Consider the following 54,353-nt stretch of genomic DNA (forward strand, 5'->3'; position numbering starts at 1 on the left):
CCCTCCCCCCTTGCGGGGGAGGGTTGGGGAGGGGGGTGCCCCGGGGACGGTGTGTGTTGGATGGAGAGGCGAAGAGGCCTACTCCGCCGCCAGCGACTTTTCGCGGAGCGGCAGGCCGAGGCGGTCCCATACTTGCAGCAGCGCTTCGGCGAGCTGATCGATCAGGCCGTCGTCGTGATAGGGCGAGGGCGTGATGCGCAGGCGCTCGGTGCCCTTGGCGACGGTCGGATAGTTGATCGGCTGGATGTAGATGCCGTGCTCTTCCAGCAGGAGGTCGGAGGCCTGCTTGCACTTCTCGGCATCGCCGATGAACAGCGGCACGATGTGGGTGTCGCTCGACATCACCGGGAGGCCGGCGGCGTTGAGGATCGCCTTGACGCGGGCGGCGCGGTCCTGGTGGCGCTCGCGCTCCCAGTTCGAGGTCTTGAGATGCTTGATCGCGGCGGTCGCGGCCGAGCAGATCGCCGGCGGCAGCGCGGTGGTGAAGATGAAGCCCGGCGCATAGGAGCGCACGGCATCGATGATCTGGCCGTTGGCGGCGATGTAGCCGCCGAGGCAGCCGAACGCTTTCGCGAGCGTGCCTTCCAGAATGTCGATGCGGTGCATGACGCCGTCACGCTCGGCGATGCCGCCGCCGCGCGGGCCGTACATGCCGACCGCGTGGACCTCGTCGACATAGGTCATCGCATTATATTTCTCGGCGAGATCGCAGATCTTGGCGAGCGGGGCGACGTCGCCGTCCATGGAATAGAGGCTCTCGCAGGCGATCAGCTTCGGCCGGTTCGGACCCGCCGCCTTCAACAGCGCTTCGAGATCGGCGAGGTCGTTGTGGCGGAACACGACGCGTTCGCAGCCGGACTGGCGGATGCCCTCGATCATCGAATTGTGGTTGAGCTCGTCCGACAGGATCAGGCAGTTCGGAATGAGCTTTGCGATCGTCGCGATGCCGGTCTGGTTCGAGACGTAGCCCGAGGTGAACAGCAGCGCCGCTTCCTTGCCGTGGAGGTCGGCAAGCTCGGCCTCGAGCTGCACCAGCGGATGATGCGTGCCGGCGATGTTGCGGGTGCCGCCTGCGCCGGTGCCGACGCGCGTCGCGGTCTCGACCATGGCACCGACCACCTTCGGGTGCTGGCCCATGCCGAGATAGTCGTTGGAGCACCAGATCACGACGTCGCGCTTGCCCTTGGGCGAGTGCCAGATCGCGTGCGGGAACCGGCCCGCCATCCGCTCCAGATCGGCGAACACGCGATAGCGCCGTTCAGTGTGGAGACGATCGAGGGCAGAATTGAAGAACTGGCTGTAATCCATCGGCAAAACCTGCAACGGAACCTGACCAAGGGGCCGCATCTTCTTAGAGCTTTTCCAGCTCCAATGTCTATGCGCTATCCCACATTTGGCCCTAGAGGGCATTTGGGCAAAATGCCCTATCGGCCAGGGAACGACTTGATCCCGATCAACGAGTTCACGGGCTCGTGTAATGCTGCTTTGCGGTAAGTGCCGCGAGGGGCCGACACGGCAGCCTCGGCCTGCCTTGGGCTCGGCAAGACAATTCAGCAGATTTCCATTCGAAAGGACGCTCCCATGAAGCGCGTGATGATCCTCAACGGTCCCAACCTCAACATGCTCGGCATCCGCGAGCCGCACATCTATGGCACCACGACTCTCGCAGAGGTCAACGCGGGCTGCGAGGAAGCCGCCGCGAAACTCGGGCTCAAGCTCGCTTTCCACCAGTCCAACCATGAGGGCGTGCTGGTCGACCTGATCCAGTCGGCGCGGCAGGACGCCGATGCCATCGTCATCAATCCGGCTGGCCTCTCCTTCACCTCGGTCTCGATCATGGACGCGATCAAGACGTTCGAAGGCCCGGTGCTGGAAGTCCACATCTCCAACATCCACGCCCGCGACGAATATCACCGGCACTCCAAGATATCGTTCGTGGCCTCAGGCGTGATCTGCGGGCTGGGCCCGTTCGGCTACATCGCGGCGCTGCACGCGATCGCGAACATGAAGTGAGCTGTTGCCGCGCACTCGTCATGCCCGGGCTTGTCCCGGGCATCCACGAACTCGTTTTCGCTTGAAAGAACGTGGATGGCCGGGACAAACCCGGCCATGACGCCGTGGCTCACGTCGTCCTGAACTGGAGCACGCCGTCCTTGGTCTCCGCCGTCAGCCGGCCCTCGACGATCATGTAGTTGACGTGGGCGACGAGCTCGCCGGCGGCGAAGCCCATCTGGTGTTCGTCCAGCACGTGCTTGTTGAACACCACGGGCACCAAGGCGCGCGAGGTCTGCGGCACCTCGCGGCAGGCTTCCGCGATCAGGCGGCAGCGCTCCTCGTGGTGATCGGCGAGCTGCTTGATGCGGGTCTTGAGCCCATAGAACGGCACGCCGTGGCCGGGCAGCACCAGCACGTCATAGGGGAGCGTCGTGGTGAGGCTGGCGAGGGAGGCGAGATATTCGCCGAGCGAGTTCTGGTCGGGCTCGACCGCCCACACGCTGACATTGGGCGAGATCCTGCTCAGCACCTGGTCGGCGGAAAGGAACAGCTTGTCGTCGGCGCAATACAGCATCACCTGGTCGAGCGCGTGGCCGCCGCCAGTGATCACCTTGAAGCGGCGCGTGCCGATCACGACGTCGTCGCCATGCGAGATGCGGCGGTAGGACGGCGGCAGCACCGAGACGCGCTTGAGATAGTCCTGGCCGCGGCCGAGCAGCTTTTCGGTGAGCGACTCGTCCATGCCGTGGCGGCGGAAGAACAGCCGCTGCGCCTCCTGCCGCTCCGTGGTGCCGCGGTTCTGGTGATAGACCGATTGCAGATATTCGACCTGCGACATCACCAGCGGGCAGTTGAACCGTTCGACGATCCACCCGGCGAGACCGACATGATCGGGGTGCGAATGGGTGACGATCAGGCGGGTGATGTTGACGCCCTTGAGCGGGCCGTCGAACAGTTTCGTCCAGGCCTCGATCGTCTCCTCGTTACCGAAGCCGGCATCCACCATGGCGTAGCCGTCGCCGTCGGCGAGCAGATAGATGTTCACATGGTTGAGGCGGAACGGCAGCTTCAGCCGCGCCCACAGCACGCCGGGCTTCACCTCCACGACCTCGTCAGGGCCGGGATGCTGGTCCCAGGGGTAGCGCAGGGCCTCGCCGGAGGACTGCACGGTGTCGGTCTTTGCGTTCATGCTACCGACTTAAACCCGGCGGGCGCGCCGCGCCAGCCGAAAAAGGACGCGAGTTCGGCTCGCATAGCGGTCATTCCGGGCCGGATTTTTCCGTGACCCGGATGGAGCGCAGCCCAAAAATGCCGGTCATTCCGGGGCGCGCGTGAGCGCGAACCCGGAATCTGGAGGTCGTTGCGCGAGATGCCGGGTTCGGCGCCAAGCGCCGCCCCGGAATGATAATCAGGCCGCCCGCATGTTGTTGAGGAACGCGTCGATCTCTCCGCGCAGCAGGTCGGCCTCGCGGCGCAGTGCGTCGGAGGCGCCCAGCACTTCGCTCGCCGCAGCGCCGGCTTCGGCAGAGGCGGTGGAGACGCCGATGATATTGCTGGAGACCTCGCTGGTGCCGCCGGCGGCATGCTGGATGTTGCGCGCGATCTCGCGGGTGGCCGCGCCCTGTTCCTCGACGGCAGCCGCGATCGTCGTGGTGACGTCGTTGATCTCGCCGATGATCCGGCCGATGCCCTGGATGGCTCCGACCGCCGAGGTCGTCACGTTCTGCATGCTGGCGATCTGGGTGCGGATCTCCTCGGTCGCCTTCGCGGTCTGGCTCGCGAGGCTCTTCACCTCGGAGGCGACCACCGCGAAGCCGCGGCCGGCCTCGCCCGCGCGGGCCGCCTCGATGGTGGCGTTGAGCGCGAGCAGATTGGTCTGCGAGGCGATGGTCTGGATCAAATCGACCACGACGCTGATGCGGCTCGCACTGTCGGCGAGGCTTTGCACCGTGGCGTCGGTGGCGCCGGCTTCGTCCACCGCCTTCTTGGCGATCCCGGCCGAGGTGACCACCTGGCGGCTGATTTCGGCGATCGACGAGGACAGCTGCTCGGTGCCGGCCGATACCGTCTGCACGTTGACCGAGGTCTCCTCCGCGGCGGAGGCGACTGCGTTGACCAGCGCGTTGGACTGGTCAGCGGTGTTCGACATGCTCTGCGCGGTCGATTGCATCGAATTGGCGGACTGCGCGAGATTGTCCAGCGCGGCGCGCACCGTGCTTTCGAATTCGGCGATCTTCGCTTCCATGCGTGCGGCACGCTCGGCCTTGGCGACGCGATCCTTGTCCTGCTCGCTGGCGAGCGCGCGGGCCTCGACCATGCTATCGCGGAACACGGTCAGCGTGTCGGTCATCGCGCCGATCTCGTCACTATGCTTCGCGCGGGCGATCTCGGTGTCGAGATCGCCGGCCGAGAGTGACTGCATGGCGCGCTGGAGGCCGGTGATCCGGCGCAGGATGTTGCGGCCGACATAGAGCCAGACGAACAGGGCCGAGCCGACCAGCGTCAGCGCGCCCAGCGCCAGCATTGCGGTCGTCGCAAGCGAGATCTCCTGCCGCGCCTGGAAGGTCGACGCGTTGGTCTCCTTCTGCACGCCGTCGACGAGCTGCTGCACGCTGATGCCGAGGCCGACATTGAGCTTGCGCGTCTCGTCCAGGATGGTCTGGCCGTAGTCGACGGAGTCGAGCTCCTTCTCGCGCAGATTGAACACGCCGGTCTTGCCGGTACCGAGCGCCAGCAGCTTTTCCGCCGTCTCGCGCAGCATCTTGTTGCCCTGATTGTCCGGCAACAGGTCGAGGTTGGACCGCAGGCGTCCTTGCGCCGTCTTGAATTCCTTCTGGATGTCGTCGAGCTTGTCGCTCGTGTTCGCCGACAGCGCCGCGCTCATGTCGGCGGCTGCGAGATTGCCGCTGGCGACGACGTTGCCGAGCTGGCCGACGGTCTGCGCGGCTTCGGTGGCATCTTCGGCGGACATATTGGCCGAGCCAAGAATGGCGTTGACCCGGGTCTGCGCGTCCAGCATCGCCGGGCTGGCCGCGCCGACGAACGCGCCCTGCGCGCTGCGCAGCGCGTCATACTGCTTGTCATGGAGGGCCGCGATGTCCAGCCGTTCGCGGGCGGCCTTGGCCAGGCTTTGGGCCGCCTCGTTGATGCTCTTCATCGTCTCGCTGAGTCCGGAGACAACGGCCTTGTCGCCGCCGAGCTCGATGATCTCGTTGAGCTTCTGCTGCGTCTGCTCCTGAAATTCCCTGAGCTTCTTGGTGCGCTCGTTCAGGGCGTCCTCGCTTTGAGCCGCAAGCAGGGCAGGTCCCTGTGCCGCAAGGCTCGCGCTCAGTGCCGACAATTGCAGGCTGGCGGCAAGGCGCGGAATGTCCCGCCCGCTCAGTTCAGTCATGCGTCCGCCGAGATTCTGCAGCACCAGGCCGGCGCCGGCCGAGATCACGAGGCCCATGCCCGCGATCACCGCGAAGGCCGCGAACAAGCTGCCGCGCACGCCCCATGTCGGCATCTTGAAACGTGGCCTCAATCGGCCAAGGAAACTGCCACGGCCCAGGCCCAGACGGATCGCCATCGAACTTCCCCCACGCGCTTGCTTCTGTTTTGTGGCGGGCAGTATCGGTCGGGCCGGTTAAAAAATCGCAATTGGTGCAATTGCTTGCGCTGGTTCCGCAGAGCGAAAAAAAGAAGGGCCGGCAACATGGCCGGCCCTTCCTCAGGATAAGGTTTTCTAACCGATCAGTAGCGCGCGACCGCCGAGTTGGCCCAGTTGAGGCGATAATTGACGCCAGCCTTGATGGTGTGGTCGTCGGTGGTGAAGTTGCCGGTGCCCGCGAGCGGGCCCGCGGTGAAGTGCGCGTCGCCGAAATTGTAGTACTGGTACTCGGCCTTGGCCGACCAGTTCGGCGCGAACATGTACTCGAGACCGGCGCCGACGGTGTAGCCGTTGCGATGATCGCCATCGATGATAAAGCCGGTCGGGACGCCGCCGACCGTGACCTTCTCGTTGTTGTCCGAATAGGCGTAGCCGCCCTTCACGTAGAGGAGGCCCGGACCCCAGGTGTAGCCGACGCGGCCGGTGATCGAGCCGAGGCCGCGCTGGTCGTTGGTGTAGGCGACGCCGCCCGGGAATACCGCACCGACGCTGCCGGAGAGCCAGGAATACTGGCCCTCGACGCCGACCACGAAGTTCGGGTTGAACTGCCAGTCCGCACCGACCTGCACGCCGCCGAGGAAACGGCCGTTGCCGTTGTTGCCGGTGGAGAGGCCGCTGAAATTGTTGTCGCTGGAGAACGCGCCGCCGACATGGGCGCCGAGATAGAATCCGGTCCAGTTGTAGATCGGCGCGGCATAGGCCGGCGCGGGCGCCTTGTAGTAGTTGCGGTTGCCGAGATCGGCGCCGACGGCCGGCGCAGCGGCGCCCACCACGAGCAGCGCAACGGTCGCAAACAGAATCTTCTTCATAGTCCAAACTCCAACACTTTAGGTCCCCGGCAGGCGTGCATTCCGCGCCGTCGTTGGTTTTGCAGATAGCTAGCTTTTGACGAAAATGCTGTCACATCCGTGGCACAGCGTGAGCCAACCTAACTTATTGGGCTGCAATTGATTTTCGTGCTTAATGGCGACTTAAGAAATGCTGAAGGAAGGCTTAACTTCGCGTCTTCCCGGTAACCTGCGTGCGGCCCTTGTTAACCAAGTCGCCGCCGCGCCTCATCGCGCATCTGTTCGCGGAACGCCGCGCGCTTTGCCGGCCGGTCTTCCTCGCGCACGTCGTGACGATCGAAGATGTCGAACTTCTCCAGGATCGGATAGCGCTCGCTCGCCATCGCGAGCACGCGCAGCACCTTCGTCGCCGACGGCGTCGGGCCGCTGACTTCCCAGCGCCGGATGGTGTCGGCGCCGCCCTTCTCCGGCAATCCGCATAGCCTGGCCATGTCGGCCGCGGTGAGCTTGCGCTCGAGGGCATCGGAGAGGTCGGCGCGGAGTTGCTTCAGTTCTGGGCCAGTCATGTCAATCGCGTTCAGGGGAGTTGCTGAAGGCAATGCACTAGCGCTGATTCGGGTCCATCCGAAGGCGGCGAGGGCGCGCCCCCCCGCGCTCCGGCACCTTCGTGTGCGCACGGAGTTATGAACGGAGTGCCCATGGAAATCCTGCGACGAATGAACAAATGGTACAAGGGGGCCCGAGCGACGAAGGGATCAGCCATGACAATCGTCAAACTCGCCATTGCCGCGCTCATCACGACTGGATTGCTTGCCGCGCCCTTCGCGGCTGAGGCGAAGAAGCACCGGTCGAGCAGACATTACAGCGCCGGTGTGGTGGCCCCGGCCTATGGCGGCGCCGGATTGCCGGCGACGCAGGGCAGTCCCGCTTACGGATCGTCCGGACAGACGGTCGGCACGGTCACGGCGCCGTCGATCGGAACGTACAACTGGCCGTCGGTCGGCGTGACCAATTCGGTTCCGACCTGGAGCAACACCACGCGATAGAGGCGCGCGCCGATGCCGGTCAGCGCGTGCCGGCCGCGAGGCCGGAGAGCAGGGCGAGCGCGACCAGCAAGGTCGCGACCGACAACATTGTCGTGACCGAGACGGTGGCCGCAACCAGTTTCTCCTCGACCTTGTGCTCGTGGGCGAGAACGTACACGGTTTTCGCCGTCGGCACGGCCGCGCACACGACGGCGGCAGCGGTGTAGAGCGGATCGAGGCCGGTGATCACGCAAAGCCCGTAGACGATCAGCGGCATCACCACCAGCTTCACGGCCGAGAGCGCGAACGATGCCTTCAGATTCGATCGCAAGCCTTCGACCGACAGGCCGAGCCCGATGGCAAATAGCGCGCAGGGCGTGAGCGCAGCCGCGATCATGTTGAGGTAGGCCGCAACGGGCGGCGGAATCGGCAGGCCCGTGATCGCCCATGCGAGCCCAATGAGCGTCGACAGCACCATCGGATTGAGCAGGATCTGTTTCGCGAGGCCAGCGGAGTGCGCGGGTCCGCGCGCCTCCTTTTCCAGCAGGATGACCGTGATCGGAAACATCACGGCGGCCACGAACACCGTCGCCACGGCGGCGGGCAGGACGGCGGGCTGGCCGTAGATCGCGTGCAGGATCGGAAGCGCCACGAAGCCGGTGTTGGTCATGGCTGCGGCCATGCCATGGATGGTGCTGCTGGCGAGATCATGCTTTCCGCCGGCGCGGACGGCCGCGAAGACGAGCGCGAAGCAGAGCAGCGAGCCGCCGCCAAACGCGAGCAGGAAGCGCCATTCCAGCAGGTTGCGCGCCGGCTCCTGGGCGATCGTGACAATCAGCAGCGCCGGCATCGCCACGTTGTAGGCAAAGTGCACCAGCGCGTCGGCGAGCGTGCGCGAGAGATAGCCGAGCGCGCCGGCCAGCCAGCCGGTGACGATGATCGCGAACACGGGAAGAACGAGGCTGGCGACCTCCATCCGGCTCCCCCTTTTGCCAGGCGGCTATGGGCCATCCTAGCTCGCCGGTGCGTCGTCGTCACGGCCCAGCGGGATCGGGGAGGTCCGATCAGCGCACCTCAGGCGCCCCGGCCACCCTGTTGCCCGATCACGCAGCGCCATCCCGCCAGGCGCTCGGCCGGATGCTGGTTCATCCATTCGGCAAGCTGCGGCGCGCCCATCATGCAGGACTGCATCGAGACGTCGGCGAAGTCCGACGTGGTGACGATCTGCTCGTGACAATTGGCGGGAGAGGAGAGGCTGCAGAGCACGGCGATGATCTTGATCACGACAGACTTTCCACGTTGCCGCCGACGGCGCGCCCGATCGTGGTCGTGTCGTGCCGCTCGCTGACCGGATCAGCGGGCGGGAAGATGCTGTCATAGATCGCGCGTGCCTCCTGGATGAGGCGCAATCGTTCGCGCTCGGATCTCGAGACAAATTGAATAACCTGGCCCATGTTTGGCTCCGAAGAGTTTGGCAACCATCATCAGATGATGGAAATCATTCCAAACCGATGTGGGGTGCGGCCCGGCGCTTTGAAGCTGTGTAGGCGGTCACGAGGAATAAAAAGCGCGTGACAGCGCCGTTACGACAGATGCGGTTCGATTCGGTCCAATCGTCTGGGGCCGAACCGGATACCGCTCGCCTCACGCCGCCGGCGCGCGTTCCTTCCGCCCCGGCACTGCCGCGAGCAGTTCGCGCGTATAGGCGTGCTCGGGCGCGGCGAACAGCTGCGCTGTCGGCTTCAGCTCGACGATGGCCCCGCGCTGCATCACCGCGATGCGGTCGCAGATCTGGGCGGCGACGCGCAGATCGTGGGTGATGAACAGCATCGAGAGGCCGAGGCGCGCCTTGAGGTCTTCGAGCAGCCGCAAGACTTGCGCCTGCACCGAGACGTCGAGCGCGGAGACGGCTTCGTCGGCAACGATGATCTCGGGCTCGAGCGCGAGCGCGCGCGCAATGCCGATGCGCTGGCGCTGGCCGCCGGAGAATTCATGCGGATAGCGTTCGAGCGCGCCGGCATCCAGGCCCACCATCTTCAGGAGATCGCGGGCGCGCTCGAAGGCGACCTTCGGATCGATGCCGGCTGCGATCGGGCCGTCGGCGATGATGTGGCCGATCTTGCGGCGCGGATTGAGCGAGGCGAACGGATCCTGGAAGATCATCTGGATGCGATGGCGCTCAGTGCGCAGCGCCTTGCCCGAAAGCTGCGTGAGATCGGTCTCGCCGATCCGCACCGTGCCGCGGTCGGCTTCGATCAGCCGCATCACGAGGCGTGCCACCGACGACTTGCCGGAGCCGGATTCGCCGACGAGGCCGAGCGTCTCGCCCTTGAGGATGTTGAAGTTGACCTCGCGCGCGGCATCGACGCGGCGGTCCTCGCGAAACCAGCCCCCTGATGTGACGTAGGTCTTGTCCAGCCCGATCACCTCGACGGCCCTGGCCTGGTCGTCGAGCGGCTCGCGCACCGGCGGATCCATCGAAGGCACGGCGGCGAGCAGCGCCTTGGTGTAGTCGTGCTGCGGCTCGTCGAAGACGCTGGCGGCGGGGCCTTCCTCGACCACCTTGCCGTGCCGGAGCACCACGACCTGGTCGGCGATATCGGCGACCACGCCGAAATCATGGGTGATGAACATCACCGCCATGTTGCGGTTGCGCTGGAGGTTGCGGATCAGCTTCAGGATCTGCGCCTGCGTGGTGACGTCGAGCGCGGTGGTCGGCTCGTCCGCCACCAGCACCGCGGGCTCGAGCGCGAGCGCCATCGCGATCATGGCGCGCTGGCGCTGGCCGCCGGAGAGCTGGTGCGGATAGGCGCGGACGATGCGCTCGGGGTCGGGCAGGCCGACCTCGCGTGCCAGCGCCAGCGCTCTTGCGCGCCGCTCCCTGGGCGTGAGCAGGCCGTGGGCCTCGAACATCTCCGCCATCTGGTCGCCGATCCGCATCAATGGATTGAGCGCGGTCATCGGCTCCTGGAAGATCATCGCGAGGCGGCGGCCGCGCAGATCGCGCCAGCCGTCGTCATCCAGCTTGAGCAGGTCGCGGCCCTCGAACAGGATCTCGCCGGAGGTGACGTTGACCGTATCCGGCAACAGGCCCATCAGCGCATGCGCGCACATCGACTTGCCGGAGCCGGATTCGCCGACGACGCAGACGATCTTGCCGGGCCGGAGGTCGAGCGAGACGCCGTCGACGGCGAAGGCACGCTCGGCGCCCTTGGGCAAAGCGATCTGCAGGTTCTTGATGGAGACGGCGGGAGGGGCGGTCATCATCAGCGTCCCTCCCGCGACAGCCGCGGATTGAGCGCGTCGTTGAGGCCTTCACCGATCAGGTTCAAGCCGAGCACCGAGATCAGGATGGCGACGCCGGGAAACACCGTGATCCACCAGGCCTGCCGGATCACGGTTCGGCCGGCGCCGACCATGTAGCCCCAGGAGATCAGATTGGGATCGCCGAGGCCGAGGAAGGCCAGCGAGGATTCCAGGAGGATCGCGGTCGCCACCATCAGCGAGGCCAGCACGATCACCGGCGACAGCGCATTGGGCAGGATCTCGCGCAGGATGATCCAGGTGTTGCTCTGGCCGGTGACCACGGCGGCCTGAACGTATTCGCGCGTGCGCAGCGACAGCACCTCGCCGCGCACGAGGCGGGCGACCGGCGGCCAGCTCACCACCGCGATCGAGGCCACGATCGAATAGATCGAGGGCTGCAGGATCGCGACCAGCACGATCGCCAGCGCGAAGCTCGGAATGGTCTGGAAGAATTCGGTGAAGCGCATCAGGGCATCGTCGACCTTGCCGCCGAAATAGCCGGCCATGGCGCCGATCGGCACGCCGACGACCAGCGCCACCAGCGTCGAGACGAGGCCAACGAGCAACGAAACGCGTGCGCCAAAGATCATGCCGGCGAACACGTCGCGGCCGAGCGCGTCGGTGCCGAGCGGCACGGTCGAGAGCGTGAACGGCGGCAGGAACGGCCGCTGCACCATGCGCCAGGGCGAGTTCGGGAACAGCATCGGTCCGAACACCGCGATTCCGATCGCAAGCAACAGGATGATGAGCCCGATGACGCCGCTCGGGCTGCGCAACATCGATTTCCAGAATTGTTTCATGAGGCGAATTCGATGCGCGGATCGACCAGTCGATAGACGAGGTCGGTGATGAGGTTGAAGATCAGGACCATGGCGGAGCAGATCACGAACACACCGAGCAGGAGGTTGTAGTCCCGCTGCAGCAGTGCGTCGTACATCAGGCGCCCGATGCCGGGCCAGGCGAACACGGTCTCGGTGATGACGGCGCCGCCGATCAGCGTGCCGGAATGCACGCCGGCCAGCGTCACGACGGGCAGCAGCGCGTTGCGCAGCACGTGGCGGCGCTGGATCACGGCGTCGGAGAGGCCCTTGGCGCGCGCTGTCTTGACGAAGTCGAGGCGCTTCACCTCCAGCATCGAGGCGCGCGTCATGCGGGTATAGGTCGCCATGAAGAACAGGCCGAGCGTCATCGCCGGCATGATCAGGTGTTTGGCGACGTCGACCGCGTGGGCAAGGCCGGTGAGATTGGCGCCGACCGTCTCGTAGCCGAAGCTCGGCAGCCAATCGAAGGTGACCGAGAACAGGAGGATGCCCATCAGCGCCACCCAGAAGATCGGCATGGCGTAGAAGATCAGGGCGAACACGGTGATGCCGGTGTCGAGAAAGGTTCCGGCAAAGCGCGCCGCGAAGCTGCCGAACAGGACGCCGAGCATCAGCGAGATCGCGAAGGCGGTCAGCGTCAGCAGCAGGGTCGCCGGCAGCCGTTCGAGGATCAGCTTCGACACCGGCGCCTGCTGGCGGAAGGAGAAGCCGAGGTCGAGGGTGACGACGCCCTTGACGTAGATGAAGAGCTGCTCGGGCAGCGGTTTATCGAGGCCGAACTTTTCCCGGAGCTGCTTGACGAAGATCTGGTCGCTGGCGCCGGCCTCGCCCGCCATCACGACCGCGGGATCGCCGGGCGCAAGCCGGATCAGGAAGAAATTGAGGACGACGATCGCGAGCAGGACGATCACGCCCTTCACGACACGCTGAGCGACGAAGGAGAGCATATCTAGAGCGTCATATCTTGAAACGTGATCCGTGGCGACGGAGACAGTGGGCTCCCTCGCCCCGCTTGCGGGGAGAAGGTTGGGGTGAGGGGGAGTCTCGGCAGGGACGGTAGCAGTTGGATTCGCGGAGACTCCTCCTCACCCGAATGTGCGCTTCGCACACATTCGACCTCTCCCCGCATCCGCCTTCGCCTTGGCTTCGGCGGACAAGAGCGGGGAGAGGTGAAAAGACCAGGGCTCACTTGTCGAGCCATGCGTCCTTGAAGCCGTCATTGACGCCGATGCCGGTCGTGATCAGGTTCTTGACCTTGCAGCGCATGATGGTCGGGAATTGCAGCTCCAGCATCCAGGCCACCGGCACGTCCTCGACCAGGATCTTCTGCGCCTTCTCGTAGATCTCCTTGCGTTTGGAATCCGGGGTCGCGACGGCGCCGTCGGCGAACAGCTTGTCGATCTCCGGGTTGGAGTAGCCCTCGACATTGTTGAACACCTGGCCCTTGGCGATGGCGCTGGAGACGTAGTTGCGCCCGACGCCGAGGGCCGGATCGCCGTACTGGTAGAGATAGGTGAAGGCGATGTCGTAGTCCCAGTCGCCGATCTTCTGGTTGCCGCCGGCAACGTCGGTGGCGATCGTCTCGATGGTCATGCCGACGTCCTGGAGGTTCTGCTTCACGGCTTCACCCCAGCGCTGCCAGGTCTCGCCATAGGCGAGCGGCAACAGGCGGATCTTCTCGCCCTTGTAGCCGGCTTCCTTCAACAGCGCCTTGGCCTTGGCCGGATCGTACGGATATTTCGGCACGTCGGCGGTGTAGTACTTGATGGTCGAGGCGGACGGGCCGGTCGCGACCTTGCCGAGCCCGTTCCAGATCACGTCCTTGGCGAAATCGCGGTCGATCGCATACATGATCGCCTGCCGCACCCGCTTGTCCGCGAGCGGTCCCTGGCGGTTGTTCAGCCACAGCCAGGCCAGCGGCGAGAAGAACTCCCAGCCGGCGCCGGTGACGCAGGTGTCCTTCAGCTTGGACAGCCGCGGCACGTCGAAATTCTCGACCGAACCGCCGGGCAGCACGTCGACCTTGCCGGTCTCGTACGCCACCGAGCGCGCGGCGGCGTCGGGAATGACCTGCCAGTAGACCTCGTCGAGATAGGGCTTGCCCTTCTCGTGGTAGTTCGGGTTCTTGACCATGCGGATGAACGAGCCCTTCTGCCATTCCTTGAACATGAAGGGGCCGGTGCCGACAGGCGCATTGTTGTAGGGGTTGGTCTTCCAGTCGGTGCCGTCATAGAGATGCTTCGGCACCATCGGCATCGAGCCGACCTCGAAGATGCCGAGAAACGGGCCGAACGGCTGCTTCAGCGTGAACACCACCGTGTAATCGTCGGGCGCCTCGACCTTGTCGACCTGCACGAGGTTGTTGCGGGCGCGCGCGTGGGTCTGCTTCAGCATCTCGATCGAGAACAGCACGTCGGCGGCGGTGAAGGGCTTGCCGTCATGCCAGGTGACGCCCTTCTTGAGCTTGAAAGTGTAGGTCTTGGCGTCCTCGCTGACGGTCCAGCTCTCGGCGAGCTCCGGCAGAGGCTCAAGCTTGGGGCTGTAGCGCAGCAGGCCCTCGAAGATGTTGCCCGACACCATCTGGACCGGGCCGTTCTGGACCATCGCAAGCATCAGGCCGGGCGGCTCGGGCTGGATCACGGCATTGATCACGCCCCCCGTTTTCGGCTCTTGCGCCAGCGCCGAGGCCGTGAGGCCGCAAGCCAGGAGGACACCAAGCAACACTCGTTTTGGCATGTCGTATCTTTCTCAAGCGAGACCAGCCGCAAACGCTTCGCACGTCATGGCGCGCAAAGCTACGGCCGGCCCATCCCAGTCCCCATCCGGTATCGAGGCTCACATAGTCCCGTTCGGCGCCGCAAGATGAAAGTCTCGACAGTGTTCGCACAAAAAATGTACAGCGCGTCCTGTTTTCACTTGATTCATTGTCCTGTCACGGGGACAAGTCGGCCATGGACAATGCCACCCGCTCCGAACGATCCCGCAACGCCGCGCTCGAGGCGGCGACCAGGATCATTGCGCGGGACGGGCCCGGCCGGCTGACACTCGACGCGATTGCGCGCGAGAGCGGCCTTAGCAAGGGCGGCGTGATGCATCAGTTCCGTACCAAGGAAGCCGTGCTCAAGGCGCTGCTGGAGCGGCAGATGGAGCATTTCGAGGAATTCTCAACCCGTTATATGGCGAAGGTGAGCGAGACCTCGGCGAATCCCAATCTGGCCACGCAGCTTGCGACCGTGCGCGAAGCGGCCACGTCGCCGAATTCCGCCGCGCTGGCGCTGGTCGCGGCCATGGTCGAGAATCCCGGCCTGATGTCGCTGCCGCGCGACCGCGAGATGAAGAGGGTGGAGGCCATCAAGGCGGAGGCCGCTGATCCCGAGCTCGCGCTGTTGCGCTGGGCAGCGGCGCGGGGACTTTTGTTGAGCTCGCTATTCGGCATGTCGCCGCTTGGCGAGGACGAGCACCAGCGGCTGTTCGCGCGTCTGCTCGATGACGATCAATGGCGCCCGCTCGAAAAGCCGGCCAAGGCCCGCGCCGCAAAAGCCGGCGGGGCATCCGCGGCGAAGGCTGGCGCGGCGCGCAAGCGCGCCTGATTCCTCGTTAACGAACTCCAACCGGACGCTGCCCAAAACCGCGCCTGCGGCCAAATGTGCCGGGTCCTCATTTCCCTACTTTACAAACCAACTGGTCGGTTTTATAAGTGGAGGCACTGAGACGGCCCAAGGTGTCTGAAATGGCCCCGGACGATGCCTTGGGCCGGCAATGGTGAGCGCCGCAGCCGCGTCTGGTCCCAAAACGCGGCTGCGGTCCCCATCGCCTTTGCAGAAAGCCGCTAGAGGAGTCTGGAATGGATCGCTCGATCGCCTTGCGCGGTCTGGGAACGCTGGTGCTTTGCGCGGCCGCAGCCGGCTGCGCCTCGGTCGCGCCCGTGCCCTATTCGGAGATGGCGTCCTCGGCCTACATGGCCCCGAACAGGGCGGACGCCTCCGGCCGTGTGCCCTACCGCTATTCCACGCCGGTCGACTGGCGCGCATATAATAAAGTGATCCTCGATCCCGTCGTGCTTTACCGCGGCAAGGATCATCAGTTCGGCGACATGTCCGACAGGGACAAGGCGACGCTCGCCGCCTACATGCAGAATTCCTTCGCCGAGCGGCTGCGCGGCCGCTTCGCGATGGTGCGCGAGCGCGGACCGAACACGCTGCGGATCAGGCTGACGCTCACCGGCGCCGTCACCAACACGCCGGTGCTCGGCACGCTCTCGCGCTTCGACCTCGCCGGTGCCGTCTACAACGGCGTGCAGGCCGCGCGCGACGGCGAGGGGACGATGACCGGCTCGGTCGTCTATGGCGTCGAGATCTTCGATGCCACCACCTCGCGCCTGCTCTCTGCCTACGTCACCAAGCAATACCCTGCTGCCTACGACATCAAGGCCAGCGTCGGCGCGCTCGCGGCCGCCACCGCCGGCCTCGACAAGGGCGCCGACGCGCTGATGGCGCAACTGAACTGACGCGGCAACCCGCGCAAAGAAAGAGGCATCGCAGATGAACATTATTGTCCGCTTCGTGCTGCGCGTCGCGATCACCGTCGCGATGATGATCATCGGCGGCCGCGCCGGCGCTGCCGCGCCCACCGATCCCAGCGGCACTTGGCTGGTCGAGGACGGCCGCGCCCGCATCCGGCTCGAACGCTGCGGTCCGTCGCGCGAGCGCATCTGCGGCTTCATCGTCTGGATGAAGGAGCCGGCCGACAAGCGCGGCCAGCCCTACCGCGACAAGGAAAATCCCGATGCGGACAAGCGCGCCCGCCCGCTGCTCGGCCACCAGCTCATCATGGGCCTGCAGGCGACGCCCGAGGGACGTTTTGCCGGCGACATCTACAATGCGGAGGACGGCAAGTTCTATTCGGTCTCGCTGTGGCGCGAATCTCCCGACCGCCTCAAGCTCAAGGGCTGCCTGATCAAGTTCCTGTGCCAGACCCAGACCTGGCAGCAGACCCTCGATGTGCTGCCCGGCCAGCTCGTCGGCCTGACCGGCGATCTCAACGGCCCGCGCGCCGACAAGGAATGGGCGGCCGTGCCGGCCCCGAAGCCGATGCAGGCGAAGGCGAAGTAGCCTTCAGGGCGTTCGCAGCGCCCGCCGCAATTCGTCGAGCGCGTCTGCGAGTTGCTCGCGATGCGCGATGTCGTCCTTGGGGAGAGCGGCGACGCTGCTTGCGAGCTCACGCAGGATGCCGGCGAGCAGGCCGAAATTGATGTGCAGATGCACCGATTTGCGTTCGTCGGCCGCCCCCGGATGTTGCAGCACCAGCGCGACGCCGCTCCCGTCGAGACGTGCCTCGAACCGCGATGAATGCTCGAAGGTGCCGACATAGAACTTGTCGGGATATTCGAGCGCGACCTCTGCCTTGTCGGGAACCGGCCTGGACATCTGAACCTCATCGATACCCCTGCATTCTGATCGGGAATAAACCGGGCCGCCTTGCGATAGGTCAGAGGCGACCGCTTCCGGATTTGATCCGGATCAAAGCCAAGACGCCGCTTCTGCGATCGAGTGGCAACTGGCCGGACGCCGCGTTGCGTGCCCTGGTTCTTTCAGCCCGGAGACGATCGATGGACATGCAGGCCACGAATATCCCCGCGGGCGACGACAGCGGACCTGATGTCGTCGGACCGGAGCCGGATGAGGGCGTGCAGCGCTGTCTGCAATTGCTTGTTGATGCGGGCCTCCGGCCAACGCGCCAGCGCCTGGCGCTCGGCCAGTTGCTGTTCCTGCGCGGCCATCGCCACGTGACCGCCGAGGGGCTCTATGAGGAGGCGCTGGCGGCGAACGCGTACCTGTCGCTCGCGACCGTCTACAATACGCTGAACCAGTTCACCGAAGCCGGCCTGCTGCGCCGGATCGCCGCCGACGGCATCAAGTCGTTCTTCGATACCGACACATCCGTGCATCCGCACTTCTATTTCGAAGGCGAGGATGTGCTGGTCGACCTCGCCGAAGGCCTCGCCTTCACCAGGATTCCCGAGGCGCTTCCCGGCCACGAGATCGCACGGCTCGACGTCATCGTCCATCTGCGCCGGAAGAGCGTGTAGCGCCACTGAGCTCTTAGTTGCCCCCTCTAGGCAGGGAATCGCATTTGAGAGCGATTCCTGCGGCCATCCTTCGAGACGCCCGCTTTAGGCGGGCTCCTCATGATGAGGACGGACTGCGTGGCAGCAGCTTCAATGGGCACGGTGCTGCTTAGCCTCATCCTGTGAGGAGACCGCGGAGCGGTCGTCTCGAAGGGCGAGGCGTGCAGCCAAGCGCTGCCAAAAGTCATATGCGATTGCCCTGCACCTCGAAGGGGAGGGTAGGAGGTGTTACCGCAACCCCGCCCGGCGGAATCCTTCCAGATAGTGCTCGCGATCGGCGTCGCTGGCCCATGGCAGTTGCGTCGCGATCCAGTGCAGCGAGATGCCCGGCTGGGTGCGGCGGAGCTCGCCCAGCGCCGTCTCCGCAAGCACCCCGTCGCCGGTCATGCCGGCGGACACGGCGAGCACGCGATAGGCGCCGGTGAGGTCTCCGCGATGGCGGATCGCCTCGCGCGCGAGCGCGATGGCCTCGTCATAGCGCCGCTCGGTGAAGCGCGCATAGCCGGCGATACCGTGATAGATCGCCAGCGACGGGTCGCGCGGTGAGAGCCGGATCGCCCTCTGCGCCGCCTCGAACGAGTCCTTCGACCGCCCGGCATAGGACAGCGCCAGCGCGTAATAGCCCTGCGCCATCGAGAAGTTCGGATTGAGCGCGAGCGCCTGCTCGAACTCGGACAGTGCGTCCGTAAGCCTGCGCGTCGAGAAGTAGACGCTGCCGAGCCCGGCATGCGCCCAGGCATCCTCATGATCGCAGCGCACCGCGGCCAGCGCGGCGGCTTCCGCTATCGGCGCCACCCTCGCCAGCTCGGCCCAGCCGAGATGCGCGCCGAACATGTGGTTCGCCGCGAGCAACGACAGCGCCTGGCCGTAATTCGGATCGATGCCGATCGCGCGCTCGAGCAGCGCCTGTGCGGCCTCGTGATCCTGCCGCGTCACGCGCCAGTAATGCGACAGCGCGCGCATCAACAGGTCCCAGGCGTCGAGGCTCGCGGGCGGCTTGCGACGGCTGCGAAAATCCTCCGCCGCGTGGATCCGCGGCTCGATCGCCGCGACGATCGCGTTGGTGATCTCGTCCTGCACGGCGAAGACGTCGACGAGCTCGCGGTCGTAGCGCTCCGCCCAGAGATGACTGCCCGATGTCGCGTCGTTGAGCTGTGCGGTGATGCGCACCCGGTTGTTCGCCTTGCGCACGCTGCCTTCGACGATGTAGCGGACGCCGAGCTCCTCGGCGATCTGCCTGATGTGGACCGCGCGTCCCTTGTAGGTGAAGGACGAGTTGCGGGCGATCACCATGAACCAGCGCTGCTTCGACAGCGCGGTGAGGATGTCCTCGCTGATCCCGTCGCCGAAATAGTCCTGTGCGGGATCGCCGCTCATGTTCTCGAAGGCGAGCACCGCGATCGCCGGGCGGTCCGCCGCGGTGCGCGGCCGGGCAGGGACGGGCTCGGAGGGCGCAGGCGCCGCTGCCAACTCTTCCCGGACCTCGCCGATGAAACGAAAGCCCTTGCGCGGGATCGTCTTGATCAGCCGCTGTGCCGCGCCGTCGTCGCCGAGCGCCTTGCGCGCGGCGTTGATCCGGCTGTTCAGGGCGGAATCCGAGACGATGCGGTCGCTCCAGATCTGGCTGATCAGGTCATCCTTGCTGACCACTCGCGCCCGTTGCGCCACGAGGTAAAGCAAGAGATCGAACACTTGGGGCTGCAACGGCACGGTGACCCCGGCGCAGGTCAGTTCGCGCAGGTCGCCGTCGAGCACGTTGTTTTCAAAGCAAAATCGCACGTTTCTGTCGTCTCAAGCAAAAATCAAAGTCGTCTCAGGCGAAAATCAACCGTCCGCGAAAGTCTTGGGCATACCGATGCGGCATGGTGCAGCGACCAATGAAGTGCCGGCGTTTTGGCACAACGGAGCTTTCCATGTCCCAAATTGATCATCAGATTCATTCAATCGGCCCGGAGGTTGCGGGCCCACGCATTTTCAAGTTCATCGCCTTTCTGTACGGAATTGCGGCATATCTCGTGTTTTTCGTCACCATTCTCTACGCTATCGGCTTCGTGATGGGGCTGGTGGTGCCGAAGACCATCGACACCGGAGCCGAAGCGCCCGTCGTTCGCGCGGTCATCATCAATCTGCTGCTGATGTCGCTGTTCGCGGTTCAACACAGCGTGATGGCGCGCCAGCAATTCAAGGCGTGGTGGACGCAGTTCGTCCCCAAGCCGGTCGAGCGATCGACTTACGTGCTGTTCGCGAGCCTGTCATTGCTCCTCCTGTTCTGGCAGTGGCGTCCGCTGCCTGCGGTCATATGGGAGGTCGAGGATCCCGATCTTGCCGTGACGCTGGTCACGCTGTCCTTCGCGGGTTGGATATTGGTGTTCACCTCGACCTTCATCATCAATCATTTCGAATTGTTCGGCCTGCATCAGGTGACCAACCATCTCGTCGGCAAGGAACCGGCGCCGCCGCGTTTCAAGACGCCGCTGCTCTACAAGTTCGTCCGTCATCCGATCTATCTCGGCTTCATCATGGCGTTCTGGGCGGCACCGGTCATGACCGCGGGCCATCTGCTGTTCGCGGTCGTGACCACGCTCTACATCTTCGTCGGGATCGCGCTGGAGGAGCGCGACCTCGTCGATCTCTTCGGCGACGAATACCGGCAGTACAAACAACGCGTGTCGATGCTTATTCCCTGGCGCCGGTCAGTTTAGTCGTCGCGTCTTTCCGCCGCGTCCGCCGAAAGGAGGACGCGCGACGGAACTGAGGCGTGTATCTCGCCGGACTCCAGCCTTCTGCGTCCCTCGGGGTGATTACCCTCACTCCGATGCCACCAGCGCGAGCGGACCTCGTCGCGACCCCGCATCCGCCTTCGCCGAGATCTCGGCGAACCGGAGCGGGGCGAGGATTTTCAACCTTCATCAACGGAGACGACCAAATGAAACATGTCGGACACTGCTTCTGCGGCGCGGTTACGGTCGAGGTCACGGGTGCGCCGGAGGCGATGGGCTATTGCCATTGCGGCTCCTGCCGGTCCTGGTCCGGCGGACCGGTGAACGCCTTCAGCCTGTGGAAGCCCGATGCCGTGCGCATCACCGAGGGCGCGCAGCACGTCGAGACCTTCGCCAAGACGCCGCTCAGCCAGCGCAAATATTGCAGGAAGTGCGGCGGCCATCTCATGACCAATCACCCGCCGCTCGACCTGACCGACGTCTTCACCGCCACCATCCCCACCCTGGCGTTCACGCCCGGCGTCCACGTCAACTACGCCGAGACGGTGCTGCCGATGCGCGACGGCCTGCCCAAGCTGAAGGATTTCCCCGCCGAGTTCGGCGGCAGTGGCGAGATGATGCAGGAGTAGGAGGCCGCTGCTCTTCCTCGTCTCTCGTGGGAGACGGGAAGAGGGCTGCACCTCAGCCGTTCTCGACCAGGAACTCCACCCGCTCGGCGGCAAAGCGCGAATGCTTCGTCACCAGCGGCTTGCCATCGAGATCGTGGTCGGTGGCATCGACCACGAGGATCGGCCGTCCCAGCGGCAGATCGAGCCGTGCAGCGTCGGTCGCATCGACGATGCCGGCGGTGATCCGGGTCGCGCCGCGGCGATAGTCGCGGACACCGAAGTGCTCGAGCAGTTTCGTCATCGAGCGCGTTGCCGCAAACACGCTGCCCGCATCCGGAAACAACTCCGCCGACAGCCATGTCGTGGAGACGCAGATCGGCGTGCGGTCGGCGAGGCGGATCGCCTCGATCCGCACCAGCGGCGCGCCGACCTTCAAGCCCAGCTCGCGCGCCAGCTCACGCGTCGCGACGTCGTCGGCCGCCTCGATCAACTGCCCGCGCGGCTCACGGCCGCCGGCGCCGACGATCTCGGAGAAGCGCGTGCGCGAGCGTAGCGGATAGGCGATGCGCTGCGCCTCGACATAGGTTCCGCTGCCGCGCTCGGCGCGCACCAGGCCGCGCTCGGCAAGGGCTGCCAGCGCCCGCCGCACGGTGTGGCGGTTGACGCGATAGGTCTCGGCGATCTCCATCTCGCCCGGCAGCTTGTCGCCGGCGGCAAAGCGGCCGTCGGCGATGCCGCGCTCGATGCCGTCGGCAACGAGGCGCCATAACGCGACGCCCGTGGAGGCGGTGTCCTGCATGCTCATATCGCCGGTCAGCCTAGCCCGAAAATCACACGCTTGTCACGAAACAGTCATGGCGCTTCCGTATGAAGTTGTCTACTATCATAGACAACTTGGATTCGGCAAGTTCGGTGGATCGGGTGACGCAGCAGAACAATCAGCAAGCCCAGCGCAAGGCCGCGATGGCCGTGCTGGCGCACGCGGAGGCGGGCGAGATCGCCGCTCGCCTCCGCGCTTTCGCCCTTCCGGCCCATCAGGACCTGCGCACGCCGGAAAACGGCCTCGTCATGCTGCGCGGCCGGGTCGGCGGCGACGGCGCCCCGTTCAATCTCGGCGAAGCCACGGTGTCGCGCGCCGCGGTGCGGCTTGCGAGTGGGGAGGTCGGCTTCGGCTACACGCTCGGGCGCGACGGTGAGAAGGCGCGGCTGATCGCGCTGTGCGATGCGCTGGTGCAGTCGCGCGATTTTTCCGCATCGGTCGAGCGGGACGTTATCGCACCGTTGCGCGAGCAGCTTACGATCCGGCGCAAGCAGGCGGCGGCCGAGACCGCCGCGACGAAGGTTGATTTCTACACCATGGTGCGCGGTGAGGGGTGAGATCATGACCACGATTGCGGAACTGCCGCCGGGGTTCGCCGACAAGGTGCTGTCGGCGCAATCGACCTTTCGCTCGGTCATGGACGCGATGGCGCGGCCAGGCTCGGTTCAGCGCATCGTACCGATGGCGGGAACACCCGGGCCGATGATGCGCGGCGTCGCTGCGATCGCGCTGACGCTGTTCGATCACGATACGCCGCTCTGGCTCGATGCGCGGATGGCAGAGAGTTCCGACGTCGTGAAATGGCTCAAGTTCCACACCGGCGCGCCGGTCATTCAGGATTCCTCGATCGCAAGCTTTGCCCTGATCGGCGATGGCGCCTTGCTTCCGGCGCTCGAGCGCTTCGCGCTCGGCACCAGCGAATACCCGGATCGGTCGACCACATTGATCCTCCAGGTCGATCGCCTTGACGCAGGGCAGAGCTTCGAGCTGCGCGGCCCCGGCATCGACGGCGTCGCGACGCTCCGGGCCTCGATCAAGCCCGCCGACCTGTTCGAGCGGCTGCGTGTCAACGAGACGCTGTTTCCGCGCGGCATCGACGTGGTGCTGGTCGCCGATGACGCCGTGGTCGCGATCCCGCGCACAACGCGTGTCGTGAGTAAAGGAAGCTAGGCATATGTATGTCGCAGTCAAAGGCGGCGAACGCGCCATCGAGAACGCCCATCGCCTGCTCGCCAATGCGCGGCGCGGCGATCAAAGCGTGCCGGAAGTCACGCTCGACCAGATCTCGGAGCAGCTTGGTCTGGCCGTGGACCGCGTCATGAGCGAGGGCTCGCTCTATGACCGCGAGCTCGCGGCGCTCGCGATCAAGCAGGCGCGCGGCGATCTGATCGAGGCGATCTTCCTGGTCCGCGCCTTCCGCGCCACGCTGCCGCGCTTCGGCGCCAGCGAGCCGGTCGACACCGGCGCCATGCGGGTGCAGCGGCGGGTGTCCTCGACCTTCAAGGACATTCCCGGTGGTCAGATCCTCGGGCCGACCTTCGACTATACGCATCGCCTGCTCGATCCCTCGCTGGCCGATGGCTTTGTGCCCGAGGCGCCCGCGACAGCCGAATCCTCGACCGCACCGACGCCGCGCGTGACCGATATCTTGGGCCGCGACGGGCTGATCGAATCCTCGCCGCAGGCCGAGGACGGCGCCAGCGTCGGCGATCTCACCCGCGAGCCGCTGAACTTCCCGGCGGACCGCGACCTGCGCCTGCAAAATCTCGCGCGCGGCGACGAAGGCTTTCTGCTGGCGATGGGCTATTCCACCCAGCGCGGCTACGGCCGCAACCATCCCTTCGCCGGCGAGATCCGCTTCGGCGAGGTCGAGGTCGAATTCTCCGCCGAGGACGTCGGCTTCGCTGTGCCGCTCGGCTCGATCGAGCTCACCGAGTGCCAGATGGTCAACCAGTTCAAGGGTTCTGCGACGGAAGCGCCGTGCTTCACCCGCGGCTATGGCCTCGCCTTCGGCCAGAGCGAGCGCAAGACCATGTCGATGGCGCTGGTCGACCGCGCACTGCGTGCCCGCGAGCTCGGCGAAGAGGCGCTCGCGCCGGCCCAGGATGAGGAATTCGTGATGTCGCATTCGGACAACGTCCAGGCGACCGGCTTCGTCGAGCATCTGAAGCTGCCGCATTATGTCGACTTCCAGTCCGAGCTCGGCCTGCTGCGCAAGCTGCGTCAGGAGTTTGCCGAGGCCAATGCGCCGGATGCCATGAAGGAGGCCGCGGAATGAACGCGCCCGCCTACAATTTCGCCTATCTCGACGAACAGACCAAGCGGATGATCCGCCGCGCCATCCTGAAGGCGATCGCGATCCCCGGCTATCAGGTGCCGTTCGCCAGCCGCGAAATGCCGATGCCCTATGGCTGGGGCACCGGTGGCGTGCAGGTGACGGCGGCGATCCTCGGGCCTGAGGACGTGCTGAAGGTGATCGACCAGGGCTCCGACGACACCACCAACGCGATCTCGATCCGTAAATTCTTCGCCAAGACCGCCGGCGTCGCCACCACGGCGGCGACGGAGGAGGCGACCGTGATCCAGACCCGTCACCGCATCCCCGAGGCGGCCCTGCACGAGAAACAGGTGCTGGTCTATCAGGTGCCGATCCCGGAGCCGCTGCGCTTCCTCGAGCCGCGCGAGACCGAGACGCGGCGCATGCATGCGCTCGCCGAATACGGCCTGATGCATGTGAAGCTCTATGAGGACATCGCCCGCTTCGGACATATCGCGACCGCCTACGCCTATCCGGTGAAGGTGAACGCGCGCTATGTGATGGATCCGTCGCCGACGCCGAAATTCGACAATCCCAAGATGGACAATTGCCCGGCGCTGCAATTGTTCGGCGCCGGCCGCGAGAAACGCATCTATGCGATCCCGCCCTATACGAAAGTGGTGTCGCTCGATTTCGAGGATCACCCCTTCGAGCCCTACCGCTTCAACGCGCCCTGCGCGCTGTGCGGCGCCGAGAATTCCTATCTCGACGAGATCGTCACCGACGACAAGGGCAGCCGCATGTTCGTCTGCTCCGACACCGACTATTGCGAGGGCCGTCAGGCCGCCGGCCATCACGGCAGCCTGAGCGCTGCGCCGTACAAGGAGAGGGCGCAGGAGACATCAAATGGCTGATCTCGACATGCTGGACAACGATGAGCCGCTGCTGGTTGCGAATTCGCTCAGCAAGTCCTACGGCCGCATCGCCGCGTGCCGCGACGTGTCTTTCTCGCTCTATTCCGGCGAGGTGCTGGCGATCGTCGGCGAATCCGGTTCGGGCAAGTCGACGCTGCTCCAGCTCCTCTCCGGCCAGCTCGCGCCGAGCGGTGGCCACGTCTCCTACCGGATGCGCGATGGCGTCAGCCGCGATCTCGCCACGCTCGGCGAGGCCGAGCGGCGCTTCCTGTTCCGCACCGACTGGGGTTTCGTGCACCAGGATCCCGCGCAGGGCCTGCGCATGGCGGTCTCCGCCGGCGCCAATGTCGGCGAGCGGCTGATGGCGGTGGGATGGAATCACTACGGCCGCATCCGCGACACCGCGTCCGACTGGCTCACGCGCGTCGAAATCGACGTCGCGCGCATCGACGATGCGCCGCGGACCTATTCCGGCGGCATGCGCCAGCGTCTCCAGATCGCCCGCAACCTCGTCACCGAGCCGCGGCTGGTGTTCATGGACGAGCCGACCGGCGGCCTTGATGTGTCGGTGCAGGCGCGCCTGCTCGATCTCTTGCGCAGCCTCGTCGCCGAGCTGCATCTCGCCGTCGTCATCGTCACCCACGATCTCGCAGTCGCGCGGCTATTGTCGCATCGCGTGATGGTGATGAAAGGCGGCCGCGTCATCGAGACCGGTCTCACCGACCAGGTCCTCGACGATCCCCGCGAGCCTTATACCCAACTCCTCGTCTCCTCGATTCTGCCGCCATGAGCCCATCGATGACCGCCATGATCGACATCACTGATGCCAAGAAGACCTTTACGATGCACCTGCAAGGCGGCATCGAGCTGCCTGTTGTGCGCGGCGTGACCTTCCAGGTGAACCCCGGCGAATGCGTCGTGCTGTCGGGCCCGTCGGGCGCCGGCAAGTCGTCGATCCTGAAGATGATCTTCGGCAATTACCGCTGCGACTCCGGCCGCATCGGCATTCGCCATCGCGGCGCGCTGATCGATCTGGCCACTGCCGAGCCGCGGCAGGTCCTCAACGTGCGCCGCGCGACCATCGGCTATGTCAGCCAGTTCCTGCGCGCGGTGCCGCGGGTCGCCACGATCGACGTCGTCGCCGAGCCGCTGATCGTGAACGGCATGGCCCGAGCCGAGGCGCAGCAGCGCGCCGGCAACCTGCTGCACCGTCTCAACATTCCTGAAAGACTCTGGCAGCTCCCGCCCGCGACCTTTTCCGGCGGCGAGCAGCAGCGCGTCAACATCGCTCGCGGTTTCATCTCCGACCTGCCGATCCTGCTGCTGGACGAGCCGACCGCTTCGCTCGATGCCGCCAACCGCGCCGTCGTGGTCGAGCTGATCGCCGAGAAAAAGCGCCAGGGCGTCGCCATGGTCGCCATTGTCCATGACGACGAAATCCGGCATCTGATTGCTGACCGCATCGTCGATGTCACCAGCTTTGCCGCCGCGGCCTGAAGGAAATGGAAATGAACGCCAAGCCGAAGGACACCGTGATCGCCAATGCCAGGATCGTGCTGGCCGACCGGGTGATCGAGCAGGGCTGGCTTGCTCTTGCGGATGGACGCATCGCCGAGATCGGCGAGGGCAGGGCGCCAGCGGGCGCCGAGGATGCCGGCGGCGACCTGATCATGCCGGGCCTGATCGAGCTCCACACCGACCATCTCGAAGCGCATTACGTGCCGCGGCCGAAGGTGTTCTGGAATCCGGTCGCCGCCGTCATCTCCTATGACGGCCAGCTCGCCACATCAGGCATCACGACCGTGTTCGATTCGCTTCGGGTCTGGCGCGAGGATGGCGCCGAGGAAGTCGACGGCCGCGCCGGCGTGCTCGCCGCCGCGATCACCACCGCGCGCGACGCTGATTTGTTGCGCGCCGACCACTTCCTGCATCTCCGCTGCGAAATCCCGATGCCGAGCGTGGTCGAGGAGGCCAAGGAGCTGATCGACCGTCCCGACGTCCGCTTGATGTCGCTGATGGACCACACCCCCGGCCAGCGCCAGTTCCGCGACGAGGGCAAGCTGCGCGACTATTACCGCGGCAAGAACGGCGGCAAGACCGACGCCGAGCTCGACGAGCTGTTCGCAAAGCGCTTCGAGTATCAGAAGGCTTATGCTGCGACCAACATGCGCGAGATCGTCGCGCTGGCGCATCAGTACAAGATTCCGCTGGCGAGCCATGACGACACCACCGAGGAGAATGTCGCGGACGCTGTGCGCGATCGCGTTTCGGTGGCGGAATTCCCGACGACATTGGAGGCCGCGCGCGGCCTGCATCAGGCCGGCATCGACATCCTGATGGGCGCGCCCAACGTCGTGCGCGGCGGCTCGCATTCCGGCAATATCGCTGCGGTCGATCTTGCCCGCGAGGGCCTGCTCGACATTCTCTCGTCGGACTACATTCCGTCGAGCCTTCTGATGGCAGCGCTGCAATTGCCGGAACATGTGCCAGCGATCAGCCTTCCGGCGGCGGTACGCGCCGTGACGAAAGCGCCGGCCGAGGCGGTCGGTCTCTCCGACCGCGGCGAGATTGCGGTCGGCAGGCGTGCCGACCTCATCCGCGTGCACATCGCGGGCAGCGTTCCCGTTGTCCGCAGCGTCTGGCGCGAAGGAGGCCGGGTCGCATGAGCGAGACCGCGACCATGGCGCAGGGCGAGGCGGGTGCGATCGGCCCTGGCCGGCTCGTGCTCGTGGTCGGTCCCAGCGGCGCCGGCAAGGACACCTTGCTGCGGCTGGCGCAGGCGGCCTGCACCGACGATCAGAACGTCGTCTTTCCGCGTCGCGTCGTGACGCGTGAGTCCTCCGCGGCGGAGGACAACATTGCCATGAGCCCGGACGAATTCCGACGCGGGATCGATCATGGCGATTTCGCCGTGCATTGGGAGGCGCATGGGCATTCCTACGCGCTGCCGCTCGACATCAACGACGACATCCGCGCCGGCCGCGCCGTCGTCGTCAACGTCTCGCGCACCGTGATTGCCGCGTTGCGCCAGGCCTATGCCAATGTCGTCGTGGTCGCCATCACGGCGCCGCCGGACGTGCTGGCGCAGCGGCTTGCCGCCCGCGCCCGGCACAGCGACGGCAATATCGCGGACCGGCTGTCGCGCAGCGTCGAAGACGTATCGGCGCAGGCCGATGTCACCATCCTCAACGCCGGCAGCGCGGATTATCACGGCCGCCAACTCGTGCGCGTGATCAGGAACGAAGGCTGGCGCGAGTAACCGCTGGCGCAAGGGAGAGTGGAAGCATGTCGGTGATCGAAACGGTCGAACAATTGGAGGCCATCTACGGTGCCGTCGGTGACGCCTCGACCGTGAAAGTCGCCGACCATGTGACGCCGCTCTATCGCGTCTTCATCGAGAAGGCGCCGTTCGCGGCGCTTGCCACCATCGGGCCCGAAGGCATCGACTGCTCGCCGCGCGGCGATCTGCCCGGCTTCGTCCGCATTCACGACCCCAAGACGCTGATGCTGCCGGATCGTCGCGGCAACAACCGGGTCGATTCCCTGCGCAACATCGTGCGCGACCCGCGCGTGTCCCTGATGTTCCTGGTCCCCGGCTCCGGTAATGCGGTCCGCGCCAACGGCCGCGCGCATTTGTCGATCGATCCGGAGCTGCTGGCCTCCTTCAAGGTCGAAGGCAAGGCGCCGCGCAGCGTGATGGTGATGAATGTGGACGAGATCTACTTCCAGTGCGCCCGCGCCATCGTCCGCTCCGATCTCTGGAACCCGGACAAGCGGATCGATCCGAAGACCTTGCCGACGCCCGGCCAGATCCTCGCCGAGATGAGCCAGAACAAGGTCGGCGGCGAGGAATATGATCGCATCTGGCCGGAACGTGCGGCTGCCACGATGTGGTGATCTTACCCTCTCCCCTTGTTGGAGAGGGTGGCTCGCCGCGGAGCGGCGAGACGGGTGAGGGGTCTCTCTCCGCGAGTCCGGAATCGTAGGGTGGGCAAAGGCGCACTCGCGCCGTGCCCACCGCATGTCCAGCACCGCGATGGAGATGGTGGGCACGCTCCGCTTTGCCCACCCTACGGCTTCTGCTTTCTTCTCCCTCGCCCCGTTCTTACGGCGAGGCAATCGCATATGGCTTCTTGGCGGGGTCTGAGAGCGCGCCTCGTCCTTCGAGACGACCGCTCCGCGGTCTCCTCAGGATGAGGCTAAGCGGCATCTTTGCCGGTCGAAATTGCTGCCGCACACTCCGTCCCTCATCCTGAGGGCCCGCCAAAGGCGAGCGTCTCGAAGGATGGGCCGCAGAGCCACGGCCTCAAATGGGATTGCCCTCGTTCTCTCGGGGAGTCATGTGCGCCGCTCGCGCGTGTTGAACTCGTCGCGAGATGAATCTGCCTGCCGGCGCTTGCGGCGGGAGAAGCGGCCCAGCGCGCCGGCCGCAAATTTGGATAGCCATTTCATTGACCGATCGTGCCAATCACTCGATATTTACAGCATCGAAACTGCTCCTCGAGCCGAAGCCGCAACATGAGAACCGATCACCAGCGTAATCCGGGCGACATGCACGAATGCATGACGCGGCGCTGTTTCTCGGCGGCCACCGGCGCCTGTTGTTGTTGCTGACCGCCTCCCTCTCAGCACGTCACATCGCAAATCCCAAGACAGGAACGCCGCAATCCCGGCGAATGAGCAGTCATGCCCCAAGCCCAGTTCGACGCCCAATTCCAAGCCCAGTCCAACGCCTACATCATCGAAATCCACGACCGCGCCGCCGGCATCATCACCCGAGACGCGCGCGGCTTCCGCTTCTTTTCCTCCGAGCGCCTGTTCGACAGCCTCGAAGGCCGCCAGTTCCGCTCGGCGCGCGAGGCCGAGCGGGCCGCGCGCGCGGTGTTCTCCGAGCGGCGCCGGCGCGCGAATTCGCAACTCTTCGCCAACTGATCCCACCGAAAGGACCGCGCTATGATCACCCGACGACGCATACTCGCAACGACACTCCTGCTCGCGACAGCCCTGGCTGCGCCCGTGCACGCCGAGGACAAGCCCGCCGAAATCCGCATCGGCACCCAGAAGGGCGGCTTCTTCCCGGCGGTGCGCCAGCGTCAGACGCTTGAAAACGCCTTCAAGCCGCTCGGCATCGAGATCAAGTGGATCGACTTCCAGTTCGGTCCGCCGCTGCTGGAGGCGATCAATGTCGGCAGCGTCGATTTCGGCTATGTCGGCGACTCCCCGCCGATCTTCGCGCAGGCCGGCGGCGCAAAGATCCGCTACGTCGCCGCGGTGAAATCGGACGGCAATACCCAGGCGATCGTCGTACCGAAGGACTCGCCGATTCATTCGTTGGCCGATCTTAGGGGCAAGCGCGTCGCCTTCGGCAAGGGATCGAGCGCGCACAATCTCCTGGTCGCGGCGCTCGAGAAGGCCGGCCTGTCCTGGTCCGACATCACGCCTGCGCCGCTCGCGCCGGCCGATGCGACGGCGGCCTTCGTGAAGGGCTCGGTCGACGCCTGGTCGATCTGGGACCCCTATCTCGCGCTGGCCGAACTGAAGGAGAATGCGCGCGTCATCGCCTTCGACAAGGACGTGCACAAGCCGAACGCCTTCTACATCGCCGGCACCGATTTCGTGGAGAAGTATCCCTCCCTCGTCGCGAAGCTCAACACCGCCTTTGCGTCCGAAGGCGTATGGGCGGATTCGCACCATGAGGACGTGGCGAAGGCGCAAGCGGAGGCGACCGGCGTCGACATCGAAGCTGTCAAGCGCTTCGTCGCCCGCTCCAATTATCGCGTGGTGCCGCTCGACGCCGAGGTGGTCAAGAGCCAGCAGGCGGTCGCTGACCGCTTCGCCAAACTCGGCCTGATCCCGAAGCCGGTCAACGTCTCCGACATCGTCTGGAAATGGACGCCGGGGTCCTGAGCAGGGTTCAGCCCTTCAGCGCGGCCAGCAACTCATCCGGGCGCTCGGCCATGATCATGTGGCCCGCGCCCGGCACCACGACGGTCTTCGCATGCGGGATCGCCGCCGCGAGCGCCTTGCCCGCCTTCGCCGGTGTCATCATGTCGCGCTCGCCGAGGATCAGCGTCGCAGGCACTTTGACGCTCGCGGCAGCCTGAAGCGCATTGGCGTAAGCGTTGCAGGCCGACAGATCCCTGAACAGCACGCCCGGCTCGCAAGACTTCAGCACCGCCTGCGCGCCGCCATGCATCCACAGGCCCGGCGCGAGGCTGCCGCCGAGCTCCGCGTTGAAGCCGAGGCCCCAGATCGACACCATGTCGTTGGCATCCTGCGAGTTGGCCTCGGCCGCCTTGAGCAGATCCGGGCCGACCGTCATGGTCGCGGCGGTGCCGATCAGGCTCAGCGCGGAGACCTTGTCGGGATGCCGCGCGGCGGTCTCCAGCGAGATCAGCGATCCCATGGAGTGGCCGATCAGATGCGCCTTCGCAGCTCCTGCGGCATCGAGCAGCGCCGCCGTCCAGTCCGCCATCTCGGCGATGCTTGCGAGCGAGGGGCCGGCCGAGCGGCCGTGACCGGGCAGGTCAGGCGCCAGCACGGAGTAGCCGTGATGGGCGAACCAGCGCGTGTGCAGCGCCCAGGTCGAATGATCGAAGCCGGCGCCGTGGATGAAGACGACCGCGGGCAGGGACTTGTCGAACTCGCGGCCGCCGGTTGCGACAAACACATCAGTGCCGTTGACGGAGAGCTTCATGGCCTAAACCTTTTGCGAGACGCGCAGCGCTTGATTGAGGTCGTCGATGATGTCGGAGGCGGTCTCGATGCCGATCGACAGCCGCACCAGCTCCTCGCCGATGCCGGCGGCCTTGAGCTGCGCGGCGTCCATCTGCTGGTGCGTGGTTGAGGCCGGGTGGATCACCAGCGTCTTGGCGTCGCCGACATTGGCGAGATGGCTGATCATGCGCAGGGACTCGATGAACTTGCGGCCGGCGGGGCGTCCGCCCTTGATGCCGAAGGAGACGATCGAGCCGGCGCCGCGCGGCAAGAGCTGCTTGGCGAGCTGGTAGTCCATGTGGTCCTCGAGCGAGGGATGCAGCACCCAGTCGACGGCCTTGTTGGCCTTCAGAGCCTCCAGCACGGAATGCGTGTTCTGCATGTGACGGTCCATGCGGACGCCCAGCGTCTCCACGCCCTGCAACAGCTGGAACGCGTTGGTCGGCGACAGGCAGGCGCCGAAATCGCGCAGGCCTTCGGTGCGCGCGCGCATGATGAAGGCCGCGGTGCCGAACTGCTCGTCGAAGACGATGCCGTGATAGCCGCCATAGGGCTCGGTCAGCACGCCAAACTTGCCGGAGCCGCGCCAGTCAAAACGGCCACCGTCGACGATGGCGCCGCCGATCGCGATGCCGTGGCCGCCGATCCACTTGGTCGCCGAATGCATCACGATGTCCGCCCCGAGCTCGATCGGCCGGCTGAGGTAGGGCGTGGCAAAGGTGTTGTCGATCAGCAGCGGAATCTTTGCCTCATGCGCAATCGCCGCGACCTTCGGGATATCGAGCACCTCGAGCCCGGGATTGCCGATGGTCTCGCCAATCACGAGCCTGGTGTTCGGCTTGATGGCGCTGCGGAACGCATCGAGATCGCGCGGATTCACAAATGTCGTGGTGATGCCGAAGCGCGGTAGCGTGTGCGCGAGCAGGTTGATGGTTCCGCCATAGAGCGAGCTCGACGCGACGATGTGGTCGCCGGCGCTCAGCAGCGTCGCGATGGCGAGATGCAGCGCGGCCATGCCGCTCGCGGTGCAGATGGCGCCGACGCCGCCTTCGAGTGCCGCGAGCCGCTCCTCCAGCACGCCGGTGGTCGGATTGGAGATGCGCGTATAGATGTGGCCGGCGCGCTCCAGGTTGAACAACGCGGCGGCGTGATCGGAATCCTGGAACACGTAGGACGTGGTCTGGTAGATCGGCACCGCGCGGGCGCCGGTCGCGGGATCCGGATGCTGGCCCGCATGCAGGCTCAGGGTCTCGAAGGCAGGCGGTTTTGGCGCGGGCATGCGTGGCCTCGTTGCTCGGTCGGCGATGGCGGCCCTTGTGCCACAAAACGGAGTGTCAAGTCAGCCCATTGACAGCGCCTCGTGACGACAAACAGCACTCGACTGTGACGCGAATTGTGGCCGCAGCGGCAGTGCGCTCCCTCGCCCCGTTCTTACGGGGAGAGGGTTGGGGTGAGGGGTTCTACCCGCGATCACGGTGACAGTTGGACTCGTGGAGACTCCCCCTCACCCGGAATTCGCTCCGCAAATTCCGGCCTCTCCCCGCACGCGAGGAGAGGCGAAGCAGCGCCCTCCGTGCCTAACCCCGGATCACCTGCTCGATGATCCGCGCCTCCCGCAGCAAAATCTCGGCGACCTCCTGCTCCCGCCTCGGGCCGAGCCTCGTCCGAACCGCGGAGACCGTGATCGCCGCGGCGGGCTGCCCGTCCGGCGTCTTGATCCAGGTCGAGATCGATTTGGTGCCCTGCACGAGGCCGATCTCTCTCATATTGTAACCCCGCCGTCTTGCATCGGTAATCTGGCTCATCACGGTTGCGATGTCGGTCTGGTAGGCCTCGAACCGCTTCTCGTTGGCTGCGACGATTTTTCGCGCGTCCTGTGCCGGCATCGCGGCGAGGATGGCGACGCCGGCGCTAGAGACGCCGAGCGGCCGGCGCGCGCCGACCTCGATCGACAGCACCTGGATCGGATAGACGCCGATCCTGCGATCGACGCACAGCGTGTCGTTGCCGGTCCGCACCGTCAGGAACAGCGTGTCGCCGATCTCGGCGGAGGCGCGCCGCAGCGACGGATTCGCCGCGACCAGCAGCCGCGACGGCCGCGCCCGTGCCAGCGCCAATTCCGGCACCTGATTGCCGATCGCGTAGCGGCCGGTTCGATCGTGCCGCTCGACGATGCCTTCCTCGATCAGCACGTGGACGATGCGATGCACGGTCGGACGGGTGAGACCGGTCGCCCGCACGACTTCGGCCAGCGGCACACCGTCTTCGCGCCCTGCGGCAAGAATGCGCAGCACCGCGAGCGCGCGCCGGATCGCCTGCGCGCCCTGTCGCGGTTCCAGCGTGCCGCGGGTGGCTTTCCGAGAAGGTCTGTTGTCCATAATATGGACAAGAACGCCACAATTCACTCGACAGGTAAAGCGCACATCTGGAGATTGCGCGGCGATCGAGCGCCGTGCGCAACGTCAAGGCGTTCGAAGTGAATTGGAAGCGCCGCCGGGAGGTTAACATGAGATTAATCGCGATTGCCATAGCTGCTGCAGCCGCAATGCTGGCCGGACCCGCGGCGGCCCAGCAATGGCCGGCGCGCAGCGTCAAGCTGATCGTGCCCTATCCGGCTGGCGGCAATGTCGACAGCGCCGCGCGCATCATCGCCGACAAGCTCCAGGAAAAGCTCGGCCAGCCCTTCATCATCGAGAACAAGGCCGGCGCCGGCGGCATGATCGCGGGCGAGGCTTTCGCGAAATCGGCGCCCGACGGCTACACGTTGTTCGTCGGCGCCAACGGCCCCGTGCTGTTCGCGACCGAGATCAACAAGCGGGATGCCTATAGCTGGAAGAAGGATTTTCTCCCGATCTCGACCATCTCGATGACGCCGCTGGTGCTCGAGGTGCATCCCTCCGTGCAGGCCAACAATTTCAAGGAATTCATCGACCTCGCCAAGCGCGAGCCTGGCAAGCTGACGATGGCTTCGCCCGGCCCCGGCACCACCAACCATCTGCTCAGCGAGCTGATGCAGTCCAGCCTCGAGCTGCAATGGGTCACCGCGCACTACCGCGGCAACGCGCCGGCCATCAACGATCTGCTCGGCGGGCAGGTGCAGTTCGCGTTCGACCAGCTCACGGTCAGCCTCCAGCACATCAAGGCCGGCCTGTTCCGCGCGCTCGCGGTCACCAGCCCGCACCGGCTGAAGTCGCTGCCTGACGTCCCGACCTTTGCCGAGCTCGGCTACAAGGATTTCGACGGCCAGACCTTTACGGGCCTGTTCGCGCCCGCGGGCACACCGGCGCCTGTGGTCGACAAGCTGCACGAGACGCTGGTTGCGATCCTGAAAGACCCCGGCGTGATCGACAAGTTCGAGAAGCTCGGCGGAGAATCCACCCCGATGACGCCGGTCGAGTTCAGGGCCTATCTCGAGCGCGAGGACGCCAAGTGGATTCCGGTCGTGCGCAAGGCCAACATCAAGGCGGACTGAGCGATGCGGATCGATCCCAGCGAGCTCGGCGCGGAGCGCATCTACCGGCTGATGACCGGCATCGTGGTGCCGCGCCCGATCGCCTGGGTGACGAGCCTGTCGCGCTCCGGCGTGCTCAACCTCGCGCCCTTCAGCGCCTTCACCTTCGTCTCGCAGAAGCCGCCGATGCTGGCGATCAGCGTCGGCCGCAAGGGCGCCGACTACAAGGACACCGCGCACAACATCCTCGATACCGAGGAATACGTCATCCACATCGCCGATACCCCGCTGATGTCCGCGGTGCACGACAGCTCGATCGAGCATCCGCCCGAAGTCAGCGAGGTCGCCGAGCTCGGCCTCGAAACACTCGCCAGCGAGCGCATCAAGGTGCCGCGGCTCGCGGCCGCGCCGGTCGCGATGGAATGCGTCTTCCGGCAGTGCCTCGAATTCGGCGACGCCCGCAGCCGGCTGATCGTCGGCGAGGTCGTGATGTTCCACATTCGCGACGGCCTCGTGGAAAATGGCAAGGTCGAGACCAGGGCGCTCGATCCGATCGCGCGCATCGGCGGTCCCCGCTACGCCCGGCTCGGAGAGATCGTGACGCTGAACACCGTGTTCCAGACTCCCAAATCGACCGACTGAGCGCGCGGCGCATCGCGCCGCCCCTTGTGCCCAAAGACCATTGGAGGAAAACGACAATGCGACTCCTGAGCTATCTCCTGGACGGCGAGCTTCGCTACGGCGCGGCCGTCGCGGGCGGCGTGGTCGATCTGACCAGGCGGATCGGCCGTGACTTCTCCGACGTGAGGGCGCTGATCGCGGCCAATGCGCTGGCGGACGCGCAGGAAGCGATTGCCGATCAGAAGCCGGATTACGCGCTCGATGATCTCGTCCTGCTGCCGCCGGTGCTGGCGCCAGAGAAGCTCTGGTGCATCGGCGTCAACTACGCCGAGCGCAACGCCGAATATAAGGACAATTCGGACCTGCCCAAATATCCGAGCCTGTTCGTGCGCAGCATGTCCTCGATGACAGGCTCCGGCCAGCCGCTGGAGAAGCCCACCGTCTCGGATCAGCTCGACTACGAAGGCGAGCTCGTCATCGTGATCGGGCAGGGCGGCCGTCACATCCCGCGCGAGAGGGCGTGGTCGCACATCTTCGGCATGACGCTGTGCAACGAGGGTACGATCCGCGACTGGCTGCGCCACGGCAAGTTCAACGTCACCCAAGGCAAGAACTTCGACCGCTCCGGCAGCATCGGCCCGTGGATCGTCACGGCCGACGAGCTCGATCCGCGCGGGCCTCATGACATCATCACGCGCGTCAACGGCGAGGTGCGGCAGCAGGACACCACCGAGCGGCTGATGTTCCCGTTCGATTTCCTGATCTCCTATCTCTCCACTTTCGCCACTCTGAAGCCCGGCGACATGATCGTGACGGGCACGCCGACCGGGGCGGGCGCGCGCTTCGATCCGCCGCGCTGGCTGAAAGCCGGCGACGTCGTCGAGGTCGAGTCGAGCCGCATCGGCGTGCTGCGCAACACCGTGGCCGCGGAGCAATAGACCATGCTGGATGCCGCCACGATCGAACGCCTTGCCGCGCGCCTGGACGAGGCCGAGCGCACCAAGGCGCTGATCCCGATGTTCTCGAAAGAGTATCCCGGCCTCACGATCGAGGACGCCTACGCCATCCAGCGCGCCTGGACAAAACTCCAGCTCGGCCGCGGCCGCGTCGTCAAGGGCCACAAGATCGGCCTGACCTCGAAGGCGATGCAGAACGCGGTCGGCATCTCCGAGCCCGATTACGGCGTGCTGTTCGCCGACATGTTCTATGCCGACGCGACGCCCATCCCGTTCGACCGCTTTCACGCGCCACGGATCGAGGTCGAGCTCGCCTTCGTGCTGAAGGCGCCGCTGCGCGGGCCCGACTGCACCATCTTCGACGTGCTCAACGCCACCGACTACGTGACGCCGGCGCTGGAGATTCTGGAGACGCGGATGCACCGCGTCGATCCTGAAACGGGCAAGACGCGAAAGGTCATGGACACGATCTCGGACAACGCGGCGAATGCCGCGCTGGTGCTCGGCGGCCGGCCGTTCCGCCCGATGGATGCGGATCTGCGCTGGATCGGCGCGCTCCTGTTCCGCAACGGCGAGGTCGAGGAGACCGGGCTTGCCGCCGGCGTGCTCAACCACCCCGCCAATGGCATCGCCTGGCTCGCCAATCGCCTCGCGCCGCATGACGAATATCTTAAGGCCGGCGAGGTGGTGCTGGCGGGATCGTTCACGCGTCCGGTGGACATCCGCCGCGGCGATACCTTCCACGCCGACTACGGCGCGTTCGGCTCGGTGTCGTGCCAGTTCGTCTGAACCAACACATATGAGGGAGCGCACCATGACACGGCGCAAGAGCATCCATATCGGCGGCTTCAAGCACGCCAACCCGATTCCGAACGCCTGCCGCATCGGCAATCTCGTGATGTCGGGCGTCATCCTCGGCCGCGATGCGGCCGGCGCCATGCCCGAGAGCTTGGACGCGCAATGCGCCAACATGTTCGCGCACATGAAGGCGACGGTGGAGGCGGCCGGCGGCACCACCGACGACATCATCAAGATGACGGTGTGGCTGAAGGACCGCTCGCAGCGCGGGCCCGTGAATGTCGAGTGGCTGAAGATGTTTCCCGACGAGCATTCGCGCCCGGCGCGCCACGCGCTGCCGATGGACAACATGGACGGCGGCGCGCTGGTGCAGTGCGACTTCACCGCCGTGATCGACTGAAGGAGCATTCGCATGCCGACCTATCTGCCGTTCGACCCGAACCCGCGTCGCCCGGTCAAGGCGCCGCCACGGAGAACCATCGACAGCCAGTTTCACGTGCTGGGCCCCATCGACAAATATCCGGAGCGCCCCGGTGCGGCCTATCGGATGCCGACCGCGACCTGGGAAGCGGCGCTTTGGATGCACAAGGCGCTCGGCATCGAGCGCGGCATCATCGTGCAGACCACGACCTATGGCGCCGATCATTCCGTCGTGCTCGACGGCCTCGCCGCGATGGGCCCGAATTATCGCGGCTGCGCCAATGCGCTGGTGTTCGCGGAGGCGAGCGACGCCTATCTCTCCAAGCTCCACGACGCCGGCGTGCGCGGCGCGCGCTTCAGCTTCCGCCAGGAGCTCGGCGCGGTGCTGTCGGATGCCGATTTCGCCCGCGCCATCGCCCGCATTCGCGAGCTCGGCTGGTACGTCAAGATCCAGCCGGAGAAGGACGGCATCGTCTCCAGTGTCGCCAAGTACGAGAATCTCGACGTGCCCGTCCTGATCGACCACATGGCGCGCCCCGATCCGCAAGCCGGCAGGAACGATCCGAACCTGCGCAAGATGCTGGAGCTGCTCGCCAGGGGCAATTTCTGGGTCATGCTGTCGCTCGGCGAGAAGACCTCGAAGGCCGGCCCGCCCTACGACGACGTGATCCCGATCGCGCGCGCCTATATCGAGGCGGCCGTCGACCGCTGCGTCTGGGCCAGCGACTGGCCGCATCCGGTCTCCGTCAAGCAGCCGCCGAACGACGCGGACCTGCTCGAGCTGATGTACCGCTACGCGCCCGATGAGGCGACGCTGGAGAAGATTCTGGTGCACAATCCGGTAAAGCTGTTCGGCTTTGCCGACTGATCGGCTCCGGTCGCGATCGGGCCATTCACGCTCAGGGCGAGATGATCCGGTCGCGCATGGCGATCATCACGGCCTGAGTGCGGGTGGCTGCGCCGAGCTTCTTGCAGCAGCTCTTGATGTGCGCCTTCACGGTGCGTACCGTAATGGTCAAGGCGTCGGCGATCTCGTCGCTGGATCGCCCGACGGCCGCGAGCGTCAGCACCTCGCGCTCACGCGAGGACAGTACGAGCTGCGGAGCCTCGGGCAGGCCGCGCAGCTTCAGCACCCGGTCGAAGGCGTAAAGCGCCATGAGGTGGAGCGCGGGGAGATCGCGCTCCGGCAGATCGATCTCGGCGCCGCCGAACCACACCTGGCCGGTGCGGCCCGCTGGCGAGATGACCGGGATCACCACGCCATCCACCATGCCGAAGTCGCGGGCGCGTCGCACGAGTTCGACGGCGCGCGGCTCCCGTTCCGGATCGTACGGCGCTTCCCTGAACCAGCGGAACGGCTGAAGCGTTGTCCTGCAATAACGCAGCGCGGGATCGTGCCACACATACTGCGCCTCGGAATACATATCGAGAAAGCCGGCCGGCAGCCGTTCGGCGAGAACGGCCTCGCGCGGCACTTCGGTCGACAGCGGGGCGACATAGGAAGTGCAGTAATAGTCGAAGCCGTGCTGGCCGAGCGTGCGGCTCATCGCATCCAGAATGCTCGCGACATCAGGAAGCTGCCGCACCGTCTCGACGAAATCGAATGCTCGACTGCGGACCACGTCCATCGGCGGCCTACGATCAGGATTTGAGGGATCGGCGCTACGCTACCCTTCCAGGCATCGAGTGTAGGACGTCGAGACCGTAACTGCAATCTGCGCGAATTTGCCGCGCTCTGGAGGGCATCGCCGACGTCCGGCCCGGTGCGATCAGCGGGCCGGCTGCGCCGCCAGCCTGTCACGCACCTCAGCCGCAATCTCGAACGAGCGCAGCCGCGCGGCGTGGTCGTAGATCTGGCCCGTGGTCATCAGCTCGTCCGCGCCGGTCTCGGCGATCAGCGCCGTCAGCTTCTGCTCGACCATTTCAGGCGAGCCGACCGCGGAGCAGGACAGCGCTTGCGCCACGCCGGCCTTCTCGGCCGGCGACCACAGCGCGTCCATGTCGTCGACCGGCGGCGGCAGCGGGCCGGGCGTGCCGCGGCGCAGATTGATGAACTGCTGCTGGAGCGACGAGAACATCCGCTGCGCCTCGGCGTCGCTGTCGGCGGCGAACACGTTGACGCCGACCATCGCATGGGGCTTGTCGAGCTGCGCCGACGGCTCGAAGCGCGCCCGATACTCGCGCAGCGCCGGCATCATCATCTGCGGCGCGAAATGCGAGGCGAACGCGAAGGGCAGGCCGAGCATGGCCGCGAGCTGCGCGCCGAAGGTGCTCGATCCCAGGATCCACAGCGGCACATTCGTCCCCATGCCGGGCACGGCGCGGATCGCCTGGTTCGGCTTGACGTCGCCGAGCAGCGCCTGCAACTCCAGCACGTCATGCGGAAAATTCTCGGAAGTGGTGGCGAGATCGCGCCGCAGCGCCCGCGCGGTGAACTGGTCGGTGCCGGGCGCCCGCCCGAGCCCGAGATCGATCCGCCCCGGATAGAGCGACTCCAGCGTGCCGAACTGCTCGGCGATGACCAGCGGCGAGTGGTTCGGCAGCATGACGCCGCCGGAGCCGACGCGAATCGTCTTCGTGCCGCCCGCGACATGCCCGATCACCACCGACGTTGCGGCACTGGCGATCCCCGTCATGTTGTGATGTTCGGCCAGCCAGAACCGCTTGTAGCCCCAGGCCTCCGCATGCCGGGCGAGATCGAGCGAATTGCGAAACGCCTGCGCCGCATCGCCACCTTGGCGGATGGGCGCGAGGTCGAGCACGGAGAAGGGGATCATGCGTCGGGGTCCGAATGGAGGGAGATATGCGGCGGAAGCCACATGTAGTGCTGTCCAGGTCCGAATGTTAGCGCCGCACGGTCCCCCAGATACGGACGCAACGATGCCATTCGGAATTGTCGTGGGTGACCGGCGAACTGCCCAGATTGCGCTTTTTGACCCAGCGGACTTTCAGCGCAGGTTTGACTTACGTCAACATTCAAGACTTGGCTTCATTTTCACTTCCGACATTGGTTGCTTCGATTCCCTTTCTGGAGAGGTATGATGGCCGATCCGACCAAGCTCTCGGTTGAGAAAGCGCTCGAAAAGATACGTCAGCGCGACGAGCCGAAATCAGGGAATTCACGCCTTGATGAAAAAACTGACGCTCTCAATGAAGAGATAAAACGTATGAGGGCACAAAGGCTCCGCCTTGAACGACAACAGGGCAAGCGTGGCTGAATAGCACGTAGGGTAGAGCACTTGCGAAACCCATCATGTTTCGTCATCGAGCAAGGCCTCGATGGGTTTCGCTTCGCTCTACCCATCCCACGGAGCTGTCTGAGCGGCCCGCGCCTCCGTTCACAACACTGTTATTGCGACCTGTTGCGCCCTTTGTCCCAACTGGGCGTTCGGTGCCTGTTGTTGTACCCTTGCCGGAGCCATTGTACGGGCGCCAGGAGGAATGGACATGACCATGGTCGTACTCAACCGCCGCAACCTCCTCGCCGTCGGCGGCTCCGTCCTGGCAACCGGGGTTTTGGCAAGCGGGGTTCCCGGACTCCTGTTGCCGGCCCGCGCGGACGGCCTCGCACCGACCGAGTCGATGTCGGGCGGGGCGAACAACTACCGCAAGGGCGCGGCGATCGTGGACCGGATCGGCAAGGGCGGCTTCTGGATGAGCGGCACCGTCCGCCGCGCCGGCGACGGGGCTCCACTCGCCGGGCAGCGCATCCAGATCTGGGCGCACACGACCGAAGGGCAGGAGCACGAGCCGCAGAGTCATGGCGCCACGCTCACCGACAAGGACGGCAAGTTCCGGCTCGAGATGCCGCAGATCATTCCCATCTTCGGCCAGCCGCATGGTCACCTCGCCTATGACAGCGGCGAGTTCAAAACCGTCTTTTTGCGGCCGGTGATGCGGAGCGCAAAGGAAACCAGCCTGGAAGCGCATTTCGTCCTTCAGCCGGCCTGACCGCGTTGCAAAAGAAGGGGTGGAGATCGGCCCGGGCGCCCCTGATCTGGGTCGCCCTTGCTTTGGCCATCGGCGTGCCGATCGCCAAGGCAGCGGGAAGCGAGCAGCTCGCGTGGCGCGGTCCGGTCTACATCCTCGCCGGATTTGCGGGGATCGTCGCCCTCGGTCTCGTATTGGTTCAGCCCCTGCTGATTGGCGGATACCTGCCGGGACTGTCGGCCTATCGCGGACGGCGTGCCCATCACTGGATCGGCGGCGCGCTTGCTGTTGCGGTGGTGATCCACGTCGCCGGCCTCTGGATCACGAGCCCGCCCGACATGATCGACGCGCTGACCTTCTCATCGCCGACGCCGTTCTCTCCCTTTGGCGTGACCGCCATGTGGGCCATCTTCATTGTTGCGCTTCTGGCCGCGCTGCGCCGGCGATTGGGACTGCGACTGCGAACGTGGCGCCTGATTCATGTGCCTCTCGCGATCGTCATCGTCGCCGGCAGCGTGGTCCATTGCCTGCTGATCGAGGGGACGATGGAGACGATCTCGAAGGCGGCGCTCTGCGCGCTCGTCCTCGCGGCAACCGTGAAAGTCATGGTTGACCTGCAGGTGTGGCGAAGGCGAAGGACGCTGCGCGGCGAGAGCATTGCGCCGCAGTAGGCTACGCGCGATTGATCGCGATTTACAGACGTCTTTATTCAAGCACGTTGATTCAAGCACGTTGGGCGTCGTCATCGCCTGTGTGCGCTCTGCTTGCCGCAGATCGCGACGCGGCGTATCCTTTTGCGATGGTTGTCAGTGCTCCCGAGCTGAAAGCGTTCCTGCTCGCGACGCCGTTCTTCGGCGGTCTCCCGGACCCAAGCCTCGACCTCCTGATTTCGATGCTGGTCGAGCGCCGCTTTGACGCCGGTGCGACCGTCGTGGCGGAAGGCGAGCCGGGACGCTCGATGTTCATCGTCAAATCCGGTCGGCTGGCGGTGAGCAAACGGGCGAATTCGGGGAGCGTCATCCCGATTTCCATTCTGGAGCCCGGCGACTTCTTTGGTGAGATGTCGCTGATTGAAATGCAAAATCGCTCCGCCACGGTGCTCGCGGAGAGCCCGACGGTGCTGTACGAGCTGACGGCGCAAAAGCTCTACGCGTGCTACAAGGCGGATATCCACGCCTATGTGATTGTCCTGCAGAACATCAATCGCGAGCTTTGCCGGCGGCTGCGCCGCTCCGACGATCGCCTCACCGGACACGAGGTGGGCGAAGAGGAACCCTCTGCGCGATGAATGTGCTTCTCCGCGATGCCGCAAGTTCGCTCTCGGTCCTTTTGACGAAACTCGTGGCGCGGATGGAGCGACGCGCAATCCGGGACGATTGCGTCCGCGGCTATCGGTCCAACGCATCGAAGCTCGCGAGCTTGGCGTCGAGCTTCGTGCCGGCATATTTGTTGAACAGCGTCAGCGAGCGTTGTGACGAGGCGTTCCAGTCGACGCCGGCCGAGGCCGTCAGGCATGCGCGGAGCCGCAGCCCAACCAGACTGCAAATATCAAGGAGGCAATAGCCGAAGCGCGGCCATTTAGCCTCAAATCGGAATACGACGAGAGTATTTGGAGTATTCTGCCGGCAGCTTCATGTACCGAAGGTTTCTTCTTCGCCTGTCATTCGTCCTCAGTTGCAGACTTCGAAGTTGCGGGCCGCGCTACCGCCTCCCCCGTAGGCGTCACGCATAAATTCGAGTCGACAACCTGGCCGGACGGGACGGCAGCCCGCACCGTTGCAAATCAATTGTCCCGTCGCCTGCGGCTTCGACGGTGTGGACTCAACTTTCTTTCTCTCATTATCCCGAGGCTTGGCATCCTCGCGGACCGCAACCGGCTTCTTGTCAGGAACCTTCTCGCACTCGTTATCATCGTTGACGCGATAGCCGGCGCGGCACGCGATCTTCACGCAAGCGTCGCCATCGGCCTTGAAGCCGTGATCGCAAACGAGCGGGCAGACCCGGGCCGGCTTGGCCTTGATGGCGTCGAGCGTCTCGAAGCTCGCCAGCTTGGCGTCGAACTTCGTTCCCGCATATTTGTTGAACAGCGTCAGCGAGCGCTGCGCGGCGGCGTTCCATTCGCCGTCCGCTGCGCCCGTCAGACATCCGACACGACGGAGTTCCGACTGCACCAGTTTGGCCGTCTCCTGCGGCGAAAGAGCGGGCGGCGATTGGGTTGGGGCAACTGCCGCGACCTTCTGCTCGCCGTCACGCTGAGTCTTTTCGGCCGCCTGTTTTGCGGCCAGCTCGGAAGCCGCCTTGTCGTTAGCGATCTTGTCGGCGAGCGCCTTCTCGGCGGCCTGCTTGTCGGCCAGCGCTTTGGCCACGGCGGCCTCGGCATCCTTCCTGCGCTGCTCGGCTGCGGCAGCCTTTGCTTCCTCGATCTGCTTGGCCTTCTCGGCCGCCAGCCGGGCGTTCTCGGCAGCCTTGGCGGCGGCAGCCGCCTTCTCCTGTTCGGCTTTGTTGGCGCGCTCAGCCGTGAGCCGCGCCTTTTCGTCCTCAGCCTGGCGCGCCTTGGCCACTGCAGCTGCGCGCGCCTCTTCGGCCGCAACGTTCTTCAACTGCGCACGAGCGAGACCTGCATAGAACCCTTCGGGATAAGCCTGGAGGAATGCTTCCCATCCGTCCCGGTTTCCTGTCTGCAGGGCAAGCTCATAGTCCCGGCGGATTCCGTCCTGAGGGTTTGCCGTCGGCCCTTGCGGCGCGGTAACCACAGGCTTCGCTGCAATCAGCGGCACGTCGTCGCCGCCGAGCGAACCGTAGACATAGGGCTCCTGCTTGTAGCCGGTGTTCTTCAGGACATCGTCGCGGACGAAGCCAAAAGCCTTGCGCAGATCGAGCCCCGGCGTCGGCAGACGCTCGACGAGAGCTGCCGCGAACGGACTGTTCTTGGAGTCGCCATCCGAGGCCGTCGAGCCCGCCTTGGCGGCGAAGGCAATCATGGTGTTCGGGCTGGTCGGCTCGATCTTGGCGAGGCCGCGCCCGATGGCGCGCGCCGCAATCGTCCGCTTCATGGTTTTGGCGAAGGGATTGTCGCGACAGGCATCGAGAATGACGAGTCGGAGCTGCTTGGCGGGTTCGACGGCGAACAGGGCGCGATCCAGCGGCAGGGTCTCGTCGAGCACATCGCTGTCCGTCTCGAGCGTCGCATCGGTCGGGATCAGGTAGTTGGTGCCGTCCAGTTCAATGCCATGGCCGGCGTAGTAAACGACGGCCACCTCGGCCTCACGAGCCTTGCCGCCAAAATCGCGCAGCGCCCTGCGCATCTCGCCGGCGTTGAGGTCGAGCCTGATGTCGACCATGTCGAAGCCCGCCCTCTTGAACATGCCGCCGATCAGGGTGGCGTCGTTCGCCGGGTTGCTGAGCCGGGGGACGCTCTTGTAGGCGGAATTGCCGATGACAAGCGCGACGCGTCTTTCCGCGTGCGCCGAGCCGCTGCCCACGCAGATCGCAAAAATAGCCAAGGCAAATAGCCGAAAAGTGCCCATTACAGCCTCAAATCACAATGCGATCAGAGTAGTCGAAGTGTTCCATCAGCAACGAAGATGCATGTATCGAAAGGTTTCTGCCTCGCCCGGCTTTTGTCTTCAGGGACAGATTTCGCGGTGCCCTTGCTGCCCAACCACGATGTCAACTCGACAGCCCTTCTGGACTGGACGGCAGGTCCTACTGTCGCAATAGATCTGGCCCGTCGCCTGCGGCTTCGCGGGCGCGGACTCGACCTTCTTCCGCTCGTTGTCTCGCGGCTTGGCATCCTCGCGGGTCGCGACGGGCTTCTTGTCAGGAACCTTCTCGCACTCGTTATCATCGTTGACGCGATAGCCGGCGCGGCAGGCGATCTTGACGCAAGCGTCGCCATCGGCCTTGAAGCCGTGATCGCACACCAGCGGGCAGACCCGGCCGGGCTTGGCCTTGATGGCGTCGAGCGTCTCGAAGCTCGCCAGCTTGGCGTCGAACTTCGTTCCCGCATATTTGTTGAACAGCGTCAGCGAGCGCTGCGCGGCGGCGTTCCATTCGCCGTCCGCTGCGCCCGTCAGACATCCGACACGACGGAGTTCCGACTGCACCAGTTTGGCCGTCTCCTGCGGCGAGAGAGCGGGCGGCGATTGGGTTGGGGCAACTGCCGCGACCTTCTGCTCGCCGTCACGCTGAGCCTTCTCAGTCGCCTGCTTTGCTGCCTGCTCGGAAGCCGCCTTGTCGTTCGCGATCTTGTCAGTGAGCGCCTTCTCGGCAGCCTGCTTGTCGGCCAGCGCCTTGGCCACGGCGGCCTCGGCATCCTTCCGGCGCTGCTCGGCTGCGGCAGCCTTGGCTTCCTCGATCTGCTTGGCCTTCTCGGCGGCGAGCCGGGCGTCCTCGGCGGCCTTGGCGGCTGCTGCGGCCTTGTCCTGTTCGGCTTTGTTGGCGCGCTCAGCCGTGAGCCGCGCCTTTTCGTCCTCAGCCTGGCGCGCCTTGGCCACTGCAGCTGCGCGCGCCTCTTCGGCCGCAACGTTCTTCAACTGCGCACGAGCAAGACCTGCATAGAACCCGTCGGGATAAGCCTGGAGGAATGCTTCCCATCCGTCCCGGTTTCCTGTCTGCAGGGCAAGCTCATAGTCCCGGCGGATTCCGTCCTGAGGGTTTGCCGTCGGCCCTTGCGGCGCGGTAACCACAGGCTTTGCTGCAATCAGCGGCACATCGTCGCCGCCGAGCGAACCGTAGACATAGGGCTCCTGCTTGTAGCCGGTGTTCTTCAAGACATCGTCGCGGACGAAGCCGAAGGCCTTGCGCAGATCGAGCCCCGGCGTCGGCAGCCGCTCGACGAGAGCTGCCGCGAACGGACTGTTCTTGGAGTCGCCATCCGAGGCCGTCGAGCCCGCCTTGGCGGCGAAGGCAATCATGGTGTTCGGGCTGGTCGGCTCGATCTTGGCGAGGCCGCGCCCGATGGCGCGCGCCGCAATCGTCCGCTTCATGGTTTTGGCGAAGGGATTGTCGCGGCAGGCATCGAGAATGACGAGTCGGAGCTGCTTAGCCGGTTCGACAGCGAACAGGGCGCGATCCAGTGGCAGGGTCTCGTCGAGCACATCGCTGTCCGTCTCGAGCGTCGCGTCGGTGGGGATCAGGTAGTTGGTGCCGTCCAGTTCAATGCCATGGCCGGCGTAGTAAACGACGGCCACCTCGGCCTCACGAGCCTTGCCGCCAAAATCGCGCAGCGCCCTGCGCATCTCGCCGGCGTTGAGGTCGAGCCTGATGTCGACCATGTCGAACCCGGCCCTCTTGAACATGCCGCCGATCAGGGTGGCGTCGTTCGCCGGGTTGCTGAGCCGGGGGACGCTCTTGTAGGCCGAATTGCCGATGACAAGCGCGACGCGTCGTTCGGCCATCGCCGGTCCGCATCCGAGCCACACGGCAAAAATGATCAAGAAAAACCGAAGCGCGCCCATTACAGCCCCAAATCAAACGCGAGCAGCGTATTCGCAGCCTGCCGAAAGGCAAGCGGACGGTATGTGAGGTCGATCACGCAAGGGGTTGGCCGGGGTATGCGCAGTTCGAGATTGGCGAGATCATCAAACCACAAGGCAGTCCAAGTCGGCATAAGAAGCCTACAGAAATTGGCTAGTTGCAAACTTCCTCTTGTGCGCCCGCCATATTGGTAACGTGCGGTCCAATTTTGGGTGCAACAATCCGACAGCCGGACTTCACTGGGCGACAGCCTGCTGCGTTGCAGAGCATCTGACCAGAGGCGGACGGCTTCGCGGGCGCGGCTTCGACCTTCTTCCTCTCGTCGTCTCGCGGCTTGGCGTCCTCGCGGGTCGCGACCGGCTTCTTGTCCTGCACCTTCTCGCATTCGTTGTCGTCGTTGACGCGATAGCCGGCGCGGCAGGCGATCTTAACACAGGCATCGCCATCAGCCCTAAAACCGCGGTCGCAGACCAGCGGGCAGACGCGTCCTTGCTTGCCCTTGATCGCGTCGAGAGCGTCGAAGCTCGCCAGCTTGGTGTCGAACTTCGTCCCGGCATGCTTGTTGAACAGCGTCAGCGAGCGCTGCGCGGAGGCGTTCCATTCGCCGTCCGCTGCACCCGTCAGACACCCGACGCGACGGAGCTCTGACTGCACCAGTTTGGCCGTCTCCTGCGGCGAGAGGCTGGGCGCCGATTGCGTTGGGGCAACTGCCGCGACCTTCTGCTCGCCGTCACGTTGAGCTTTTTCGGTCGCCTGCTTTTCTGCCAGCTCGGCAGCCGCCTTGTCGTTCGCGATCTTGTCGGCGAGCACCTTCTCGGCGGCCTGCTTGTCGGCCTGCACCTTGGCTGCAGCAGCCTCAGCATCCTTCCTGCGCTGCTCGGCCGCGGCCGCCTTGGCTTCCTCGACCTGCTTGGCCTTCTCCGCCGCGAGCCGGGCGTCCTCGGCTGCCTTGGCGGCGGCTGCGGCCTTGTCCTGCTCGGCCTTCTTGGCGCGGTCCGCCGCAAGCCGCGCCTTCTCCTCCTCTGCCTGCCGAGCCTTGTCTGCGGCCGCAGTGCGGGTTTCTTCGGCGGCGATCTTGTTCAACTGGCCCTTGGCGAGATCGGTGTAGAAGCCACTCGGAAAGCGGTTGAGGAAGGCAGTCCATCCTTCACGCGTGCCAAGCTGGAGCGCCAGCTCGTAGTCGCGCCGGATTTCGCTGTCGGGGCTTGCCTGCGGCCCTGTCGCGACTGGTTTCGCTGTGACCAGCGGCACGTCGTCGCCGCCGAGCGAACCGTAGACATAGGGCTCCTGCTTGTAGCCGGTGTTCTTCAAGACGTCGTCGCGCACGAAGCCGAAGGCCTTGCGCAGATCGAGCCCTGGCGTCGGCAGCCGCTCGACCAGGGCTGCCGCGAACGGGCTGTTCTTGGAGTCGCCGTCTGACGCCGTCGAGCCCGCCTTGGCGGCGAAGGCAATCATGGTGTTCGGGCTGGTCGCCTCGACCTTGGCAAGGCCGCGCCCGATGGCGCGGGAAGCGACCGTGCGCTTCATCGTCTTGGCGAACGGATTGTCCCTGCAGGCGTCCAGAATGACGAGGCGAAGCTGCTTGGCTGGCTCCACCGCAAAGAGCGCCCGGTCGAGCGCGACGGTCTCGTCGAGCACGTCGCCGTCGGTTTCCAGCGCGGCATCCGTGGGGATCAAATAGTTCGTGCCGTCGAGCTCGATGCCGTGCCCGGCATAGTAAATGACGGCAACTTGGGCATCGCGGGTCCTGCCCGCGAACTCGCGCAGCGACCGGCGCATGTCGGCGGCGTTGAGGTCGAGCCTGACATCGACATCGTCAAAGCCGGCCTTCTTGAACATGCCGCCGACCAGGGTGGCATCGTTCACGGGATTGGTGAGCCTGGGGACGCTCTTGTAGGCCGAATTGCCGATGACGAGCGCCACGCGCTTCTCGGCATGGGCCGGACCGCAGGCAAGCAAGACGGCGAATATTAATAATGCAAAAGGACCAAAACGACTCACAGCAGTCCCCCCGGAATGCAGTCTGAAAGACTAGACGGAGCATGACGAAAAGCAAATGCTTGCTCTGTGACATTGGTCACAAGAGGACCCAGCTCGGCTCAAGCGAGTTGAGTTAGGGCTCAGCCGGATAGCATGAACATGGCCCCGTGGATCCGAGGCGAGGAGGCCATCGGGGCGCGCCCGCTGTCCGGGACGTGCACGACCGCCTTCGCGCGGGGGACGCTCAGCCCACCGGTCCCGGAATCCAATAGTCCCCTGAAAGCGGGCGAACTCTTACGTCATCAATGACTCCGAGCTCCAGGCTTGGATCGAAATGGCGCATCGTCCGCTCGTTGAGGTCAATGATGCGGCCGGGCCTTAATGGCCCCACGTCATTGATCTTGACGATGACCTTCTTGCCGACGGCCTCGACGAGGGCATATTTCGGCCTTGCGCCAAATTGGACCCCACCGAACTTCCGGCGCAAATTCGTCTTGATGGCGGCCGCCCAGACGGAGGGATCATAACGCTCGCCGGAGGCTGTGTTCGGACCGCCCTCTTCCTTGCCGGGCTTGAATGGATTGTACATGGATGCTGCGCCAACGATCGCCTCCCCAGAAGCGGCATCCACGACGGCGCTCGAGTGAACGCCACTCACTTCACTTCGCGCAACGGAAACAGAAACGGCAAGCGCAACCAGGGCGCCGCAAATTGCGGCGCTCGAGCGGAACAGCATCATAACTCCTGTGATTTTTTTCGAACGTCCGGTTCCCGATCCCGCAAGCATGGTCAAGCGAACGCGGAAGCGTTCATGAACTTGCGCCAATCTCTTGCGGATTCGAGCCAACCCCTTGGCTACGGAACCGTTGTGCGAACCGGAGTGGTCCTCACGCAGTGTTTTACGTTGTCTCCGACTAAGACAGAGATTGCGTCAGCAGAATGGCCCGATGGAACCCGGGATGGAGTGGCGCGGCGCGTGCGACGTCGGCAAGGGTCGAAAGCCGATACGCCCGCGCCATTTGCCCGTCGGGCAAAACACTTGGCTCATGCAAAATCCCGTCAATCCCTGCTCACAAAAATATTCCACTTTACCGAAATTCGGAATTGCGGCATTCTCTCGCCATCCCGGTCCTCGAAGAGGGGCGATCGTACGTCGTAACGAACGTGGATCGGGGTGCGGTGGACGCGGCTGCGTCGGGCACGCGAAGGCGGGACCAGGGCGAGATGAACCTCGTGAGGTCGTGCTGCGTGCGGACGAACGGCGCCAACGCCTTGCGAAGCCCTTTGGGCGAAGCGGGGTGAAGCTGCGTACGGCAAAACCGTGTGGTCCTGACCGTCGTTGCTACGGTCAAGCCTTGCGGAGATGGATCGGGGCTCAACCGGGTCTCGGAACATCGCCAATTCGCGAGGTGACGGAGGCCAGAAGGAACTCGGCTCCGGGGAGAGCGCGCATACGCCGTCAACCCATCGCGCAGGGAAGGCCGGGTGTTTTCCGGCCCACCTGTTGTCCCGCCTGCGCATTTGCGTGTGCAAATTCTTCGCGCAGCGGATCATGGGTGCCAGCCGGCACCCGGTCTTCCCTGCGCCCTCTTCACTTAGAGAGGGTCAAGGAAACGAGCAAAACTCGGGCGCAACATGCCGCGAGAATGCTGATCTGTGCGTGATTGAACCCAGAGAATGGTGCTGCCAGACAGGATTGAACTGTCGACCTCTCCATTACCAATGGAGTGCTCTACCACTGAGCTACGGCAGCATGTGCTGGGATAAGAATCGGCCGCCACAAGGGGCCTACCAAGCGGGCCGATATCTGCCACAAGCCCCCCTCCTGTGCAAGCTTGCTAGCTCCGTCAAAACGAGAAAATCGGGCCGATATCAGGGTCAAAATGCCCGTTTTTGCTCGAAACGGCCGACTTTCCGTCGATTCGGGTTCCGATTCCCCCACCCAACTGGCCAGCTGGCCGGGTGACCGGATTCGCCTCATTTTGGAGTTTCGCACGATCGGATCGCGCGGGCCTCTTGAGCTGCCACGTTCATGGGGCATGTTATCGCCGACCGCTGTAATGGACCGGCGATGGCTGACGAGAACGACAAGAGCACGAGGCAGGATTCGAGACAGGCGAGGTCGTCCCGGGACGACCGGCTGAAGTCGGCGCTGCGCGAAAACCTGAAGCGGCGGAAGCTGCAGGCGCGCGAACGCGCCGCAAGTGCCGACCCCTCGCAGAATGAACATGATTCCCTAAATGAGGGGACCGCCGGCAAGACCGACGGCTAAAATACGGCGGCTAGAAATTTTGGAGTTGAGCGACGTGGCAATGGGGCAAGACGGACAGCAACCAACCGAGCGTGATGCGCTGATGTCGCGGTTCACGCGCCCCGATCAGACCTTTCCGGCGCTGACTTCGGCCGAGATCGAGCGCATCAGGCATTTCGGCGAGCTCCGCACCTATCCGGATGGCGAGCTGCTGTTCGAGACCGCCAAGCCGGGGCCCGGCATGTTCGTCATCCTGAAGGGCCACGTCGCCATCACCCAGCGCGACGGGCTCGGTCATGTCACCCCGATCATCGACCAGGGGCCCGGCCAGTTCCTGGCCGAGCTCGGCCAGCTCTCGGGCAGGCCGGCGCTGGTCGACGGCCGCGCCGAGGGCGATGTCGAGGTGCTCCTGATCCCGCCGGACCGGCTGCGCGCCCTGCTGGTCGCCGAAGCCGAGCTCGGCGAGCGCATCATGCGCGCGCTGATCCTGCGCCGGGTCAGCCTGATCCAGGGCGGCGTCGGTGGCCCGGTGCTGATCGGGCCGTCGAACTCCGCCGGCGTGGTGCGCCTGCAGGGCTTCCTCACCCGCAACGGCCAGCCGCATCACCTGCTCGATGCCGACAGCGAGCGCGACGCGGCCGAGGTGATCGCGCGTTATTCGCCGAAGCCGGAGGATTGGCCGCTGGTCGTCACCGCCGACGGCCGCGTGCTGCGCAATCCCAGTGAGATCGAGCTCGGCCGCGCCATCGGCATGATCGGCGGAGCGAAGGATGATCGGATCTACGACGTCGCGATCGTCGGCTGCGGGCCGGCGGGACTCGCGACCGCGGTCTACGCGGCCTCCGAAGGTCTCTCGGTCGCCGTCGTCGACACCCGCGCCTTCGGTGGCCAGGCCGGCGCCAGCGCGCGGATCGAAAACTATCTCGGCTTTCCGACCGGCATCTCGGGCCAGGCCCTGGCCGGCCGCGCCTTCACCCAGGCGCAGAAGTTCGGCGCCGAGATCATGATCCCGATGTCGGTGAAGTCGCTGGACTGTTCGCGCCGTGCCGGCACCTTCGCGCTCGCGCTGGATTGCGGCGACACATTGCGCTCGCGCGCGGTGGTGGTGGCGAGCGGCGCGCGCTATCGCCGGCCGGAGATCGCAAATCTCGACACGTTCGAGGGCCGCGGCGTCTGGTACTGGGCGTCCCCGGTCGAGGCGCGGCTCTGCGCCGGCGAGGAGGTTGCGCTCGTCGGCGCCGGCAACTCGGCGGGCCAGGCCGCCGTGTTCCTGTCGGGTCACGCCAAGAAGGTCCTGATGATCATTCGCGGCGGCGGTCTCGGCGCCAGCATGTCGCGCTATCTCATCGAGCGCATCGAAGCGACGCCGAACATCGAATTGATGTTCAACACCGAGATCACGGCGCTCGAGGGCGACGAGGCCTCGCTGTTGCGGCGCATCCGCTGGAAGAGCCGGCTGTCGAGCGACGAGGATTTCGCCGACATCCGCAATCTCTTCCTGTTCGTCGGCGCCGATCCCGCCACCGGCTGGCTCGACGGCTGCGGCGTGACGCTCGATCGCGGCGGCTTCGTCGTCACAGGCGCGCAGTCCGAGCAGAATTTGGGCCGGCTGGTCGCGCCGCTCGAGACCTCCGTGCCCGGCGTCTATGCCGTCGGGGACGTCCGCTCCGGCTCGGTCAAGCGCGTCGGCGGCGCCATTGGCGAGGGCGCGCAGGTCGTTGCCTCTCTGCACGGCTATCTCGGCGACGCCGCAAAACCGGCGCTTTAGTCAAGGACAAGGATGGCAAGCGGATTATGGCTTGCCATCCTGACGTGTCCCACAGACTATCCCCTCATCCTGAGGAGCGCGCCCAAGCGCGCGTCTCGAAGGATCGAGGCCCAGCTGCCAAAGCCGGGCCTTCATGGTTCGAGACGGCGCTGACGCGCCTCCTCACCATGAGGATCTACCAACAACAGTTTCAAGGGAGGACTAAATGGCCGAACTCGTCGTGCTCTACAAGACGCCCAAGGACGCTGCCGCCTTCGACAAGCATTATGCCGAGACTCACATTCCGCTCGCCAAGAAATTGCCCGGCCTGACGAAATACGCCGTCAGCACGGGGCCGGTCGGCTCCCCCGCAGGACCTTCCGGGGTCCACCTCGTCGCCATCCTCAGCTTCAACAGCGTGGCCGACATCCAGGCGGCATTCGGCAGCGCGGAAGGCAAGGCGGCAGCAGGCGACGTGCCGAAATTCGCCAGTGGCGGCGCCGACCTGCTGATCTTCGACACCAAGGAAGTGTGAGTCTCCGATTCAACTTTCGTCGAAGACCTGAGAGCTCGTAGCCCGGATGGAGCGAAGCGCAATCCGGGACGGCACCATCCACATGCGAGAACCCCGGATTACGCGGAGCTTGTCATCGGGCGGCGCTTCGCGCCGACCCGTTAGCTCCATCCGGGCTACAAACTACAAGCTGCCGTCGTTTGTGACAGCGATACAAAAAATTCAGCCATGCGTTTGTCGATTCGCACGACGACGCATGGCTCCGCACGAGCCTGTGACATTGCGCGTGTAGCCATCCAATGAGGACCGTAATACTAATCTCCGTCTCAATGCAGAGTGAAAGAGAAGGAGAGATGTCATGGTTCTTGGGTTGAGCTTGCCCGCCCTTACGCTGGTCCATGTCATCATCAGCCTGATCGCGATCGTCGCCGGCCTCGTCGTGATGTTCGGCCTGCTCGGC

57 protein-coding genes and 1 tRNA gene (1 of these 58 running past the window's edge) are annotated in these 54,353 nt (G+C 65.2%); 33 read left to right on the forward strand and 25 right to left on the reverse strand.

The features are described 5' to 3' along the window. Positions 1-78 precede the first annotated feature (78 nt). A complete protein-coding gene (hemA, locus tag E4K65_RS32520) occupies positions 79-1,308 on the reverse strand; it encodes a 5-aminolevulinate synthase (protein ID WP_135177612.1) in 1,230 nt (409 codons plus the stop codon). A 273-nt stretch (positions 1,309-1,581) separates the two neighbouring features. Here hemA and aroQ point away from each other — a divergent pair, with 273 nt between their 5' ends. Next, on the forward strand, positions 1,582-2,013 hold the full coding sequence (gene aroQ, locus E4K65_RS32525; protein WP_135177613.1) for a type II 3-dehydroquinate dehydratase: 432 nt from the start codon (positions 1,582-1,584) through the stop codon (positions 2,011-2,013). Positions 2,014-2,122: 109 nt separating this feature from the next. On the opposite strand, the gene E4K65_RS32530 is transcribed toward aroQ, so the two are convergent. The 4 genes from E4K65_RS32530 to E4K65_RS32545 form a co-directional block, all read right to left on the reverse strand. Further along, the gene (locus tag E4K65_RS32530; protein ID WP_135177614.1) at positions 2,123-3,184 is read right to left on the reverse strand and encodes an MBL fold metallo-hydrolase; all 1,062 of its coding nucleotides are present in this window, start codon (positions 3,182-3,184) and stop codon (positions 2,123-2,125) included. A gap of 219 nt (positions 3,185-3,403) precedes the next feature. Continuing rightward, positions 3,404-5,563, reverse strand: a complete 2,160-nt coding sequence (locus E4K65_RS32535; RefSeq protein WP_135177615.1) for a methyl-accepting chemotaxis protein — start codon at positions 5,561-5,563, stop codon at positions 3,404-3,406. A 164-nt stretch (positions 5,564-5,727) separates the two neighbouring features. Continuing rightward, positions 5,728-6,453: an outer membrane protein gene (locus tag E4K65_RS32540; RefSeq protein WP_135177616.1), complete on the reverse strand. Its 726-nt coding sequence runs from the start codon at positions 6,451-6,453 to the stop codon at positions 5,728-5,730. Between the two features lie 224 nt (positions 6,454-6,677). Then, positions 6,678-6,998 (reverse strand): hypothetical protein, encoded by a 321-nt coding sequence (locus tag E4K65_RS32545; protein WP_025575206.1) that lies wholly within the window; start codon positions 6,996-6,998, stop codon positions 6,678-6,680. A gap of 195 nt (positions 6,999-7,193) precedes the next feature. On the opposite strand from E4K65_RS32545, the gene E4K65_RS32550 reads away from it, so the two are divergent. After that, a complete protein-coding gene (locus E4K65_RS32550) occupies positions 7,194-7,478 on the forward strand; it encodes a hypothetical protein (protein ID WP_025575207.1) in 285 nt (94 codons plus the stop codon). 19 nt (positions 7,479-7,497) lie between these two features. On the opposite strand, the gene E4K65_RS32555 is transcribed toward E4K65_RS32550, so the two are convergent. The 7 genes from E4K65_RS32555 to E4K65_RS32580 all read right to left on the reverse strand — a co-directional run bounded on the left by E4K65_RS32555 (position 7,498) and on the right by E4K65_RS32580 (position 14,320). Beyond that, on the reverse strand, positions 7,498-8,433 hold the full coding sequence (locus E4K65_RS32555) for an AEC family transporter (RefSeq protein ID WP_135177617.1): 936 nt from the start codon (positions 8,431-8,433) through the stop codon (positions 7,498-7,500). A gap of 98 nt (positions 8,434-8,531) precedes the next feature. Continuing rightward, positions 8,532-8,741, reverse strand: coding sequence for a hypothetical protein (locus tag E4K65_RS32560; protein ID WP_011084026.1), 210 nt, complete (start codon positions 8,739-8,741; stop codon positions 8,532-8,534). Then, on the reverse strand, positions 8,738-8,911 hold the full coding sequence (locus E4K65_RS47725; RefSeq protein ID WP_167771330.1) for a hypothetical protein: 174 nt from the start codon (positions 8,909-8,911) through the stop codon (positions 8,738-8,740). Before E4K65_RS47725 ends, E4K65_RS32560 begins: the two co-directional genes overlap by 4 nt. Before the next feature lie 190 nt (positions 8,912-9,101). Beyond that, positions 9,102-10,721: an ABC transporter ATP-binding protein gene (locus E4K65_RS32565; protein ID WP_025575212.1), complete on the reverse strand. Its 1,620-nt coding sequence runs from the start codon at positions 10,719-10,721 to the stop codon at positions 9,102-9,104. Positions 10,722-10,723: 2 nt separating this feature from the next. Beyond that, entirely contained in the window at positions 10,724-11,563 is an 840-nt protein-coding gene (locus tag E4K65_RS32570; RefSeq protein WP_025575214.1) for an ABC transporter permease, read from the reverse strand. Next, entirely contained in the window at positions 11,560-12,531 is a 972-nt protein-coding gene (locus E4K65_RS32575; protein ID WP_011084029.1) for an ABC transporter permease, read from the reverse strand. Before E4K65_RS32575 ends, E4K65_RS32570 begins: the two co-directional genes overlap by 4 nt. A 238-nt stretch (positions 12,532-12,769) precedes the next feature. Beyond that, positions 12,770-14,320 carry an ABC transporter substrate-binding protein gene (locus E4K65_RS32580; protein ID WP_025575217.1) on the reverse strand — a complete coding sequence of 517 codons (1,551 nt, stop codon included), beginning with the start codon at positions 14,318-14,320 and terminating at the stop codon, positions 12,770-12,772. Positions 14,321-14,535: 215 nt separating this feature from the next. On the opposite strand from E4K65_RS32580, the gene E4K65_RS32585 reads away from it, so the two are divergent. The 3 genes from E4K65_RS32585 (at position 14,536) to E4K65_RS32595 (ending at position 16,695) form a co-directional block, all read left to right on the forward strand. Then, positions 14,536-15,174, forward strand: a complete 639-nt coding sequence (locus E4K65_RS32585; protein ID WP_025575219.1) for a TetR/AcrR family transcriptional regulator — start codon at positions 14,536-14,538, stop codon at positions 15,172-15,174. Between the two features lie 254 nt (positions 15,175-15,428). Continuing rightward, positions 15,429-16,091 carry a DUF3313 domain-containing protein gene (locus E4K65_RS32590; protein ID WP_025575221.1) on the forward strand — a complete coding sequence of 221 codons (663 nt, stop codon included), beginning with the start codon at positions 15,429-15,431 and terminating at the stop codon, positions 16,089-16,091. Between the two features lie 34 nt (positions 16,092-16,125). Next, complete coding sequence (locus tag E4K65_RS32595) at positions 16,126-16,695, forward strand: DUF2147 domain-containing protein (RefSeq protein WP_135177618.1); 570 nt, start codon at positions 16,126-16,128, stop codon at positions 16,693-16,695. Between the two features lie 3 nt (positions 16,696-16,698). Here the strand turns inward: E4K65_RS32595 and E4K65_RS32600 are convergent, their stop codons facing one another. Beyond that, entirely contained in the window at positions 16,699-17,010 is a 312-nt protein-coding gene (locus E4K65_RS32600) for a hypothetical protein (protein WP_025575224.1), read from the reverse strand. Positions 17,011-17,192: 182 nt separating this feature from the next. On the opposite strand from E4K65_RS32600, the gene irr reads away from it, so the two are divergent. Further along, positions 17,193-17,672 carry a Fur family transcriptional regulator Irr gene (gene irr / locus E4K65_RS32605; protein WP_135177619.1) on the forward strand — a complete coding sequence of 160 codons (480 nt, stop codon included), beginning with the start codon at positions 17,193-17,195 and terminating at the stop codon, positions 17,670-17,672. A gap of 267 nt (positions 17,673-17,939) precedes the next feature. On the opposite strand, the gene E4K65_RS32610 is transcribed toward irr, so the two are convergent. Beyond that, positions 17,940-19,490 (reverse strand): winged helix-turn-helix domain-containing tetratricopeptide repeat protein, encoded by a 1,551-nt coding sequence (locus E4K65_RS32610; RefSeq protein WP_135177620.1) that lies wholly within the window; start codon positions 19,488-19,490, stop codon positions 17,940-17,942. A gap of 134 nt (positions 19,491-19,624) precedes the next feature. Between E4K65_RS32610 and mddA the strand changes: the two genes are divergently transcribed. Then, positions 19,625-20,413, forward strand: coding sequence for a methanethiol S-methyltransferase (gene mddA, locus E4K65_RS32615; RefSeq protein WP_025575227.1), 789 nt, complete (start codon positions 19,625-19,627; stop codon positions 20,411-20,413). A 224-nt stretch (positions 20,414-20,637) separates the two neighbouring features. Continuing rightward, on the forward strand, positions 20,638-21,060 hold the full coding sequence (locus E4K65_RS32620; protein WP_025575229.1) for a GFA family protein: 423 nt from the start codon (positions 20,638-20,640) through the stop codon (positions 21,058-21,060). A 52-nt stretch (positions 21,061-21,112) separates the two neighbouring features. Here E4K65_RS32620 and phnF read toward each other — a convergent pair whose 3' ends face one another. Then, a complete protein-coding gene (gene phnF, locus E4K65_RS32625) occupies positions 21,113-21,844 on the reverse strand; it encodes a phosphonate metabolism transcriptional regulator PhnF (protein ID WP_025575231.1) in 732 nt (243 codons plus the stop codon). Between the two features lie 158 nt (positions 21,845-22,002). Between phnF and phnG the strand changes: the two genes are divergently transcribed. The 11 genes from phnG to E4K65_RS32690 all read left to right on the forward strand — a co-directional run bounded on the left by phnG (position 22,003) and on the right by E4K65_RS32690 (position 30,937). Next, positions 22,003-22,416, forward strand: coding sequence for a phosphonate C-P lyase system protein PhnG (gene phnG, locus E4K65_RS32630; RefSeq protein ID WP_049812107.1), 414 nt, complete (start codon positions 22,003-22,005; stop codon positions 22,414-22,416). Positions 22,417-22,420: 4 nt separating this feature from the next. After that, on the forward strand, positions 22,421-23,029 hold the full coding sequence (gene phnH / locus E4K65_RS32635) for a phosphonate C-P lyase system protein PhnH (protein WP_167771331.1): 609 nt from the start codon (positions 22,421-22,423) through the stop codon (positions 23,027-23,029). 4 nt (positions 23,030-23,033) lie between these two features. Beyond that, complete coding sequence (locus tag E4K65_RS32640; RefSeq protein ID WP_135177623.1) at positions 23,034-24,137, forward strand: carbon-phosphorus lyase complex subunit; 1,104 nt, start codon at positions 23,034-23,036, stop codon at positions 24,135-24,137. Next, positions 24,134-25,030 carry an alpha-D-ribose 1-methylphosphonate 5-phosphate C-P-lyase PhnJ gene (locus E4K65_RS32645; RefSeq protein ID WP_135177624.1) on the forward strand — a complete coding sequence of 299 codons (897 nt, stop codon included), beginning with the start codon at positions 24,134-24,136 and terminating at the stop codon, positions 25,028-25,030. Before E4K65_RS32640 ends, E4K65_RS32645 begins: the two co-directional genes overlap by 4 nt. Next, positions 25,023-25,820 carry a phosphonate C-P lyase system protein PhnK gene (phnK, locus tag E4K65_RS32650; RefSeq protein ID WP_135177625.1) on the forward strand — a complete coding sequence of 266 codons (798 nt, stop codon included), beginning with the start codon at positions 25,023-25,025 and terminating at the stop codon, positions 25,818-25,820. Before E4K65_RS32645 ends, phnK begins: the two co-directional genes overlap by 8 nt. A gap of 8 nt (positions 25,821-25,828) precedes the next feature. Further along, on the forward strand, positions 25,829-26,527 hold the full coding sequence (gene phnL, locus E4K65_RS32655) for a phosphonate C-P lyase system protein PhnL (RefSeq protein ID WP_167771332.1): 699 nt from the start codon (positions 25,829-25,831) through the stop codon (positions 26,525-26,527). Positions 26,528-26,538: 11 nt separating this feature from the next. Next, a complete protein-coding gene (locus tag E4K65_RS32660) occupies positions 26,539-27,696 on the forward strand; it encodes an alpha-D-ribose 1-methylphosphonate 5-triphosphate diphosphatase (protein ID WP_135177627.1) in 1,158 nt (385 codons plus the stop codon). Next, positions 27,693-28,289 carry a phosphonate metabolism protein/1,5-bisphosphokinase (PRPP-forming) PhnN gene (phnN, locus tag E4K65_RS32665; RefSeq protein ID WP_135177628.1) on the forward strand — a complete coding sequence of 199 codons (597 nt, stop codon included), beginning with the start codon at positions 27,693-27,695 and terminating at the stop codon, positions 28,287-28,289. The genes E4K65_RS32660 and phnN overlap by 4 nt, the downstream gene beginning before the upstream one ends. A 26-nt stretch (positions 28,290-28,315) precedes the next feature. Continuing rightward, the gene (locus E4K65_RS32670) at positions 28,316-28,927 is read left to right on the forward strand and encodes a pyridoxamine 5'-phosphate oxidase family protein (protein ID WP_025575246.1); all 612 of its coding nucleotides are present in this window, start codon (positions 28,316-28,318) and stop codon (positions 28,925-28,927) included. A gap of 789 nt (positions 28,928-29,716) precedes the next feature. Further along, entirely contained in the window at positions 29,717-29,962 is a 246-nt protein-coding gene (locus tag E4K65_RS32685) for a hypothetical protein (RefSeq protein ID WP_135177629.1), read from the forward strand. A 21-nt stretch (positions 29,963-29,983) separates the two neighbouring features. After that, a complete protein-coding gene (locus E4K65_RS32690; RefSeq protein WP_135177630.1) occupies positions 29,984-30,937 on the forward strand; it encodes an aliphatic sulfonate ABC transporter substrate-binding protein in 954 nt (317 codons plus the stop codon). A gap of 7 nt (positions 30,938-30,944) precedes the next feature. Here the strand turns inward: E4K65_RS32690 and E4K65_RS32695 are convergent, their stop codons facing one another. The 3 genes from E4K65_RS32695 to E4K65_RS32705 all read right to left on the reverse strand — a co-directional run bounded on the left by E4K65_RS32695 (position 30,945) and on the right by E4K65_RS32705 (position 34,125). Continuing rightward, positions 30,945-31,727 carry an alpha/beta fold hydrolase gene (locus tag E4K65_RS32695; protein WP_135177631.1) on the reverse strand — a complete coding sequence of 261 codons (783 nt, stop codon included), beginning with the start codon at positions 31,725-31,727 and terminating at the stop codon, positions 30,945-30,947. A 3-nt stretch (positions 31,728-31,730) separates the two neighbouring features. Then, complete coding sequence (locus E4K65_RS32700; RefSeq protein WP_135177632.1) at positions 31,731-33,026, reverse strand: O-acetylhomoserine aminocarboxypropyltransferase; 1,296 nt, start codon at positions 33,024-33,026, stop codon at positions 31,731-31,733. A gap of 298 nt (positions 33,027-33,324) precedes the next feature. Continuing rightward, positions 33,325-34,125: an IclR family transcriptional regulator gene (locus tag E4K65_RS32705; RefSeq protein ID WP_167771333.1), complete on the reverse strand. Its 801-nt coding sequence runs from the start codon at positions 34,123-34,125 to the stop codon at positions 33,325-33,327. A 128-nt stretch (positions 34,126-34,253) separates the two neighbouring features. Here E4K65_RS32705 and E4K65_RS32710 point away from each other — a divergent pair, with 128 nt between their 5' ends. The 6 genes from E4K65_RS32710 to E4K65_RS32735 are packed head-to-tail and all read left to right on the forward strand — an operon-like array spanning position 34,254 to position 38,861. Beyond that, on the forward strand, positions 34,254-35,219 hold the full coding sequence (locus E4K65_RS32710) for a Bug family tripartite tricarboxylate transporter substrate binding protein (protein WP_167771334.1): 966 nt from the start codon (positions 34,254-34,256) through the stop codon (positions 35,217-35,219). A 3-nt stretch (positions 35,220-35,222) separates the two neighbouring features. After that, entirely contained in the window at positions 35,223-35,840 is a 618-nt protein-coding gene (locus E4K65_RS32715; RefSeq protein ID WP_135177635.1) for a flavin reductase family protein, read from the forward strand. A gap of 56 nt (positions 35,841-35,896) precedes the next feature. Then, positions 35,897-36,757: a fumarylacetoacetate hydrolase family protein gene (locus E4K65_RS32720; protein ID WP_135177636.1), complete on the forward strand. Its 861-nt coding sequence runs from the start codon at positions 35,897-35,899 to the stop codon at positions 36,755-36,757. 3 nt (positions 36,758-36,760) lie between these two features. Continuing rightward, positions 36,761-37,564 carry a 2-oxo-hept-4-ene-1,7-dioate hydratase gene (gene hpaH, locus E4K65_RS32725; RefSeq protein WP_135177637.1) on the forward strand — a complete coding sequence of 268 codons (804 nt, stop codon included), beginning with the start codon at positions 36,761-36,763 and terminating at the stop codon, positions 37,562-37,564. A gap of 25 nt (positions 37,565-37,589) precedes the next feature. After that, positions 37,590-37,973 carry a RidA family protein gene (locus tag E4K65_RS32730; protein WP_092186500.1) on the forward strand — a complete coding sequence of 128 codons (384 nt, stop codon included), beginning with the start codon at positions 37,590-37,592 and terminating at the stop codon, positions 37,971-37,973. A 12-nt stretch (positions 37,974-37,985) separates the two neighbouring features. After that, on the forward strand, positions 37,986-38,861 hold the full coding sequence (locus E4K65_RS32735; RefSeq protein ID WP_135177638.1) for an amidohydrolase family protein: 876 nt from the start codon (positions 37,986-37,988) through the stop codon (positions 38,859-38,861). Between the two features lie 31 nt (positions 38,862-38,892). Here the strand turns inward: E4K65_RS32735 and E4K65_RS32740 are convergent, their stop codons facing one another. Further along, entirely contained in the window at positions 38,893-39,621 is a 729-nt protein-coding gene (locus E4K65_RS32740; RefSeq protein ID WP_135177639.1) for a helix-turn-helix transcriptional regulator, read from the reverse strand. Positions 39,622-39,762: 141 nt separating this feature from the next. Continuing rightward, positions 39,763-40,770 carry an LLM class flavin-dependent oxidoreductase gene (locus tag E4K65_RS32745; RefSeq protein WP_135177640.1) on the reverse strand — a complete coding sequence of 336 codons (1,008 nt, stop codon included), beginning with the start codon at positions 40,768-40,770 and terminating at the stop codon, positions 39,763-39,765. A gap of 264 nt (positions 40,771-41,034) precedes the next feature. Here E4K65_RS32745 and E4K65_RS47730 point away from each other — a divergent pair, with 264 nt between their 5' ends. The 4 genes from E4K65_RS47730 to E4K65_RS32760 all read left to right on the forward strand — a co-directional run bounded on the left by E4K65_RS47730 (position 41,035) and on the right by E4K65_RS32760 (position 43,211). Continuing rightward, positions 41,035-41,211 (forward strand): hypothetical protein, encoded by a 177-nt coding sequence (locus tag E4K65_RS47730; RefSeq protein WP_167771335.1) that lies wholly within the window; start codon positions 41,035-41,037, stop codon positions 41,209-41,211. 229 nt (positions 41,212-41,440) lie between these two features. Beyond that, positions 41,441-41,944, forward strand: coding sequence for a peptidase associated/transthyretin-like domain-containing protein (locus tag E4K65_RS32750; protein ID WP_135177726.1), 504 nt, complete (start codon positions 41,441-41,443; stop codon positions 41,942-41,944). A 74-nt stretch (positions 41,945-42,018) separates the two neighbouring features. After that, the gene (locus tag E4K65_RS32755) at positions 42,019-42,594 is read left to right on the forward strand and encodes a ferric reductase-like transmembrane domain-containing protein (RefSeq protein ID WP_235885809.1); all 576 of its coding nucleotides are present in this window, start codon (positions 42,019-42,021) and stop codon (positions 42,592-42,594) included. A gap of 128 nt (positions 42,595-42,722) precedes the next feature. Beyond that, a complete protein-coding gene (locus E4K65_RS32760; protein WP_135177727.1) occupies positions 42,723-43,211 on the forward strand; it encodes a cyclic nucleotide-binding domain-containing protein in 489 nt (162 codons plus the stop codon). A 382-nt stretch (positions 43,212-43,593) separates the two neighbouring features. Here the strand turns inward: E4K65_RS32760 and E4K65_RS32765 are convergent, their stop codons facing one another. From E4K65_RS32765 to E4K65_RS32795, 5 genes are all read right to left on the reverse strand, one after another. Continuing rightward, positions 43,594-45,450 (reverse strand): caspase family protein, encoded by a 1,857-nt coding sequence (locus E4K65_RS32765; RefSeq protein WP_135177642.1) that lies wholly within the window; start codon positions 45,448-45,450, stop codon positions 43,594-43,596. Between the two features lie 99 nt (positions 45,451-45,549). After that, a complete protein-coding gene (locus tag E4K65_RS32770) occupies positions 45,550-47,382 on the reverse strand; it encodes a caspase family protein (protein WP_135177643.1) in 1,833 nt (610 codons plus the stop codon). A 172-nt stretch (positions 47,383-47,554) separates the two neighbouring features. Beyond that, on the reverse strand, positions 47,555-49,402 hold the full coding sequence (locus tag E4K65_RS32775) for a caspase family protein (RefSeq protein ID WP_167771336.1): 1,848 nt from the start codon (positions 49,400-49,402) through the stop codon (positions 47,555-47,557). Between the two features lie 223 nt (positions 49,403-49,625). Continuing rightward, entirely contained in the window at positions 49,626-50,120 is a 495-nt protein-coding gene (locus E4K65_RS32780) for a septal ring lytic transglycosylase RlpA family protein (protein ID WP_209312108.1), read from the reverse strand. A 939-nt stretch (positions 50,121-51,059) separates the two neighbouring features. Continuing rightward, positions 51,060-51,134, reverse strand: a tRNA-Thr gene (locus E4K65_RS32795). Positions 51,135-51,452: 318 nt separating this feature from the next. Here E4K65_RS32795 and E4K65_RS32800 point away from each other — a divergent pair. From E4K65_RS32800 to E4K65_RS32815, 4 genes are all read left to right on the forward strand, one after another. Further along, the gene (locus E4K65_RS32800) at positions 51,453-51,653 is read left to right on the forward strand and encodes a hypothetical protein (RefSeq protein ID WP_135177646.1); all 201 of its coding nucleotides are present in this window, start codon (positions 51,453-51,455) and stop codon (positions 51,651-51,653) included. Between the two features lie 40 nt (positions 51,654-51,693). Beyond that, positions 51,694-53,400, forward strand: coding sequence for an FAD-dependent oxidoreductase (locus E4K65_RS32805; RefSeq protein WP_167771350.1), 1,707 nt, complete (start codon positions 51,694-51,696; stop codon positions 53,398-53,400). A 205-nt stretch (positions 53,401-53,605) separates the two neighbouring features. After that, positions 53,606-53,914, forward strand: coding sequence for an EthD family reductase (locus tag E4K65_RS32810; protein WP_025576570.1), 309 nt, complete (start codon positions 53,606-53,608; stop codon positions 53,912-53,914). 337 nt (positions 53,915-54,251) lie between these two features. After that, positions 54,252-54,353, forward strand: the beginning of a protein-coding gene (locus tag E4K65_RS32815) for a hypothetical protein (RefSeq protein ID WP_135177648.1). Its footprint extends 408 nt past the window's final position; the window shows 102 of its 510 coding nt (coding positions 1-102); its start codon is at positions 54,252-54,254; its stop codon lies beyond the right edge, outside the window.

Origin of the sequence: Bradyrhizobium niftali, assembly GCF_004571025.1 — a bacterium.
Lineage (GTDB): Bacteria > Pseudomonadota > Alphaproteobacteria > Rhizobiales > Xanthobacteraceae > Bradyrhizobium > Bradyrhizobium niftali.

Coding starts and splice junctions, on each gene's coding strand:
- hemA (WP_135177612.1), bottom strand. CDS start 1,308: ATGGATTACAGCCAGTTCTTCAATTCTGCCCTCGATCGTCTCCACACT.
- aroQ (WP_135177613.1), top strand. CDS start 1,582: ATGAAGCGCGTGATGATCCTCAACGGTCCCAACCTCAACATGCTCGGC.
- E4K65_RS32530 (WP_135177614.1), bottom strand. CDS start 3,184: ATGAACGCAAAGACCGACACCGTGCAGTCCTCCGGCGAGGCCCTGCGC.
- E4K65_RS32535 (WP_135177615.1), bottom strand. CDS start 5,563: ATGGCGATCCGTCTGGGCCTGGGCCGTGGCAGTTTCCTTGGCCGATTG.
- E4K65_RS32540 (WP_135177616.1), bottom strand. CDS start 6,453: ATGAAGAAGATTCTGTTTGCGACCGTTGCGCTGCTCGTGGTGGGCGCC.
- E4K65_RS32545 (WP_025575206.1), bottom strand. CDS start 6,998: ATGACTGGCCCAGAACTGAAGCAACTCCGCGCCGACCTCTCCGATGCC.
- E4K65_RS32550 (WP_025575207.1), top strand. CDS start 7,194: ATGACAATCGTCAAACTCGCCATTGCCGCGCTCATCACGACTGGATTG.
- E4K65_RS32555 (WP_135177617.1), bottom strand. CDS start 8,433: ATGGAGGTCGCCAGCCTCGTTCTTCCCGTGTTCGCGATCATCGTCACC.
- E4K65_RS47725 (WP_167771330.1), bottom strand. CDS start 8,911: ATGGGCCAGGTTATTCAATTTGTCTCGAGATCCGAGCGCGAACGATTG.
- E4K65_RS32565 (WP_025575212.1), bottom strand. CDS start 10,721: ATGACCGCCCCTCCCGCCGTCTCCATCAAGAACCTGCAGATCGCTTTG.
- E4K65_RS32570 (WP_025575214.1), bottom strand. CDS start 11,563: ATGAAACAATTCTGGAAATCGATGTTGCGCAGCCCGAGCGGCGTCATC.
- E4K65_RS32575 (WP_011084029.1), bottom strand. CDS start 12,531: ATGCTCTCCTTCGTCGCTCAGCGTGTCGTGAAGGGCGTGATCGTCCTG.
- E4K65_RS32580 (WP_025575217.1), bottom strand. CDS start 14,320: ATGCCAAAACGAGTGTTGCTTGGTGTCCTCCTGGCTTGCGGCCTCACG.
- E4K65_RS32585 (WP_025575219.1), top strand. CDS start 14,536: ATGGACAATGCCACCCGCTCCGAACGATCCCGCAACGCCGCGCTCGAG.
- E4K65_RS32590 (WP_025575221.1), top strand. CDS start 15,429: ATGGATCGCTCGATCGCCTTGCGCGGTCTGGGAACGCTGGTGCTTTGC.
- E4K65_RS32595 (WP_135177618.1), top strand. CDS start 16,126: ATGAACATTATTGTCCGCTTCGTGCTGCGCGTCGCGATCACCGTCGCG.
- E4K65_RS32600 (WP_025575224.1), bottom strand. CDS start 17,010: ATGTCCAGGCCGGTTCCCGACAAGGCAGAGGTCGCGCTCGAATATCCC.
- irr (WP_135177619.1), top strand. CDS start 17,193: ATGGACATGCAGGCCACGAATATCCCCGCGGGCGACGACAGCGGACCT.
- mddA (WP_025575227.1), top strand. CDS start 19,625: ATGTCCCAAATTGATCATCAGATTCATTCAATCGGCCCGGAGGTTGCG.
- E4K65_RS32620 (WP_025575229.1), top strand. CDS start 20,638: ATGAAACATGTCGGACACTGCTTCTGCGGCGCGGTTACGGTCGAGGTC.
- phnF (WP_025575231.1), bottom strand. CDS start 21,844: ATGAGCATGCAGGACACCGCCTCCACGGGCGTCGCGTTATGGCGCCTC.
- phnG (WP_049812107.1), top strand. CDS start 22,003: ATGGCCGTGCTGGCGCACGCGGAGGCGGGCGAGATCGCCGCTCGCCTC.
- phnH (WP_167771331.1), top strand. CDS start 22,421: ATGACCACGATTGCGGAACTGCCGCCGGGGTTCGCCGACAAGGTGCTG.
- E4K65_RS32640 (WP_135177623.1), top strand. CDS start 23,034: ATGTATGTCGCAGTCAAAGGCGGCGAACGCGCCATCGAGAACGCCCAT.
- E4K65_RS32645 (WP_135177624.1), top strand. CDS start 24,134: ATGAACGCGCCCGCCTACAATTTCGCCTATCTCGACGAACAGACCAAG.
- phnK (WP_135177625.1), top strand. CDS start 25,023: ATGGCTGATCTCGACATGCTGGACAACGATGAGCCGCTGCTGGTTGCG.
- phnL (WP_167771332.1), top strand. CDS start 25,829: ATGACCGCCATGATCGACATCACTGATGCCAAGAAGACCTTTACGATG.
- E4K65_RS32660 (WP_135177627.1), top strand. CDS start 26,539: ATGAACGCCAAGCCGAAGGACACCGTGATCGCCAATGCCAGGATCGTG.
- phnN (WP_135177628.1), top strand. CDS start 27,693: ATGAGCGAGACCGCGACCATGGCGCAGGGCGAGGCGGGTGCGATCGGC.
- E4K65_RS32670 (WP_025575246.1), top strand. CDS start 28,316: ATGTCGGTGATCGAAACGGTCGAACAATTGGAGGCCATCTACGGTGCC.
- E4K65_RS32685 (WP_135177629.1), top strand. CDS start 29,717: ATGCCCCAAGCCCAGTTCGACGCCCAATTCCAAGCCCAGTCCAACGCC.
- E4K65_RS32690 (WP_135177630.1), top strand. CDS start 29,984: ATGATCACCCGACGACGCATACTCGCAACGACACTCCTGCTCGCGACA.
- E4K65_RS32695 (WP_135177631.1), bottom strand. CDS start 31,727: ATGAAGCTCTCCGTCAACGGCACTGATGTGTTTGTCGCAACCGGCGGC.
- E4K65_RS32700 (WP_135177632.1), bottom strand. CDS start 33,026: ATGCCCGCGCCAAAACCGCCTGCCTTCGAGACCCTGAGCCTGCATGCG.
- E4K65_RS32705 (WP_167771333.1), bottom strand. CDS start 34,125: ATGGACAACAGACCTTCTCGGAAAGCCACCCGCGGCACGCTGGAACCG.
- E4K65_RS32710 (WP_167771334.1), top strand. CDS start 34,254: ATGAGATTAATCGCGATTGCCATAGCTGCTGCAGCCGCAATGCTGGCC.
- E4K65_RS32715 (WP_135177635.1), top strand. CDS start 35,223: ATGCGGATCGATCCCAGCGAGCTCGGCGCGGAGCGCATCTACCGGCTG.
- E4K65_RS32720 (WP_135177636.1), top strand. CDS start 35,897: ATGCGACTCCTGAGCTATCTCCTGGACGGCGAGCTTCGCTACGGCGCG.
- hpaH (WP_135177637.1), top strand. CDS start 36,761: ATGCTGGATGCCGCCACGATCGAACGCCTTGCCGCGCGCCTGGACGAG.
- E4K65_RS32730 (WP_092186500.1), top strand. CDS start 37,590: ATGACACGGCGCAAGAGCATCCATATCGGCGGCTTCAAGCACGCCAAC.
- E4K65_RS32735 (WP_135177638.1), top strand. CDS start 37,986: ATGCCGACCTATCTGCCGTTCGACCCGAACCCGCGTCGCCCGGTCAAG.
- E4K65_RS32740 (WP_135177639.1), bottom strand. CDS start 39,621: ATGGACGTGGTCCGCAGTCGAGCATTCGATTTCGTCGAGACGGTGCGG.
- E4K65_RS32745 (WP_135177640.1), bottom strand. CDS start 40,770: ATGATCCCCTTCTCCGTGCTCGACCTCGCGCCCATCCGCCAAGGTGGC.
- E4K65_RS47730 (WP_167771335.1), top strand. CDS start 41,035: ATGGCCGATCCGACCAAGCTCTCGGTTGAGAAAGCGCTCGAAAAGATA.
- E4K65_RS32750 (WP_135177726.1), top strand. CDS start 41,441: ATGACCATGGTCGTACTCAACCGCCGCAACCTCCTCGCCGTCGGCGGC.
- E4K65_RS32760 (WP_135177727.1), top strand. CDS start 42,723: ATGGTTGTCAGTGCTCCCGAGCTGAAAGCGTTCCTGCTCGCGACGCCG.
- E4K65_RS32765 (WP_135177642.1), bottom strand. CDS start 45,450: ATGGGCACTTTTCGGCTATTTGCCTTGGCTATTTTTGCGATCTGCGTG.
- E4K65_RS32770 (WP_135177643.1), bottom strand. CDS start 47,382: ATGGGCGCGCTTCGGTTTTTCTTGATCATTTTTGCCGTGTGGCTCGGA.
- E4K65_RS32780 (WP_209312108.1), bottom strand. CDS start 50,120: ATGATGCTGTTCCGCTCGAGCGCCGCAATTTGCGGCGCCCTGGTTGCG.
- E4K65_RS32800 (WP_135177646.1), top strand. CDS start 51,453: ATGGCTGACGAGAACGACAAGAGCACGAGGCAGGATTCGAGACAGGCG.
- E4K65_RS32805 (WP_167771350.1), top strand. CDS start 51,694: ATGGGGCAAGACGGACAGCAACCAACCGAGCGTGATGCGCTGATGTCG.
- E4K65_RS32810 (WP_025576570.1), top strand. CDS start 53,606: ATGGCCGAACTCGTCGTGCTCTACAAGACGCCCAAGGACGCTGCCGCC.